Genomic DNA, 57,671 nt, shown 5'->3' with positions numbered 1-57,671 from the left:
GGCGTCAATCGCATGACACGCATGGTTGAGCAGCTGCTGACACTTTCGCGTCTTGAAAGCGGGACGGAAGTGCCGCGGGTCAAGGTAGATCTCGAGCATCTCGCCCATGAATTGGAGCGTGATCTCGGCCATATGGCGCAGCAGAGAGGCATTGTGCTGCTATTGAAGATCGCGCCAGAAGTGACCTTGTACAGCCACGAGAATGGGATCTATGTACTGCTGCGTAATCTACTCGATAATGCGCTGCGCTATACGCCTGAAGGTGGGCAGGTACAGCTCGTCATTCGTGTAGATGCCACGGCTGACAAAGGCATGACGAGGCTTGTGACGATGGAGGTTCTGGATACTGGCCCAGGCATTCCGTTGCGCGAACGCGAGCGTGTCTTCGAGCGCTTCGTACGGCTGGCAGGTCAGAAGACTCAGGGCTCAGGGCTTGGCCTCTCGATCGTGCGTGAGCTGGCAGAGCGTCTCGGCGCAGATTTGACGTTGAGTGATAGTCCGTTGGGCACTCCGCAGATGCCTGGATTGATGGCGCGGGTGCGTTTTCCCTGAGTAATTTTGAGCGTTGTCCAGAAAGGATATTGAACGCAATATGGCGTGTCTTGAGTCACGCTGAGCTGTCTTTGGCGTTGCGTAGGATACCTCAATGCTCTCTCTGAGCCGCATCTCATTGTCGCGTGAAGGATAAAACGCAGATATACCCTCACGCCGCTTGCCAACAAGGCGATGGTCGGGTGGCGAAGATGGCTTTATTAGCGCTATCTTCATTGTATGTTGCACAGCAGCATGACATCACCATCGTCAGGAGATTTGCATGAGTGAACATCAGTCATCCCCCGCTCGCGTTGCCCTTGTGACTGGGACTGCCAGTGGTATCGGTGCCGCTATCATGGAGGCATTCTGTCAGGCGGGTCATCAAGTGCTGGCGGTTGATTTCAGTGATGCAGGTGCCAGTGTTGCCGACAAGGCAGGCGCAACTTTTTTCAAGGCTGACCTCACCGATGCTGAGCAATGCCGGGCCGCCGTGGCAGAAGCGGTATCGCGCTTTGGTCGCTTGGATATACTGGTCAATAATGCCGGTATCCAGCACGTCGAGCGCATCAAGGATTTTCCGGAAGCCAAATGGAATCAGATCATTTCGTTGATGCTGACCGCACCGTTCACCCTCATGCAGGCCGCCTGGCCGCACATGGAAAAGAACGGCTATGGGCGTATCGTCAACATGGCTTCCATTCATGCGCATGTGGCTTCACCGGGTAAAGCTGCTTACGTGAGTGCCAAGCATGGCCTGATGGGGCTGACCAAGACAGCCGCGCTTGAAGGCGGTGAGAGCGGTATCACTGCCAATGCCATTTGTCCGGCCTACGTGCGTACGCCACTCGTTGACAAGCAGATTGCTGAGCAGGCCAAGCTCAACGATATGCCGGAAGAGGAAGTCATCGACAAGATCATGCTCAAGGGCGCCGCGATCAAGCGCATGATCGACCCTTCTGAAGTGGCTGACATGGCGCTGTGGCTGGCATCAGATAAGGCGGGTTCAGTCACGGGCTCCAGCTTCAATATGGACCTCGGTTGGATCGCTCAGTAATCAGCGTTACAGCATCCACAATATCATCGTATTGAGCCGATTCATTCAAAGCCTTCGCTTATCCTCGCAGAGAACTTCTTGTGTGAGGGGCGAGGGCTTTTTGATGCAGTACTGTTTTGTATGAGTCGCTGCATTTCATCAACGATTGCACCTCATCAGACGCCACTTTCATGCACAACGGCTTTGTAAGGAAATTCGTCATGACGACTCCCTCACTTCCTCAGACTTCATTACCGCCGCTACAGGACAGTCAGTTACAACTCGATAAGGGGGTGGCAGTGCTGACGCTGTCACGTCATGACGTACGCAATGCCTTGACGGGAACAGCGCTGGTCGAGGATATATTGAGGGTCGCAGACTGGGTGAATCAGTGTGACGCCGTTGGCGCACTGGTAATCACTGGTGGGGGTAGTGCCTTCTCGGCTGGGGGGAATGTTCAGGACATGGCACAACGGCGCGGCGATTTTGCGGGAGATGCCGCAGAGGTAGCAGCGCGTTATCGGCGTGGTATTCAGAGAATGCCGCGTGCTGTGTTGGGCATTGAGGTGCCGGTTATCGCCGCTGTCAACGGGCCTGCCATTGGGGCAGGGTTCGATCTCGCCAACATGTGTGACATCCGGCTAGCGAGTGATCGCGCCCGTTTCGGAGAGACCTTTCTCAACCTCGGGCTGATTCCCGGCGATGGCGGTGCCTGGTTGCTACAGCGCTTGATTGGCTATCAGCGCGCATGTGAGCTGACTTTCAGTGGACGAATCGTGGCCGCTGAGGAGGCGCTCACACTGGGGATTGTGTTAGACGTCTGCGCAGAAGATGCATTGATGCCGCGCGCGCTGGAGATGGCCGGGCAGATGGCGAGGCAGCCACGTCTAGCAACGCGGCTGACCAAGCGTCTCATGCGGCGAGCGCCTGACATGGGACTCGATGATTTTCTCGACCTGTGTGCCAGTTTTCAGGGCCAGTGTCATCAAGACCCTGAGCATCACGCTGCAGTGGCGGCCTTGCTCGCCAAGATGAAGGTCTAACGTCACGTCATATTGATGCAGCTTATATCTGTCAATCCACTGTTTTGGCGGCGGTCAGCGCTTGACTGGCCGCTTCTGCAGTTTGCGCTGCAAGGTGCGACGGTGCATGCCAAGCGCCCGCGCAGTCGAAGAGATATTGCCATCGTGCTCGTTGAGTACCTTCTGGATGTGCTCCCAGGTCAGGCGATTCACCGATGGCGGATTGTCAGAGATCTCGGTGCCCGGATCGCCGCTCTCACGAGTGAAGGCATTGAGTATCTCGTCAGCATCGGCAGGCTTGCAGAGGTAATTCACGGCGCCGAGCTTGATAGCCTCTACGGCGGTCGCAATGCTCGAATAGCCGGTGAGCACCACGATGCGCGTTTCGGGTAGCAGGTCAATCAGCTCTGGCAAAAGCTTGAGGCCGGAGCTTTGCTCCAGCTTCAAATCCAGCGTGATCAGCTCCGGGCGATGGCTGCGCGCCACACTTAGCGCCTGTGCTTCATCGCGGGCCACCTCAACCTCGTAGCCACGACGCGTCATGGCGCGTGCCGTCACCTGGCAAAAGAACTCATCATCATCGATGATCAGCAGTCGGGTTGCATCGCTCATCAGGGCTCTCACTTGGGCGGTCTTTGCCGCCATCATGTCAGATGAAGGGGGAGGCGGACTTCAGTCAATGTGCCGCCATCTTCATGATTGTACAGGCTAACTCCGCCACCAAAACGATTGATGGTGGCATGGGTCAGAAACAGGCCAATGCCCATTCCCTTTGATTTTGTGGAGATGAAGGTCTCGCCTAACTGATCGGCAACCGCCATCGGTACGCCATCGCCGTGATCGCGAATATCGATGATGACTTCTTGCTCGCGCCGCTCCAGCGTGATCTCGATATCGTCAGGGCAGGCATCTGCGGCATTGTTGAGGAGATTCATCAGCGCCTGTTCCAGCGTGGTATCGACCAGAATCTGCGCCTGCTCACCACCAGGGCTAGCTTCAACGCTGTGCTGAACATCTGGACGTACCACCAGCCAGCGCTGAACGATTTCTTCCAGCCACTCCGCGGCATTGGCGGGCTGCGGCTTCTCCATACGTCGGCGATCAGCGGCGGCCACCATTGCCTGTAGGCGCTGTTTGCAGGTATCGACCTGACTGCGGAGCAGGGCGAGATCTTCCTCTAGCTGCGGGTCATCCTTGCCCTTGGCGTCTTCGCGCATCTCGCTGAGCAATACCGCCATGGTGGATAACGGCGTACCCAGTTCATGCGCGGTGCCGGCTGCCTGACTCGCCACTGCCAACACTTGCTCACTCCGCAATGCTGCCTCACGCGTGGTCGACAGGGCGTGGTCGCGCGTGCGTAGGGCATACGCCATCTTGTAGATGAAGTAGGTCACCAGCGTCGCCGATAGGCCGAAGTTCAGCCACATTCCTATGACGTGCAAGCTGATACGTCCGCCCAGCTCATAGGTGGCCAATTGTGGCACTGGCTCGTAAAACACCATCAGGAAGCTGTAACAGCACATGCCGACAGCCGCGATGATCCAGGCATAGCGCCACGGCAAAGTGGCCGCGGCCATGGTGACAGGGACGAGATAGTACGGCACGAAGGGGTTGGTCGAGCCGCCGGTATGGAAGAACAGCATCGTCAATCCGGCAATGTCCACCAGCAGGTGCAGCAGGTTCTCGGTATCGGTGACGGGGTGGGATTGCCCCAGCCGCCACCAGCTGGCGACGTTGACCAGTCCCATGGCGATGATGATCGAGATGACCGGCAGCACATTGAGCTGGAAGCCGATGATCTCGATCCCGAAGATGATCAGGATGAGAAATCCGGTCCAGGTAATGCCGCGGGCAATCGTCAGGCGTATGAGATTACGGTGCGGTGTAGACAGTGGCGGAGGTAACGGCTGATTCATGACGGCTCCTGCAATGAATGCGGCCATGATAGTGAATCAGGCCCACAAAGTGCAGCCTCGGCGGTGAGAGAGAGACTTATCGCTCTTGCTTGATACTCAGCACTCAAAAGAACCGGGGCGCAACGGGCGGACAACCCTGGGTGTGATGCCACTCAGGTATGCACTCCATGCTTCAGGGTGCACGCAGGGCTGGGCGGGGTATCCCTCGACTGGCGCCTTCATCATGGACAGCCATGGTGCGTGGCGCTGCATGCCAGGCGGCAATGATGCGAGTGCTGGCAGCCAACGAATGACATGTGTTCCTTGTGGGTCGTGCTGGCCCGCCTGCTTCATCATGTTGAAATGGCGGTCGTCACGAGAATCACAGCCGATGCCAGCAAGATGGCGCCAGTTGCCGTCGTTGATAGCGGTATCATGGTCCAGCAAGTGATAGGCAAACCACGCCGCCCCCAGTCGCCAGTCCACCTTGAGGTCCCTGACGAGGAAACTTGCCACATGCTGTCGCAGGCGATTGCTCAACCAGCCGGTAGCGGCCAGTTCCTGCATTCCGGCATCTATCCAAGGAACCCCGGTAGTGCCTTGGCACCAATGTGCGAAGGTATCGGCACTGCTAAGTACCCACGCATGCTGAGGGGGCTCGGCTTCGGTGACAGTCGCGTCAGAGGGGGCGGGGCTCATCAGGCGCGCATGCCATTGGAAGTATTCACGCCACAGCAGTTCCACCCGCACCCAGTCGTGACTGGCCTGCGATGTCTCGTGTGGAGAGGTTTGCGGAGTGATAACGCTGGCCTGGGTTGTTATAAGGTCTGCCATCACTCGGCGCGGCGATAGGCTGCCCAGTGCCAGCCAAGGGGAAAGCCGTGTTGAAAAGTCGGCTCCGGCCAGCGTATTGCGGGTAGTCTCGTTGCGGCCTGTTCGTATCTGATTCAGATAGCGATGGAGGTGTTCATGAGCGGCCTGTTCGCCACCCAGGTAGTGATAGTCGCTACGTGAATCTGTTTGCCAGCCATGTGCTTCGCACAGTGGCTGAGCGCTATCATCAAACCCGCGCGGTGCTACTGACGACCAAGGCGGCAGGCTTGTCGGTGCAGGCAGAGGGGCCGCCATGCGCTCTGCAAGCTGAGGTGTACGCTCTATCTCGCGACGAAAGGCGCTGAAGCTGGTGGGCAGCGCACTCTGTGCGAAAGGCAGTTCTGCTGCTGTCAACAGTTGACCGGTCTCGACACGCTCAAGTGTACAGCCGTTGGGCAGGGCAGCCTCGACGCTGTTTTGAACCGCGCACTCCATGCTATTAACAGCCTGACGGGTAATCACCCGCGAGCAGTGGTGAGCTCTGATAATCTCCGGCAGTCGTCTGTCGGCTTGGCCATGAGTCACCCATAAATCGCTACCTAGCGCTTTGAGGTCCTGTTGTAGATGCTCAAGACTTTCCAGCAGGAAGCGTTGGCGGCCGAGACTCAATGGCTGTGGGCTTTTTGAATCAACAGGCACACTGAACGGCGCGAGAAAGGTGGTCTCGGGGAGTACATGCACGACGATCAATGAAGTGGGAGCGCCATCAATAACGGCCTGCCACAGCGGATTGTCATCCAGACGGAGGTCGTGATGTAGCCAGACTAGCCAAGTATCAGTGTGGTTCATGCCTGTCGACTCCTATCTGCAGTGATGAACGAGTTGCTCCGACGACCGTCACCGCCAGCACACGATGTCATCTGATGATGCATGGCTGCTGGATGCCACGAACAGTGAGGTTGGCGGGGCAGGAAGGACGTTGCACGCAGAATGGATTGACGAGGCATGGCTACTCCGACGAGATAAATCTCGTATAAAAAACGGATAGCCCTTGTACAGTAAAATAGCGTAGATGGCGAATAAGTAGCTGTGCTGTGCTCCCCAGTATCAATGAGTGAGTTGGTCAAGACGCTTCTCTAGCGCCTGCATGCTGTCCAATAGATCGCGATACTGCAGGCCTGTCAGCGTGCCGAGCAATTCATCTTCGAAACGGCGTGCCTCTGGGATCAGCTCGTTCAACAAGGCCTCGCCACTGTCAGTCAGGTGTAGTAGCTGTGCCCGCTGATCATGCTCACTGGGACGGCGCAGGAGAAGTTCGCGCGTTTCAAGCGCTTTAATGGCTCGAGATACGCGTACCTTATCCATGTGTGTTCGCTGACTGATCTCTCTGGCCGTTAATGACGTACCGCGACTTAGCCAGGCCAGCACTCGCCATTCGGCAACATTGATGGCGAAACGGTCGCCATAACGCGCAAACAGCGCTTCGCTGGTACGTTCCGCCAGTCGATTCAATCGATAGGGCAAGAACTGGTCCAGATCGAGACCAAGGCTGAGAGAAGCATCGTCAGGTATGTCGTTGGAAGACGTCATTAGGCAGATTCCGGTTAGTCGAAAAGATACGATCTGGAAAGTACGGTCAGAAGATGCACAGGGTTTGAAGTTACGAATGTTACCACTAGTGAGTAAGAGTGAGACCAAAGGCTATTGAAGCCTGAGTTGTCAGTGGTCGCTTATGTGCATATAGTTACAAATGAAACCATATGCCAAGCATAAAAGACGGAGACAGCCATTCATGGGCGATCAAGGCAGCAGCAAGCGGCGCAAGGATACGCTTCGCTATCACAGCGGCTTTCGCAACCATGTGTCCAGCGAAGCGCTGCCGGGTGCCTTGCCAGTCGGGCAGAACTCGCCTCAGCGTTGCCCGTATGGACTCTATGCGGAACAGCTCAGTGGCTCAGCTTTTACAGCGCCTCGCAGTCATAACTTGCGTAGCTGGCTATATCGCATTCGGCCCTCGGTCGTGCAGGGAGCCTATCGACCTCTGGAGATGCCACGCGTGGCGACGGCGCCACTCAAGAATATCAGTCCGGATCCTAATCCCATGCGTTGGGATCCCATGCCGATGGCGGATGATGACAGCGACTTTCTCGAGGGGCTGACCACATTGGCCGTCAATGGTGATGTACAGATGCAGACGGGCTGCGGGACACATCTCTACGCCTTCACGCGCGGCATGCGGCAGCGCTTTTTCTGCAATGCCGATGGTGAACTGTTGATCGTGCCGCAACAGGGCAGCCTGGAAGTGCGTAGCGAAATGGGACTTTTACATGTCGCCAGCGGGGAAATTGTCGTGATCCCGCGTGGCATCAAGTTTCAGCTCAATCCGTTTGATGAGAGTGATAGCGATACCCGGCATGTCTGCCGTGGCTATGTGGCCGAGAATTACGGTGCTCCGCTGGAACTGCCGTCACTGGGACCTATCGGTGCCAATGGCTTGGCAAATCCGCGTGATTTTCTCGCGCCCTCTGCCTGGTATGAGGAGTGCAGTGATGATCATGAGCTGGTGACCAAGTTCGCAGGCGGCTTCTGGGTGGCCACGCTAGATCACTCGCCGCTGGATGTTGTCGCTTGGCACGGTAATTACGCCCCTTACAAATACGACCTGGCGACCTTCAATGCGATCAATACCGTCAGCTTCGATCATCCGGATCCGTCGATCTTTACGGTGCTGACCTCACCATCAGACACGGCTGGCGTTGCCAATCTCGATTTCGTGATCTTTCCGCCACGTTGGATGGTCGCCGAGAACACGTTCCGTCCTCCTTACTTCCATCGCAACCTGATGAGTGAGCTGATGGGGTTGATTCATGGTGAATATGACGCCAAGCGAGAAGGGTTTAGCCCCGGCAGTGTCAGTCTGCATAACGCCATGACGCCGCATGGTCCGGATGCCGCGACCTTCGCTGCCGCAAGTCAGGCAGATCTTGCGCCGCAATATCAGGGCAACACGCTCGCCTTCATGTTCGAGAGCCGCTATCTGTTTCAGGCTACCCCTCACGCCCTAAAGGCCGAGTTCAGACAACAGGAATATGGCGCTGTGTGGCAAGGATTGGAATCTCACTTCACGCCTCACACACGTTGATATCACGCTCAGATACCCTCATGCGATGATGATTATCACAAGGAAACTGTCATGAAATTTGCGACATACCACTCCGGCTCACGCGATGGCGAATTACTGTTGGTCGCGCGAGATCTTCGCCATGCGGCACGTGTCAGTGATATTGCACCGACGTTGCAGGCTTTGCTGGAAGACTGGCAAACACTGGCTCCGGAGCTTGAGGCACGCTATACCTGCTTGAACGCGGGTGAGCTTGAGGGCGCGTTTGTGTTGGAGATGGCGACCTTGCATTCGCCGCTGCCGCGTAGCTATCAGTGGGCGGATGGTTCGGCCTATCTCAACCATGTTCAACTGGTGCGTCAGGCGCGCAATGCCGAGATGCCGGATACCTTCTGGCAGGACCCGTTGATGTATCAGGGCGGCAGCGACAGCTTCCTGCCGCCCACGGCTGATATCGCGTGTGTCAGCGAATCGCATGGCATTGATTTCGAGGGTGAGATTGCCGTCATCACTGACGATGTGCCCATGAATATCGGGGTCGAGGCGGCGGCTGGTCATATCCGTCTGCTGATGCTGGTCAATGATGTCAGCTTGCGCGGGCTTATCCCAGGCGAGCTAGCCAAGGGTTTCGGTTTCTTCCAGGCCAAGCCATCTTCCAGCTTCTCGCCGATCGCGGTAACTCCGGATGAACTGAGCGATGCCTGGCAGGAAGGGCGCGTGCATCTGCCGCTGACGGTGCATCTCAATGGCGAGAAGTTCGGCGAGCCAGAATCGGGTCCGGACATGATCTTCAACTTCCCACAGCTGGTCGCGCATGCTGCGATGACGCGTCCGCTGGGGGCGGGTGCCATCATCGGCTCTGGTACGGTCTCCAATCCGGGCAAGGACGGCGGCCCTGGCAAGCCCATCAAAGAAGGTGGTGTAGGCTATAGCTGTCTGGCGGAAGTGCGCATGGTCGAGAAGATCCTCTTTGACGAGATTCGCACGCCCTTCATGCGTTTCGGAGATCGCGTCCGTATCGAAATGTTTGATCGCCAGGGCCAGAGCATCTTTGGCGCGATTGATCAGCAGGTTACCGCAGTGGGGGAGTAGAGAATGAGCAAGATGACGCTTCATGGATACTATCGTTCATCAACCAGCTATCGCGTGCGAATCGCGCTGAATCTCAAGGGCATTGCCGTCGATCAGGTGCCGGTCAATCTGCTCGAGGCTGAACAGCGCAGTGAGGCGTATCTTGCGCTCAATCCTCAGGGATTGGTGCCGACGCTGATGGTGGATGAGGCCGGGCAGCGCACCGCGTTGAGTCAATCACTGGCCATCATGGAGTATCTGGAAGAGCGCTGGCCGACACCTGCGTTGTTGCCGGATGATCTCTTGGCACGCGCTCAGGTGCGCTCCATGTGCCTGTTGCTGGCCTGCGAGATGCACCCGCTCAATAATCCTCGTGTGCTCAAGTTTCTGACGGGGCAGATGGGTGCCAGTGAAGAGCAGCGCCTTGTCTGGTACCGACACTGGGTTGCTGAGGGCTTTTTGCGACTCGAGAAGATGCTGACGACAAGCGCGGGACGCTTCTGCTTTGGCGACACCCCTGGAATGGCAGATGCCTGCTTGATGCCGCAGGTGTATAACGCGCGACGTTTCGAGTGTGATCTCGCGGCATACCCACGCATATTGGCGATTGAAGCTGCTTGCCACGAGCTTGAGGCATTCCAGGCAGCGCAGCCGGATCAACAGGCCGACTCCCCTGCGGCATGACTTGGTCCTTGAATGACCTGATGATGAGTCGAGTGGATTACGACATCAGCGCAAGACTGAAAACACAAGCGGCCCCACCGGTACCGGTGGGGCCGCTTGTGTCAGCGTACGAGGTTCAATCACAGCGCTTGCTTGAGCAGCATCCTGAAGCAGGTGCTGTTTCAGTCGGAGCAGGCTTGGGAGAGCAGCAGCTGCCACCTGACTTGATGGCTTGCGTTTCGACGTCTTCAGTCGTCATTCCTCCTGTCACCGCTGTCGTACAGGCCGCAGGAGCCGCCGAATCTATAGCCGCGGTACCTTGTGTTCCCTGTTTCGCGGCGCGCATTTCAAGGCGTGCATCTCCCATGACTTGCCAGGCTGATTGCAGGAACAGGGCGGCAATAGCTGCGCCCAGCAATACGTCCGGCCAGCGTGACCCTGTCCAGCCGACGAGGATGGCAGCCACGAAGACGGCGGCATTGGCCATGATGTCATTGCGTGAGCACAACCAGGTGGAGCGCATGTTCAGGTCATCTGACTTGAAGCGCCACAGCATCGCGAAGCAGGCTAGATTGACTGCCAGCGCCAATAACGCGAAGGCCCCCATGCCGTGTGCCGCTGGCGCTACGCCATTGAATGCCTGGAAGCCAGCCTCGACCAGCACGATGGCGCCGAGGGCCAACATCATCACGCCTTTGACCATTGCACTCATCGCTCGAGCGCGCAGGCTACGGTGAAGCACGTACAGCGTCAGGGCGTAAACGCTGGCGTCGCCGAACATGTCCAGTGAATCCCCGAGCAGTGCGGTAGACCCCAGCCACCAAGCGGCGGTGAATTCGACGAAGAACATGCTGGCGTTCAGTATCAGCAATATCTTCAACACTTTTGCCTGTGATGCGCGCAACTGCATCAACTCACTCGTCTTGCTTTCGCAACAGCTTTTCATATGGCGACTTGGCCTCCCTTCATGATGCTGTCAGCATGAGGGTTATAGTGACTATAAGGTCAAGTGCTGAGGGGGAGAAATGACAGCGACAGAGTCTGAGGGGCTAGCATCAAAAGGTGCGAATGAATGGATGAGCATCGGTCAGCTGGCGGCGGCGTCCGATGTGCAGGCGGTGACGATTCGTTATTATGAGAAGCAGGGGCTATTGGATCCCGCACATCGTAGTGCCAATGGGTATCGCGAATATGGTCGTGCGCAATTGAAGCGCTTGACCTTCATTCGTCGCTGTCGGCGGTTGGGCTTCGCGCTGGATGATATTCGCGTCATGCTGGGACTCGCCGACCAGCACGCCTTGCCCTGCGATCAGGTCGATGAGCGAATCGAGGCACAACTAGCGCAAGTGCGCGAGCGACAGCGAGATCTGGCAGCCATGGAGCAGGAACTGGTGCGTCTCACGTCTTGTTGTGCTGGCGGTGTGATCGCCCAGTGCCGGATTGTTGAAGCACTATCACAGACTACCGAGTAGGACGCGTGATCCATTGAGTCGGGGCTATCACCTCTGTTGCCCAGCCTCGCCAGCCGCTACAATGCGCGCCATTCGTTTTGTTCTGCTATTCACCACACAGTGTGCACGGCGTGCTTTCACGTCGAGCCGGATACCTTTCAGCCATGTCAGATTCCCAGATTGCCCAGGCGGCCGACATTCGCCGTACGTTTGCTATCATTTCTCACCCGGATGCCGGTAAAACCACCATCACCGAAAAGTTGCTGCTGTTCGGGAATGCCATTCAGATGGCAGGCTCGGTCAAGAGCAAGCGTGCTGATCGCCATGCGACGTCCGATTGGATGAAGATGGAGCAGGAGCGCGGTATCTCCGTGACGACCTCCGTCATGCAGTTTCCCTACAAGGGACGCATGGTCAATCTACTGGATACGCCAGGGCACGAGGATTTCTCGGAAGATACCTACCGTACGCTGACAGCGGTAGATTCGGCGCTGATGGTCATCGATGGCGCGAAGGGTGTCGAGGAGCGTACCGTCAAGTTGATGGAAGTCTGTCGTTTGCGTACCACGCCGATTCTGACCTTCATCAACAAGATGGACCGTGAAACTCGTGACCCGGTTGAAGTGATGGATGAAGTCGAGACGGTACTGAACATTCAGTGTGCGCCGATGACATGGCCGATCGGTGTCGGTAAAGGTTTCAAAGGTGTTTACCACTTTTACACCGACGAGATTCATCTTTATAAGCAGGGACAGGGTAGCCGCATTCCTGATGATGTTCGCATCAAGGGGCTTGATAGTCCGGAGGCTATTGAGGTGCTGGGCGAAGACCTCGTTGAAGAGCTGAGCATGGAAGTCGAGCTCGTGCGTGGTGCCTCCCATGAATTTGATCTCGCCGCCTATCGTCGCGGTGAATTAACACCGGTCTACTTCGGTACCGCCATGGGTAACTTCGGCGTGCGCGAGATGCTTGACGGTTTCGTTGAGTACGCGCCGCCGCCTCAGCCGCGTGATACCGATACCCGCGAAGTCACGGCTCATGATGAACGTTTCACCGGCTTCGTGTTCAAGATTCAGGCGAATATGGATCCCAAGCACCGTGACCGTGTAGCGTTTTTGCGTGTTTGCTCAGGAAAGTACGAGAAGAACATGAAAATGCGTCATGTGCGCATCAACAAGGACGTCAAGATTCCTGATGCTCTGACCTTCATGGCGGCTGATCGTTCTCACGTGGAAGAGGCATGGCCGGGTGACATCATCGGTCTGCACAATCACGGTACCATCCAGATCGGTGATACCTTCACCATCGGTGAGGACATGCGCTTCACTGGCATTCCGCACTTCGCACCGGAACTCTTCAAGCGCGTGCGCCTGAAAGACCCGCTGAAGATGAAGGCCTTGCAGAAAGGTCTCCAGCAGCTCTCCGAAGAGGGCGCGACTCAGGTCTTCCAGCCCTTCGACAACAACGATCTGATTGTGGGTGCCGTCGGTACCCTGCAGTTCGATGTGGTCGCGCATCGCCTGAAGGAAGAGTATAAGGTCGAGTGCATGTATGAAGCGGTCAATGTAAAAACGGCGCGCTGGATTTACTGTGACGACATCAAAATGCTTGAAGACTTCAAGCGTAAGGCCAGTACCAACCTTGCCTATGATGGTGGTGGTTGCTTGACCTACATCGCACCAACTCGCGTCAATCTTCAATTGACGCAGGAGCGTTGGCCGGATATCACCTTCCTTGCAACACGCGAGCACTGATTACACTGCCAGTCGCTAACAAAAAACGCCACCCAATAAGGGTGGCGTTTTTTGTTACGCACCTTTCTGTCATCAAGCGTTAAATCTCCCAACCTTGCGCAGCTCTGTCTATCCTCATAATTCCCGCGTGATGCCAACGTAAGCGGACCAGTACGTTGTCGGATGTGGGATAAGTGCCAGATGGGTTCAGGTGCTGTGATAATAACGATACGAGCAAGGGAGTCAGGCAATGGCCGGTTTCATGAAGGAATTCCGCGATTTCGCGGTCAAGGGTAATGTTGTCGATATGGCGGTGGGTATCATCATCGGGGGTGCCTTTACCCTGATCGTCAAAAGCCTTGTGGGTGACCTGCTCAACCCCTTGATCGGCTTACTGATTGGCGGTGTGGACTTCGCCAACTTCTTTGTCGTACTCAAGGACGGTGCAGCAGCAGGGCCTTACGCCAGTCTCGAAGCGGCCAAGGAAGCTGGTGCAGTCACATTGAATTACGGCCTGTTCATCAATGCCATCATCAGTTTTGCACTGGTGGCCATGGCGGTATTTTTTCTGATTCGTCAGATCAACAAGCTCAAGAAGGAAGCTGAGGCAGAGCCTGAAGAGATCACTGACAAGGATTGCCCTTACTGTCTCTCCAAGGTACCACTTGCCGCCACGCGCTGTGGTCATTGCACCTCGGAGATTGAGTCTCTGGCACCTGCCACAGCTGCCTGATCGAGAATTTACGTCCTGATGTCGTGTCACGACATTATCTTGGCAAAAGGATATTTCCTTATTTGATGCAGCAATTTTCCCAAGTGGTACTGCACTAAAAATCGGCCCTGGTGGTCGATTTTTAGTGTGGATACTACGTCGGTTCGTGACCTTGCACATGCGGTGCTTCATCATGTCCGAGATAGTTGCCTCGGGGAAACTCATGTTGATAGATAGTCACTGCCACCTGGATTTCAGCGTCTTTGATGGCGATCGAGCACAGGTACTCACACGTGCGATCACCGCCGGTGTTGCTGCCTATGTCGTGCCTGCGACGACTGCAGCAAGTTTTGAGAAGGTACTGACGTTGTCGCGGGAGAGCATTCAGGTGTATGCCGCATTAGGACTTCATCCCTATTTCATGTCTGAACATGATGATGAGGCGCTGACAGCGCTCCGCAATGCACTGAATAACACTCCAGGTGTAGTGGCAGTAGGCGAATGCGGATTTGACGCACGCTTGCCCGATCCCCAGCGACAATGGCAACTGTTTGATGCGCAGTTGGCGCTCGCCAGAGAGTTCTCGTTACCAGTTATCGTGCACTGTGTGCGTGCCAATGATCAGGTCGCCAAGCACCTTCGTGAGGCTTGCCTGCCACGTGGTGGCATCATCCATGCCTTTGCTGGGAGCGAGGTGCAGGCGGAACGCTTTCTAGCGCTGGGTTTTGTTCTCGGGTTAGGCGGCAGTGTGACGTATTCCCGCGCACAGAAATTGCGTCATGTCGTGTCTCGATTACCGGATGAGGGGTTTATCCTCGAGACGGATAGTCCGGACATGCCATTGAGCGGTTACCAGGGCCAACGAAACGAGCCCGTGAGAGTGAAGCAGGTAGCGGAGGTGGTGGCTGAACTGCGTGCGACCTCTGTGCAGCATATCGGGGAGTTAACCACGGCAAATGTTCGACGTGTTCTTCAACTGAACGTCTGATCTAGACTGAACATGGTGGCTAGGTATATTCATGCCACATTGGCTCAGGAGGTCGCGTAATCATCGGTAAATCAATGTCTCGTTCTCCAGTGTCCGATCAAGCCTCGCGTGAGCAAGCTCATGAGGCGTTTTCTGCTTTTGATAATGAAACTGTCTCGGACAATCCTCGCTATCGTTTTCTGCTGATTCCCATACTGCTCATTGCGTTGATCTTGGTTAGCGGTTGGTTGACCGTTAGTCAGATAAACCAAATACGTGATAATGATCGCCAATCTGCAGCGCAACGCCTGACGTTATGGATGAATGCTGAACAGCGCATGCTGGGCGGTCAGTTACGTGAGAATGCTTATTGGGAGGAAGCTGTCGAAGAAATGCTGCGCAAGCCTACCCCCGATAACGCTTGGCTCGACTATATGTACGGGGCTGAGTTTGCGACGAACACCGGCATTCACCTGATAGGTGTCGTGCGTGGAAATGGTCGGGTAGCAGCGTGGGGCGAGCATGTTGCTGCATCGGAGCAATGGTTGGGCGAGCAACCGGAAGGCTGGCGGCGAGCGCTTTCTCCCTTGTTGGTGAAGTCTTGGAATACACCAACGGTGCCACAGATCACTTGGGTACGCGTCGCAGGGCAGCCCTGGTTAGTCGGTGTTCAAGGCCTTTATGCTGATGAAGAGGCGTTGCCATCACGTGATCAGCAAGGGTTGCTGATCTTTGGCATTCCGATGACGGCGGCAGTGTTAAGCGAGCAGGCAGCAGTCCTTGGTTTGAATGGACTGGAGATAGTCAGCAATAAGCTTTCAGAGCCAATCGCGACTGAGCGGACCTGTGTGCTATTGCCACAGGCGCTAGTGCACGCTGGCCTGCGCAACAGTATTCGTGCCTGCTGGAAAGATGAAAGTCGTGGTGCAGAGCTGCTGTTAAGTCTTGGAGCACCGTTTGGCGCGTTGCTGCTGGTCATTCTGCTGGCTGTCATCGGGGCATGCTGCATGATCTGGCGTGACCATATCCGTCGCAAGATAAGTCGTGGCAAAGAAGTGCAGTGTGCTGTTCAACTCGATTTGCATCACCAGTTCAACGAACAGTTTCTGACAGTGCCTTATGAGACACACAATCAGGAACATGCCAAGGCGATACTTTCACAGTACCTGCGCCGCGTGCGCGAAATGGCAGGTGCAGAAGTCATCATTTACCGGCGAGAGGTGGGGAATCCGAGCGCAGGTTATCTGATTCTGCAAAGCCGCGATGAGCGCGAATGGTTGAGTGAGGCATCATTGAAGCGTGATCCACTCTGGCGCCTGCCAGTGGGTCCGATCCGCATCAATAGTTCTGAGCCACAATCCGCAGGCGTTGAGAATCGTGCATTGCAGCTCTGTCAGCGATTGGGCGCCAGCCAACTGCTGGGTTATTCGATATCTCCGCACCCAGGCCGGAGTGAGCTGTTGTTGATTGTGAGCCGTGGCAATGCGCTAGATGAGGTTGCGCTGATGCCCGTGCTGGACAGGACACTGAACACCTTGATCATTCGAGGGCTCGAGCAGGAAAGAATATTGCTGCAGCATCAATTGCTACAGGAGCGGGAAACGGATGCCGATACTGGCTTGTTGAGCCGTGAAGGCATCCTGCGACTGATCAAGATGCGTATCGATCAGCTTGGGTCTGTATCGCCGATGGATGGCTTTGTGCTGATGGCCCTTCGGATCGGTGGGCTTCAGGAGCTTTACGAGCACGAAGGTGCAAGCTTGGGGAATCATCAGCTGGAGTTGGTGCAGAAACGTATTGCACCGTTACTTGGCAATGCAGGGCATGTGGCGCGCCTGGAAACAGACCGGCTATTGATCATGGTTCAGCGCCGATTGCTCGAAGCGACGTGTGGCGGTATCAGCGGCTGGTTAGATAGTCTGCTCGGGGCAGTTCGCCATAAGGTCACGCTGGATAATGAGGTGATCTACCTGCAGGCCAGCCTTGGTATCAGCCGTTATCCCGAGGATGGTCAGCAGATGGATGCGTTGGTGTATCGCAGTGAGCGTGCGTTACATGACACCTTGCAACTCAAACGAGAGTGGCACTTCTTCGATGAGGCTGCCGAGCGTGAGGTGCGTCGTCTGAAGCAGTTGGAAGCCGAGTTTATTGTCGGCCTCAGGGAAGGACAATTGCGGCTCCACCTTCAGCCGATCGTGGATGGCCGTGATGGCACACTCATGCTATCTGAGGCACTGGTCAGATGGCAGCATCCGGATCATGGCCTGATGGGGTCGGCGGACTTCATGGCGATTGTCGAATCGGCCAGGCTCGATGTTGCACTGGGTCGCTGGGTGCTCAAGGAAAGTATTGCAACCTTGATCAGAGTGCATGAAGCCGGTCATGAGCTGAATTTGAGTGTCAATGTAACCGTACGGCATATGATGGATAAGCGCTTCTTGTCTGATCTTGATGGACTATTCCGCTATCCTGGGCTCTGTCAGCAACTGACATTGGAGCTGGTCGAAAGCCAGCTGCCGGACGATATTCAGACACTGGCGATACTGTTCCAGAAAATACGCGCTCATGGTGTGGCATTGGCGTTGGATGATTTTGGTACCGGCTATTCATCGCTGTCCCAGCTGCAGCGGTTACCCTTCGATAAGCTCAAGATTGATCGACAATTCGTGACGGGATTGGGCGAAGGCTCAAGCCAAGGGCAGGCGATGATTGATGCCATGCTGGGGCTAGCGGAAGCCTTTCAGTTATCGGTGGTGGCAGAGGGGATTGAAACCCCCAAGGAGCGCGCGGCCCTGATTGCTCATGGATGCACGCTGCATCAAGGCTATCTTTATTCTCGACCACTGCCGGCGCAGGAGCTCATTGACCATCTGATGGCGGGTGACCATTGGTTACCGGCAGACCTGCAGGGAATCGATAACTCCTGACAGGTAAAAGGCGCCCATCCCAGACGCTTCACGACATGTACCAATGCCCCCGTTCGAGAGATCACGAGCGGGGGCATTGTCATTTTGCCAGAAGCTTTCTGAAAAGGTTTTGGGAGAAATAGAAAGAGGAAGCGTGACTTCAGTCCTTGAGGCGCTCCGGATCGCGTCGCTCAACACTGTAGGGAAGTGCTGCGTGCGCTAGCGTCTGCTGGGTCTCAAGCTTCAGGATGGCGTCTTCATCACGCAAGCTGACGACAGCCAGTATTTCCAGCGTGCCGTCGGGTGCATGGGCGGCGGTCATTACTGCGCCCAATGATTTGTTATTGCTATCCAGCACCTTGGTGCCAGGGGAGGGGAGTGCCATGTCTTGGTGACTGATCAAGCGCATCAGGCGCTTCTTTACCTGGCCACGGAAATGCGCACGTGCCACCACTTCCTGCCCAGTATAACAGCCCTTCTTGAAACTGATGGCAGCCAGCGCCTCAAGATTAAGCATCTGAGGAAGCCAGCTATCCGTTTGTGTCGCCGTAACCCATTGTAGCCCTGCGCGGATATCCCCTAGCGTCCAGCTTCTGCCATCGGCAGGCGTGACTCCAGCCTCAAGTAGATAATGCATGGCCTCAATCATCTGTGCCTCTTGAGCGATCAATACACCGCGTGGCTCAGCTTGTGCTGGCTGGCGAGCCAATACGGCATTACCTGCAGCCAGCATGGCAAAATCGTGCGTCGGCAGCGGCTGATCACTCTCAAGGAATCTGGCCGCCGCTGTCAGTGAGTCCTGGCCGCTGAGCCCGATGACTTTGAGTGTGTCGGGGATCTCAAGTGTGACTTTGTAGAAGGGGGCGAACTTCGCAAGGTGAGTCTTGAGCGGTGCTGCGGTCCCTGTGGGCATCAACAGCCAGAGTTGCTCTGGCGTGACACGTAGCAGCTGCGCCATGCCCATGATTCGCCCCTTGGGCGTGCAAAAGGCGGTCAGGGGAGCAAGGCTGCCATCGACCAGTGTCAGATGTTGTGATGTCTGGCCTTGGAGGAAGCGCTCGCCATCCTTTCCGTTCACCTCAAGTATCTCGAATGTTTCGAGCGGGGCGAGGTAGTGGCTTTCGCACACGGGGGTATCCAGTGCCAGACTGCCATCCTCAGCAGAGTGATAGCCGTGTTGCTGCATCAAGGTATTGAGCGCATTCATGAACATGCATCCTGTTGCGAGGTATGTGAGGTGTCAGCTTGTCGCCGACGTTCCTGATGACGGCATTGTCACGCGCTAGCTGGCGGCTGTCAGCCCCTGTCGTCTCTGAACCCTATATTCTCTCTGTGAGCTTCTCCGCTGGCTCTGCCTCACAAAGGCAACCGTGCTACTCTTGGCGGCTGCAATGCGCTCCGGCGCGCTCATTTATCTGCATGACAGGAACTACACGATGGCCAGTTTTTCCCTGACGTTGATCGGCGTCGAAAGTGTCAACGACGTTAACAAGGTCACCACGGCGTTGATGATGATGGACGGCGTCAAGGAAGCCGAAGTCGGACGTGGATTTGCTGAGGTTGATGGGCAGGTACGCTATGAGGCTGTGGTCAAGGTGGTAGAGAAGGCGGGTTACAAGGTCAAATGATCCAGTAAGCTCCTCACGTGTAATAACGACAGGGAAGGTGGCGCATGAGCATCGAGGTAGTGACTCGTCAGGCAGGAAGCTTCGTTCAGCGGGTCAAGGTCGCAAGCTTTGATGAGTTGCTGGTGGATATTCCTGCGGTGGTCGGGGGCGACGACAGTGCCCCTGATCCTCATGACTACTTCGATCTCTCGCTAGGTGCCTGCAAGTCGATCACCGTGTTGATGTATGCACGCCGCAAGGCACTACCGCTGGCAAGTATCGTGACGACCGTGGATCGTGACGACAGTGACGAGCGACGGGGTGAGTATCGCCTCACTGTCAGCATGCAGTTTATCGCCGAATCCGGCAGCGAGCTTGATGAGATGACGCGGACACGCTTGCTCGAGATATCGGAGCGTTGCCCTATCCATCGTCTGATGACCAGCAGTCAGGTGTCAGTGGTTAGCCGAGAGACCAGCAGCGATAGCTGATAGAGCTCGCGTGGCGAGTTGCCAGTTGAAGAGCGGCTTGGCCGCCACCATTGAGGGCGCATGAGTAAACCATTTCGCATCGAGTCCAAGTTCAAGCCTGCCGGTGATCAGCCTGCAGCTATCGAGAAGCTGATTACCGGCCTTGAGGCGGGTTTGGCTCATCAGACGCTGCTGGGTGTTACCGGTTCTGGCAAGACGTTCACCGTCGCCAATGTGGTGGAGCGCCTACAGCGTCCTACTATTGTCATGGCACCCAACAAGACGTTGGCGGCTCAGCTGTACGGTGAGTTCAAGGCATTTTTCCCTGACAACGCCATCGAATACTTCGTCTCCTATTACGATTACTACCAGCCAGAAGCCTACGTCGCCTCCTCGGATACCTTCATCGAGAAGGATGCCTCGATCAATGATCATATCGAGCAGATGCGGCTGTCAGCGACCAAGGCACTTCTGGAGCGGCGCGATGCGCTGATCGTCGTGTCCGTCTCGGCCATCTACGGCCTGGGTGATCCTGAGCAGTATTTGAAGATGCGTCTGCACTTCAATCGTGGCGAGCAGATTGATCAGCGTGCCTTCCTGCGTCGATTGGCGGAGCTTCAATATACGCGTAACGACATGGACTTCCGGCGCGGCACCTATCGTGTGCGAGGCGATGTCATTGATGTCTTCCCCGCAGACTCTGAAGAGCAAGCGGTGCGGATTGAGTTGTTTGATGATGAAATAGATTCCATCCGACTGTTTGATCCGCTGACCGGAGAAGTCAGTGAGTCAGTGCCGCGGATGACCATCTATCCCAAGAGCCACTATGTCACGCCTCGCGAGACCATCGTGGCTGCGATAGACCATATCAAAGCAGAGCTGGTCGAACGCCTCGCGTATTTGCGCAAGAATGACAAGCTGGTCGAGGCACAGCGACTCGAGCAGCGCACGCTTTATGACATCGAAATGATGATGGAGCTGGGCTACTGCAACGGTATCGAGAATTACTCTCGCTATCTCTCGGGGCGTGACCCCGGGCAGGCGCCGCCGACCTTCTTTGATTACCTGCCGAAAGATGCGTTGGTCTTCATTGATGAGTCGCATGTCAGCGTGCCGCAGGTAGGGGGTATGTATCGCGGTGACCGCTCGCGCAAGGAAACTCTGGTTGAATATGGCTTCCGTCTGCCGTCGGCGCTTGATAACCGACCGATGAAATTCGAGGAATGGGAAAGTATTCTTCCGCAGGCTGTCTTCGTCTCTGCAACACCGGGGGCGTATGAAGCAGAGCATACGGGGCAGGTCGTCGAGCAGGTGGTGCGGCCTACCGGGCTGCTGGATCCTGTCATCGAGGTGCGTTCGGCATCTACTCAGGTCGACGATGTACTGTCCGAGATCCGGGCTCGCGTTGAGGTCGGCGAGCGTGTACTGATCACGACACTCACCAAGCGGATGTCAGAAGATTTGACCGAATATCTCGGTGAGCACGACGTGCGTGTTCGCTATCTGCATTCGGATATCGATACTGTTGAGCGTGTCGAGATCATTCGCGATTTGCGTCTGGGCAAGTTCGATGTGCTGGTCGGTATTAACCTGTTGCGTGAAGGATTGGATATTCCCGAGGTTTCGCTGGTGGCTATTCTCGATGCGGATAAAGAGGGCTTTCTGCGCTCGGAGCGCTCGTTGATCCAGACCATTGGCCGCGCGGCCCGTAATGCCAATGGTAAGGCGATCCTCTACGGTAATCGCATCACTGATTCCATGCAGCGTGCGATTGCCGAGACGGAGCGCCGCCGTGAGAAGCAGACTGAATTCAATCAAGAGCACGGCATTACCCCGCGTACTATTACCAAGTCAGTCGCGGACATCATGGAAGGTGCGCAGGCACCTGGGCGTAAAAGCAGTCGTCGCAAGAATAACGAGCGTCAGGTTGCCGAAGAAACGCCCGATTATGCAGCGTTGGCAGCACAGGGGCCGAAGGCACTGGAAAAAGAAATCAGTCGCCTCGAAGATAATATGTACGCAGCCGCCAAGAATCTCGAGTTCGAGGCAGCAGGGCGGCTGCGTGACCAGATCAATGATGTGCGTAATCGTCTGATAGCACTCGGCTAGCCAACTTGCACCGTTAGTACTGTTATCGCCCGACACGGTCATGCCGTGCCGGGCGATTGTTCTTGCGCCGCCAGATTTCGATGCATCATGTGTGTCAATGCCAACAGGATAAAGGTGAAGTAGTTATCCCGTTATCTTGTTTATTTTCCTATCTATTCCTGCATCGCCCGCGTTACCTGTGGTGCGATGATTGTTCATGATGTCTACAACCTTGGGCGTAAAGAGCACCTGTCGAGCCATGCGACCTCATGGTGCAGTCGCGGAGTTAAATCCTGTCATTAAGAAAATACCATCGCGCAAACACTGGCTTTTTTTTATATTGCCATAGATTGCTTTGTAAAAGTGGTAGCGGCAGGATTTTAGTCTGTTGGAGACTCGTTGAATGCATTCATAAGCCGTCAAACGGCCGCTTTACATGCGTATTCCCTGCTGCCAATAATGATTTCAAGGCATTCCTGTGTGTGATGCTGTGCTTCATTTCAGCAGAATCCAGTTCGCTTATTCTGTGGTTGATGGCCAGTTCTTCACTCGGGACATCCAGGCGTCATCAGAACGCATCTGCCAGGTCTGCCAGACTCGCAGTACAACAATAATCGGGAACAGGAATATCTATCATGATGCGCAGGTCACTTCTCGTCCTGGGGATCGCCGCGGCGATTTCGACTCAGGCTCAGGCAGATATCACTATCGCGATGGCTGGTCCGGTCACTGGTCCCGTTGCACAGTATGGTGACATGCAGTTCACCGGTGCAGAGATGGCCATCGAGCGAATCAATGCCGCCGGTGGTGTTAATGGCGAGATGCTCAAAGGTGTCAAGTATGATGATGCCTGCGATCCGAAACAGGCTGTGGCAGTTGCCAACCAGATCGTCAACGATGGTGTTCAGTATGTCGTCGGCCATCTGTGTTCCAGTGCCACTCAGCCGGCTTCTGACATCTACGCCGAGGAAGGCGTCATGATGATCACGGCAGCCTCTACCAGCCCGACCATCACCGAGCAGGGCTATGAGCTGGTCTTCCGTACTATCGGGCTTGATTCTCTGCAAGGGCCGGTCGCGGGTCGTTATATCGCCAATACCATCCAGCCAAAGCACATGGCCATCATTCACGACAAGCAGCAGTACGGTGAAGGTATTGCAACGGGTGTGCGCGAAACCGTCAAGGAAGCTGGCATCGATGTGGTGCTCTTTGAAGGCATCACTGCGGGTGACAAGGACTTCTCGGCGCTGATCTCCAAGCTCAAGAAAGAGAATGTCGACTTCGTCTACTACGGTGGTTACCACCCGGAGTTGGGATTGTTGCTGCGTCAGTCACGTGAGCTGGGCTTTGATGCTCCATTCATGGGGCCTGAAGGCGTGGGCAACCCGGATATCTCCAAGATTGCCGGCCAAGCCTCCGAGGGACTTTACGTCACCCTGCCGCCGGCCTTCGAAAATGATCCCAAGAATGCGGATCTGGTCGAAGCCTTCAAAGCCAAGCAGCAGGATCCGTCTGGCCCGTTCGTGATGCCGGCGTATACCGCCGTTGAACTGATTGCGGATGGCATCAAGGGAGCGGACTCTACCGATCCTGAAGATGTGGCCGAGTATCTCAAGGCCAACAGCTTCGATACGCCTATCGGCAAGGTCGAATACGATGAGAAGGGCGACCTGAAGGACTTCAGCTTCGTGGTCTATAACTGGCATGCTGACGGCACCAAGAGCGAAGCTGCCCAGTAACCTACCTTTCAGCCCTCGCCACGCCCATTGGGCTGTGGTGGGGGTATTCTATTCGGTCGAGTCAGCGACGATGCAATATCGTCGTGTCTTCCCGTTTTCGCCGCACATGCGGCTTATCCCTGACAGTCAATGGCCACAAGTCAGTAGCTGTCGCGGCCAAGGGTCGTTTCGATGGAAGAAATTCTTTACTTCCTGCAGCAGGTCATCAATGGCCTGACCATCGGTAGTACCTACGCTTTGATCGCCATCGGCTACACAATGGTTTATGGCATCATCGGCATGATCAATTTTGCACATGGCGAGATCTACATGATCGGGACCTATGTGACGTTCATCGTCATTTCGGCACTCGGGATGCTCGGCATTGCCAATCCCTTCTTCCTGATGGGGGCTGCTTTACTGGTGGCAGTATTGGTCTCGTGTGCCTATGGCTTTGCCGTAGAGCGAGTCGCCTATCGGCCGGTTCGTGGTTCCAAGCGTCTGATTGCGCTGATTTCAGCAATTGGCATGTCCATCTTCCTACAGAACTATATGCGTCTCGCGCAGGGTTCACGGGACATGGCGATCTCCAGCCTCATCCCGGGTGGTTGGGAGTTCGGCATCGAGAGCTTCGCCGTCAATCTATCCTACATGCAGGTCATCATCTTTGGTGTGACACTCGGTTGCATGTTGCTGCTTTCGACTTTCATCTCGCGTTCACGCCTCGGGCGAGCCTGCCGTGCCTGTTCCCAGGATGCTGGTATGGCGCGGCTATTGGGCATCAATACCGACATGATCATCTCGATGACCTTTGTGATCGGTGCCGCACTGGCAGCAGTAGCGGGCCTGCTACTTGGGATGTATTACGGTGTGGTTAATCCGTATATCGGTTTTCTTGCAGGGCTTAAAGCGTTTACGGCAGCCGTGTTGGGCGGTATCGGAAGCATTCCGGGCGCCATGTTGGGTGGCTTGTTGTTAGGTGTTGCTGAAGCACTGACAGGCGGCTATCTATCGACCGAATACAAGGACGTGGTGGCCTTCGGCCTATTGATTCTGATTTTGCTGTTCCGTCCCTCCGGGATTCTCGGCAAGCCCGAAGTGGAGAAAATCTGATGGCTCAGACACTCAAGAAAGCGGGCACTTCACCTGCTGAAGCGATTCCTCCGCAGCCGTCTTATCGGCGCCCTTGGTGGTCGGCGACGGCTGCCGCTGTGCTGACCCTGGTGCTGGGGGGCTCAGTGCTCGGTGTACAGCTTGAATCTACCGGTATCACGACCACAGTGCGCTTGATGGGCATGGAGACTTGGGGGTGGTTGCTGGCAGCGGCTCTCGCTGTGTTCTTGCATCAGCTGATACGCCCGCAGGTCGAGGATTGGCGTGCGCGTACACGCAAGCCATCACGCTTTACGCTGCCGAAGATCTTCAGTGGGCAGAAGCGCCAGTTGTGGATCATGCTGGCGATCGGTGCCTTGCTGATCTTCCCGTTCATGTCCAACCGTTCGGCCGTCGACCTGGCAACCCTGACGCTGATCTACATCATGTTGGGACTGGGTCTCAACGTGGTGGTAGGACTGGCCGGCTTGCTGGATCTTGGCTATGTCGGCTTCTACGCCGTTGGCGCTTATACCTATGCGTTACTCAATAGCTATCTCGGCTTCAGCTTCTGGGAAGCGTTACCGCTTGCGGGCCTGATGACGGCACTGTTCGGTTACTTGCTCGGCTTTCCGGTGCTGAGATTGCGAGGTGATTATCTCGCCATCGTCACTCTGGGGTTTGGTGAGATTATTCGTATCTTGCTCAATAACTGGACCGAGCTGACTGGCGGACCCAATGGGATTGCGCGTATTCCCAAGCCGACGTTCTTTGACCTGGAATTCACACGCAAGGCGCAAGAGGGCAATGTGCCATTTCACGAGTACTTCGGGATTGCTTACGACCCGTCGTACAAGATCATCTATCTCTATCTGCTAGCGCTGATTCTGGTGTTGATTACCTTGTTCGTCATCTATCGCCTGCTGCGCATGCCGATCGGCCGCGCGTGGGAAGCGCTGCGCGAAGATGATATTGCCTGTCGCTCGCTGGGCATGAACCCCACCGGCATCAAGCTATCGGCATTTACCATCGGGGCCAGTTTTGCGGGCTTCGCGGGTGCCTTCTTTGCTGCGCGCCAAGGTTTTATCAGCCCGGAGTCTTTCACCTTCATTGAATCGGCAATCATTCTCGCCATCGTGGTGTTGGGGGGGATGGGGTCTCAGCTGGGTGTGATTCTGGCAGCGATAGCCATGACGCTATTGCCGGAGCTGGCGCGCGAATTCAATGAATATCGCATGCTGCTGTTCGGGCTGATGATGGTGCTGATGATGGTGTGGCGCCCGCAGGGTCTGGTTCCTCTTAAACGACCGCACATGGAGCTCGACCGTGGCTGATGCTCTCCGTAATGCCGACAATTCAGATATGTCGTCCACCACACAAGCGCGATTGGCCGGTGAGGCACCTCTGCTGAATGTACGTGATCTTGCCATGCAGTTTGGTGGCCTCAAGGCCGTCGATGGCGTTGCACTGAAAGTACATCCGGGCGAGGTTGTCTCGGTAATTGGTCCTAATGGTGCTGGCAAGACCACCGTCTTCAACTGTATCTCCGGCTTCTATCAGCCTACTGGCGGAGAGGTGTATTTCGAGGATAAGCCCATGCACCGTCTACCGGGCTTCAAGATTGCTCAGGCAGGCATGGTGCGCACCTTTCAGAATGTGCGCCTGTTCAAGGAAATGACCGTGGTGGAGAACCTGCTGGTCGCGCAGCATATGCATGCCGAGCGCAACCTGCTGCGCGGTCTTTTCAAAACGCCGGGCTATCGACGCAGCGAAAAAGCACTAATGCAGCAGGCGGGCGATTGGCTTGAGCGTGTTGGGCTACTTGAATTTGCGAATCGTGAAGCCGGTAATCTGGCCTATGGCCAGCAGCGGCGTCTTGAAATTGCGCGTTGCATGGTAGCAAGACCGAAGTTATTGATGCTCGATGAGCCCGCCGCTGGATTGAATCCTAATGAGACGCGTGATCTGGATGACTTGATCGTTAGCCTGACGCGTGATGAAGGAATTTCGGTGTTGCTGATCGAGCACGACATGAGCCTGGTCATGGGTATCTCCGACCACATTTATGTAGTCAATCAGGGTCAACCGCTTGCAGATGGCACACCTGACGAGATTCGTCACAATGACGCTGTGATCAAAGCCTATCTTGGGGAGGAGTAAGGATGACCGAGCATGTCGAAGACGTCGGTATATTGGCTTCCTGTGCCGGTGAGGTGCTGGCTCCGCAAGATGCCATGTTGGCGCTCGAGAATCTGACCACTCATTACGGGCCAGTACAGGCGCTCAATGATGTTTCTCTGGCCGTAGGCAAGGGTGAAATAGTGACGCTGATCGGTGCCAATGGTGCCGGCAAGACGACACTTTTAATGTCGATCTGTGGTGATCCGCGCCCGACCAGTGGGCGTGTGTGGTTCGAGGGCGAAGAGATTACCGGCACACCTACTGCACGCGTCATGCGCGGTGGGCTGTCGGTGGTGCCAGAAGGACGACGTATCTTCACCGGCATGACGGTGGAGGAGAATCTGGCGATGGGCGGTTATTACCAGACGCGTGAGGAAAACGAGCGCAGCATCGAGCATGTGCTTGATCTCTTCCCGCGTTTGCGTGAGCGCTTCAATCAGCGCGGCGGCACCATGTCCGGTGGCGAACAGCAGATGCTGGCGATCGGGCGTGCACTGATGAGTCGTCCACGGTTGTTGCTGTTGGATGAGCCGTCGCTGGGGCTGGCGCCGATCGTGATTGGCCAGATTTTCGATATTGTTGAACAGCTACGTGAGCAGGGCACGACCATTTTTCTGGTCGAGCAGAATGCTCATCGTGCGCTGTCGATTGCTGATCGCGGCTATGTGCTGGAGCATGGCCATGTCGTGCTGGCAGACAGTGGCAAGGCGCTGCTGGCCAATGATGATGTGCGTCGCGCTTATCTGGGTGGCTAACATCGTTGTAGAACTGATGGCATTGAACCGAACGGAGATAGCAATAAAAACGCCCGCTTTCTGATGCAGAAGCGGGCGTTTTTATTGCCTCAACCAATGATAAATGATCGAGCCTGTTTGAGACTCACGCAGAAGTCATGCTGAAAGTGGCTCTGCGAGCTCTCCCAGTGAGTATGCGGTACCTTCATGTATTCGATAGTGCTCAGTTGTACCTTTGCGTTGGCATTCGGTGACACAAGCGGCGGTAGCCGGAATCTGGCGGAGTGGATAGCGCACGCCGCACTGGCAGAGCTCGAGCATCTTTTTCAGTGCGCTGCGTTCACAGAAGCCACACAGGCATTCAAGCGCGTTATCGAGACACTCATCTTCACTCATCCCCGCACCGTAGATACGGTGGTCATCGCACACTACAAAGCCCAGTGCAGGGGCTGGCACACGACTGCCAGTCCACTCCGGGGGTGATGAGGGGGACGATGACAGCGTGTCGGGAATTGAGTTGAGTATGTTATCTGGCATGGTCAACCTCGTTCATTGTTCCATCATGTCAGCTGACCTCTCTAGGCCAGTTGTCTGCGTCAGACACGTGCGCCTTTCGCGGTAATTTCCATCCTCAACACAAGGTAGTCCTTGCCTCGCAAAACGCCATCCGCTTTGACCCAAGCCGGTGAGTGTCAGTAAGCGTGTGCCTCGCAAATGACCGTTGGGTTGCAATGCGATGATACGTGCCGGATGTGCGGTGAATTGGTCATTACGGGTCAGCCATCTCATGTGCATGGCCTGTCTTGAGAGGGGTGGGCCTACGACAGAGGGGTTTACGATAGAGGGGCCTGCGACAAAGGGGCTTGCGTGTCTAAACACTCATGGCCATCACGATAACGCGCGACGAGTGCCATCAGAATGGCGGCACTCTCGGTATCAAACTGTCCGGTGATGGCACCTGCTCTGAAGTGCGCCTGGAAGGCGGCGATGGCTAGCCATGGCGCATCAACGTCGATCGAGTAGCCATAGAGCGCGAGAGCCTTCAGTAGTGTGTGACGTGGTGGCATGCCATCCTGTGTCAACTTGCGTCGGAAGCAATTGATATCACTGTCCGCTGGCCAGGCGCCTATTCCTGCCTCATGCAATTGTTGCCAAGGGAAGCGTGGGCCAGGGTCGGTCTTGCGGTCTGGCGCGATATCCGAGTGGCCGATGATATCGACTGGCGCAATGTCATGACGCGCCAGCATGGGCTTTATGAGTGCAATGAGTGCCTGAATCTGATGTTCGTCCCATGGCGCAAACTGACGCTCAGGTGACCAGCGCCGGGCCACACCGGGCACCAGAGAGTCTTTCTCTCCGGCGGTGAGGGGGGCGAGTGGCAATGGGCCTTCATTGACGATTTCTATCCCGATGGAGGTGTCATTGAGATTGTCACGCTGTGCCCAGTGACTGATGCCGGCGTGCCAGGCACGACGCGATTCGGGTACCAGTGCATAGACGCGTGGCAGGTCTGCTGACTGCTGCGGGGCCGATAGCAAGTAATGTGCGCTGACGCGGGGGCCGGTCAGGCTTGCCAATGAGCCCGCGAGATCATCATCGGTGTAGTGCAGTATCAGGTGATGTATACGTGAATCACTTTCGCCTGTGAGAGGAGTATCAGCAAGCTGAAAGGTCGTGCTGACAGGCGCGTAGGTGACTGATGTCGAGGCGCAACCCGCGAGCGCCAATGGGAGGGCTAACAGCAGTGCAGTGCGCGTGCGGAGTGATGACAGCGGCAGCAGGGACGGCAAGTGAAACAAGAACATCAGAGCCTCTAAATATGAGCGGGTCTAGGTGAGATGATTGAGTGCAGTGGAGCATCGCCGAGCCGATGGCAGGAGTTGTCGGTTGCAGGATTCGCTCTGCCGCCAAGGACCTGCTTGGGGTATAATGCCCGCCACCTGAGCTGGCGTCCGCCCCGTGGTCACGCGTTTTCTGTCCCTGACAACAGTAATCGCGGCGAGGCCCTGCGTGCCAGTGTATTTGCCTTCAATGTTGCTTGCCTCCAAGGAGCCGATCCTGATGACCGTGATCCGCCAGGATGATCTGATCCAGAGCGTTGCCGACGCACTGCAGTACATTTCCTACTACCATCCGAAAGATTTCATCGACGCCATGAATGCGGCGTACGAGCGCGAAGAGAATCCGGCGGCGAAAGATGCCATCGCGCAGATTCTGATCAACTCGCGGATGTGTGCCCTGGGTCATCGTCCGATCTGTCAGGATACCGGCATTGTCACTGTCTTCGTGAACGTCGGCATGAACGTGCGTATTGAGGCCGACATGAGCCTCGATGATATGGTCAATGAAGGTGTGCGTCGCGCTTACCTGCTGCCGGACAACGTGCTGCGCGCCTCCGTGCTGGCTGATCCGGATGGCAAGCGTGCCAATACCAAGGACAATACCCCCGCCATCATTCACCACAAGCTGGTGCCGGGTGACACGATCGAGATTCACGTCGCAGCCAAGGGCGGCGGCAGCGAAGCCAAGTCCAAATTCGCGATGCTCAATCCGTCTGATTCCGTCATTGACTGGGTGCTGGAGCAGATTCCGAAGATGGGCGCCGGCTGGTGTCCGCCCGGCATGCTGGGTATCGGTATCGGCGGAACTGCCGAGAAGGCGATGCTGCTGGCCAAGGAATCCCTGCTTGAACCGATCGATATCCAGGAGCTGCAAGCGCGTGGTGCTTCCAACCGTGCTGAAGAGATCCGCCTCGAACTGTTCGACAAGGTCAACGCGACCGGCGTTGGTGCACAAGGCCTCGGCGGTTTGACCACCGTGCTCGACATCAAGGTGATGGATTATCCGACTCACGCGGCCAACAAGCCGGTGGCGATCATTCCGAACTGCGCGGCGACCCGTCACGTACACTTCACGCTGGACGGAAGCGGTGCGGCTGAATTGCCGGTACCAAAGCTTGAAGACTGGCCGGAAATCACCCGTGAAGCGGGCGATAGCGTCAAGCGCGTCAATCTTGACACCATCACCCCGGAAGAGGTGCAGAGCTGGCAGCCGGGCGATACGCTGCTGCTGAATGGTAAACTGCTGACCGGCCGTGATGCTGCGCACAAGCGCATGACCGAAATGCTGGCTCGTGGCGAACAGCTGCCAGTCGACCTGAAAGGTCGCTTCATCTACTACGTCGGCCCTGTTGATCCGATCCGTGACGAAGTCGTGGGGCCCGCGGGTCCGACCACTGCGACGCGTATGGACAAGTTTACGCGCACGTTGCTGGAAGAAACCGGCTTGCTGGGCATGGTCGGCAAGGCCGAGCGTGGCCCTACTGCGATTGAAGCCATTCGTGATAACAAGTCCAGCTACTTGATGGCCGTCGGCGGCGCCGCGTATCTGGTCGCCCAAGCGATCAAGAAGTCGCGTGTACTGGCCTTTGAAGACCTGGGGATGGAAGCGATCTACGAGTTTGAAGTCGAAGATATGCCGGTCACTGTGGCTGTCGATAGTGCGGGTATCTCCGTGCACCAGACTGGCCCGGCGAAGTGGAAGGAAATCATCGCCAGCCGTGCCTGATGGCAAGTCTCAGCCGGTATTTGTCGAGAGAGAAAGGCTGAGAGGCAGATCTGTTGAGTCAAGAACCCCGCCCTTTGTGGCGGGGTTCTTGCGTATACCGTCCGATAGGCCGTATTAAGTACCTTTGTCATCAGGTGCGCTGGATTCGTTGCGTGGCGCACTGTGGCATACTTCGCACACCCTAGAGCTTGCAATGGAGTTGCAATGACCGCTTGGTTACTTGGCTTTTTACTACTGGCCAGTCACGTGCTCGGCGCCATGACGGCTGTCGTTGCGCTGATGTCCAGTCGCACTTCGCAGGGAGCGATCGCCTGGATTCTCTGTTTACTGACCTTCCCCTATGTGGCACTGCCACTCTATTGGGTGTTTGGTCGCCCGCGTTTTTATGGTTATGTGAGCGCTCGGGAAGAGCGCGACTCCACCATGCGGCGTGTTCTGATGCGTTTTCGTCCCAAGCTCTCGCCGTGGCTATCGCGACCGTTGGGTGGCAATCCTACGCATCTTGATGCCATTGAGCGTCTGGCGATGATGCCGGTCACCACTGGTAACCGTGCCCAATTGTTGATCAATGGCGAGCAGACCTTCGAGTCGCTTTTCGCCGGCATCGATGCTGCCGAAGAATATATCCTGATCCAGTTCTTCATCGTGCGTCACGATGAACTGGGTGTGCGACTCAAGCAGAAGCTAATGCATAAAGCCGAACGCGGAGTGCGGGTCTGCTTTTTGTATGATGAGATCGGCTCGCGCAAGCTCTCGGATGGCTACCTGAAGGACCTCGAAGAGTCGGGTTGTGAGGTCAGTGCTTTCAATTCCTCACGAGGCTGGCGGCACCGTTTTCAGATCAATTTCCGCAATCATCGTAAGATCACGGTCATTGATGGGCGTATCGGCTTTGTCGGTGGGTTGAATGTCGGCAACGAATATCTGGGTCATTCCGAGCGCTACGGTGCCTGGCGTGATACGCACCTCAAGCTCGAAGGCCCCAGCGTGATGGGATTGCAGGAGGCCTTCTGGGAGGACTGGCACTGGGCCACGGGCGAGGTGTTATCACTGGAATGGCAGCCGCGTATCAGCTGTGACGAATGCCAACATGTGGTCATCGTCCCCTCAGGCCCGGCGGATCGCCGCGAGACGGCTAGCCTTCTGGTGCAACAGGCCATTCACTCCTCGGTGAGCCGTATCTGGATTACCAGCCCTTACTTCGTGCCTGATCAAGGCGTTCAGGATGCGCTCAAGATTGCCGCGCTGCGTGGCGTGGACGTGCGGGTCATGATTCCTGAGCGACCAGACCATCTGCTGGTCTTCCTGTCGGCGTTCTCGTTCCTCTCCGACATGATTCGCTCCGGTGTGCGTGTCTTCCGTTACCAGCCGGGGTTCCTGCATCAGAAGGTGATGTTGATGGACAGCCATACGGCGACCATTGGTACCGTCAATCTGGATAATCGCTCGTTTCGTCTCAATTTTGAGGTGACTGCTTTCGTGCCGGATCATCAATTTGCCTCTGAAGTGGAAGCCATGTTGGAAGAAGATTTCAGGCATTGTCGCGAGATCAGCTGTGAAGAGCTGGAGGCACGCCCGATGTGGCGCAAGCTGGTGTCACGCGCTGCCTACCTCCTTGCGCCCATTCAATAACTGACCTGTTCAGGGCGTGATGATCGCTCATGCTCGGGTGAATAAAATTCCCTGTGCAGGGGCTTGTCACATCCTCTCTTTGCGGGCATCTTTAGTGCTATAACCAAGCGCCTTGTTATTCTTTTTGGGAATAAATAAAGTGCCATGATAATGCCGTCAATTTCAGCGTTTCATGGCTCGGGGCTCCAAGGAATTTCGCATCGAGATATGCCATGACTGTCCAAGACACACTTGTTGATACGTCGGCTCCCGCCACGTCCATTGCCTATCAGTTTCGCGATGATGCAGATGTCATTGCCTTTGCGCGTCTGCACGTCGCGGATCAGTATCCGGCATTCGCGCAGGCGGCAGCACTGCAGGTGGAAGAGATTGGTGATGGCAACATCAACTATGTCTATCGCGTATGTACGCCAGACCGCTTGGCATCGGTGATCGTCAAGCAGGGGTTGCCGTGGGTGCGGATCATCGGTGAAAGTTGGCCGCTCTCGTTGGTGCGTGTGCGTATCGAGGCTGAAACCCTGGCTTTTGAAGCCGAGTGTGCAGCGGATCTTGTGCCGGCGCTTTATCATTTCGATGATGCAAGGTCTGCTATCGTGATGGAGGATATCGGGGACCATCGCAATCTACGTCATGCCTTCATTGAGAAGGCAGCGCTGCCGTTTCTAGGCGAGCACATGGGGCGCTTCCTTGCTACGACGCTCTATCGCAGCAGTGATCTGGCGCTAGATGCACACAACAAGAAGGCGCGTGTCGCCCGCTTCATCAATCCAGATCAATGCAAGATCACCGAAGACCTCTTCTTTCTTGATCCGTTCTGCGATCACGAGCGCAACAGCATCAATCCTGCGCTACGTTCTGATGCCGAAGCACTGTGGAGCGATCAGCAACTGAAAGTGGAAGTGGCTGAGCTCAAGCTACGCTTTCTGTCGACTCCTGAAGCCTTGCTGCATGGTGATCTGCACGCTGGCTCCATTTTCGTGCGTGAAGACAGCACCAAGATCATCGATCCTGAATTTGCCTTTTTCGGGCCTGCTGGTTTTGATATTGGCAGCTGGATGGCAGGCCTGTGGCTGGCGGCTTGCGCACATACCGAACTTGAGGCGGGTGCCAATAAAGGCTATATCGAGCAGCTGTGTGCGCATGCCGTTACCAGCTGGGAAGCCTTCGCGACGCAGTATCAGGCGCAAGCAGTGACCAGTATCGATGCAAGCTTTGCAGTGGCCGGTGTTGCCGAACGTTGTTTGCAGCGAATGCTGAGTGATGCCATTGGCTATGCCGGCTGTGAGCTGGTGCGCCGTACTCTGGGCTTGGCGCATGTGCTGGAGCTTGAGTCGATCAGTGAGGAGGGCGCGCGCGCCAAGGCAGAGCGTCGAGCCCTGGCGCTGGGGCGTGAACTGATCCTCCAACGACATGCCTTGAGTGATATGGTGGCGCTCGATGCTACCATTCGTCGCCATCTGAGCTGATAGTGAGCAACTGCGCTCGGGCTTTTGATCATCCACTCGGGTAGACTTTGCGCACTGTAATCCATGAGCCTGCCGTCGGCAGGCTCATGTGTTTTGCGTCTACGCTCACTGTACGCTCAATAAGAGACTTTCATGGCCCTGTCTTCCACGCCTTACAAGGTGGATCTGTCGCTGACCGACCTTGATCGCGGTGTCTACGAGACCCTGCGTTTCACTGTTGCCCGCCACCCGTCCGAAACTGAGCTGCGCCTGTGCGTGCGTCTGCTAGGCCATGCGCTGTGGTACAGCGAACATATCGCCTTTGGTCGCGGGCTTTCCGATGTTGATGAACCGGCGTTGTGGGAGAAAAGTCTCGATGGCCGTGTTCTGCATTGGATCGAGGTTGGGCAGCCTGATGCTGATCGTTTGACCTGGTGCTCACGGCGCACCGAGCGCACCTCACTACTGGCCTACGGTAGCTTGCGTGTCTGGGAAGGCAAGATATTGCCTGCGGTGGCTGGGCTATCCAACCTCAATATCGCTGCTGTACCTGAAGGGTCGTTGGATACCATCACTGCATCGTTACCGCGGAACATCAAGTGGACGGTGATGATCACCGAAGGCACCATCTTCATCACAGACGACAATGGTCAGCACGAGATCAATCTCGAGTGGCTAAAAGGCGAGCGTTAGGTTCTTGCCCTGACGGACTGCCCAAAGAAGCCCCTGCAAGCCAAGCTTGCAGGGGCTTCTTTTTTGAAGTGCCGGGTTACACCGTTTTTGAAGTGCTGAGTTACACCGCGCTGATGTCGTGGTCCACAATCAGTTGATCTCGACCATGAGCTTTGGCGTGATAAAGCGCCTCATCACTACGTTGTACCCAGCTGGCAAGTGAATCATTGTGGCGCAGTTCACTGGCGCCAGCGCTGAAGCGGATATTGCCGTGCATTAGGGGAGAGGCATCGCAACGTTCCCGCAGTTGACGATCGAACTGGCGTGCCGTTGCCAGGTTGCCCGGTAGCAGAATCATGAACTCCTCCCCGCCGTAGCGACCTGCCTTGCCTTCGATTCCATGGCTGAGATCTTGAATATGGGCAGAAAAAGTGGCAATCACCTGATCGCCGTAGGGATGGCCATGCGCATCATTGATCAGTTTGAAATTATCTAGATCACAGATCAAAAGGCAGGCTTTCTCGTACTGGTTGATCCAGGTTTCAGCATGTTCGTGGATGGTGCGGTGATTGTAGAGTCCGGTCAAGCCATCGAGACGACTCAGGCGCTCAAGCTTGTGAGCGTAGGCGCGTGAGATATTGCGCTCCTCGCGGATACGTTTGGCATAACCCGCGATGACGACACTAAGTAGCCCAAATGCCAGAGTGTAGCTAACGCCCATGTCGAGGCTTCGAATGGACGGACTTGCATAGGCGGCAACTAGTCCGGGGTATGTTTGCTCCAGTGCCAGCAGCAACCAAGGCATCAGCATCAAACCACTGATCAGGACGCCACGACGTATGCGATCGGGAGGCAGTACGCCAAGCACGTAGGCCGAAGCCATCAAGTAGAAGAGCAGTGTCGGGCCGTTCGCGCCATTATTGAATAACCAGTTGGCCGGTAACATCACGAAGGTGACCAAGGTGCAAAATAGCCATGACATGCGGCGGTATTCGCCATGAAAGCGTGAGCGATACCACATCACCATGATCATTAGGCTGATCACCAGCAAGGCTAAGCTGTAGGCGGGTACCGTAAGCTCCATCAGGTAGTTGAAAACGGCTGAGAACAAGCCGATCAGCATGGCCGAAACCAGAAATCCATGATGTAAAATCTGACGTGCCGAGACATTCTCGCCTACTAGCCAGCGCCATGAAGACCCAATCATTTTCAGAGGACTGGCCATGTTATCTCACCGTCAGAGGGCTGCCGCCCCGAATGAAGGGCTCAAGCATTGAAGAAAAGAACGCTGAAGAAGAGGGCATTGCAGCCATTCCATGGCGGGTCAGTATCATGCTGGAAGGGATAAACATGGAATATAGCGTCATTTGCAGGTATAGCTTATCCGAGATGACAAAGTCGATAGCCTACCTTTAGCTAACGCAGCGCCACTGACGGTGTCAGATGATGCTGCGCTTAACTTTCAGTCCATCACTTCCAGGGGGTGTAGCGATAGCTCTCTGGATCCTTGGCATCAGGTGCATCCGCTTCGCACAGCAGCACGATGGTGTGTCCATCATCATCCTGTTCTGTTCCTGTCACGCTGACAGGAAAGTTCGGTGACATGGCATCCAATGCTGGCCACTCGCCTTTGGCAATGCTACTGCCGATAGTCGGGGCATGTTGAGCATCTACTTTCACCGGGTCACCGTTTACGCGCGCGCCGCTACTCATTGTGGTGGTGAGTTTGAAATAGAGTTTCGCCATTGCATGTCTCCTGTGAGGTGTTCTAAAGAATAGATAGAAATTAGAACATGCGTTGTTGTCGTGTGGATTGCAATGTTGATGGGGTGACATGTGTGGTTCTTGCAGGTTGTCTCCACTGGCTGCAAAAAATATTCAATCCCCGCTTTTCTTTTTGAGATCAATGCGGTACATTACGCCTCGTCTTGAGAGGGAAGCCTTTTCAGACCATAGTCGGGACGTGGCGCAGCTTGGTAGCGCGCTGCAATGGGGTTGCAGAGGTCGCAGGTTCGAATCCTGTCGTCCCGACCAGAATCAAGTAAAAAAGACCATCCGGTTCTTCCGGGTGGTCTTTTTTTTATGCTAATCAGAGCAGGTATTGAAGAGTCAGCAGCGGCATATCAAGGCCTCTTATCAAGGGTATTGATATGTACTTGCTCGCCGGAATATCAGGGATGCAGACATCAGCTGCTCATGTAGAGATGCCAAGGCTCCCAGTGTACGGTAGGACGCCATAAACTCGTGCCTTGGCTTTGGATACTAAATGCCGTGGCAGACAAATCGCGCAACTCCCACCTATCGGTAGTCATCAGTCCGGCAAGAGATGGTTCAGCGGGTCTGGTGCAATGCTGGGCTACGCTGTTTTCTCAGTGATGATTACACCGGCATTTCCATGTCTGTCTCTTGTTTGTCACGTTACTTTCTTTCAGCCTGCATTCAGGTAGAAGATGTAAAAGAAGGCATACTGACTACCCACGCTGACAAAGTCGTGAGGCATCGGCACCCCCTGACGTCCCGGGATGGATGACATGAAACTGCTCTTGCTCGAAGACGATGACTTGCTGGCCGATAGTTTGGCTGAAATGCTGGAAGACAATGGCTATCGACTGGATATTGCGGCCTCAATAAAAGAGGCGGAAACCTTTGTGGCAACGCAGGAATATGCGCTGGCGATTCTCGATCTGGGTCTACCCGACGGTAGTGGCCTGGATCTTTTGGCACGCTGGCGTCAGCAGCACCGTGATACTCCGGTGCTTATCCTGACCGCGCGCGATACCTGGGAAGATAAGGTGGTCGGGCTGCGTGGCGGAGCAGATGACTATCTCACCAAACCCTTTCATGAAGCTGAATTATTGGCACGACTCCATGCGCTACTCAGACGTCACACGGGAGGGAGCACCCCGTATTTGCAAGTCAGCGGCATTCAGTTGGATGAGCAGATGCAAAGTGTGAGTCGTGATGGAGGGCAGTGGGAGCCACTGACCGCTACCGAGTTCCGGTTGTTACGTTATTTGATGCATCACCCGGACAGGGTGCATTCCAAGGAGCAGCTGTTGGACCAGCTGTATGCCCTTGATCAAGATGCTGCCGCGCCCAACCTGGTAGAAGTCTATATCGCCAAACTACGTCGACGATTGGGTCGCGAATTGATCGTGACGCGCCGCGGACAGGGGTATCTACTTGCTTCACATTGACCGCCGCAGCCTTCGTTTTCGTTTGCTCACTCGGTTGGGCGGCGTGGCACTGGCTGTCGTTCTACTGGCCTGGTATCTACATGGCTTCTTTCTGCATCAGCTGGCACAGGATTTTCTGGGCGAACGCCTCAAGGATGAAGCGACGCATGTCGTGACATTGCTCAAGCAGGGCGATCGACCTGCAGTCGAGCTCCTGACAGCGGCGCGTGAGGAATATCAGGTTTTCCACCACTTCTATGTATTGCGCATTGCAGGTCAGACCAGCACCTCGCATCCCGCCATGCTCACGACACTGATGCCACTGCTGGCAGGCAGTGATGCGCTGTTCACGCTTCAGGATCAGCAGCATCCACTACTGGTATATCGCCATACCTTCCAGGTGCAAGGCCAATCGGCACAGCTATTGATCGCTGAGAATTTTTCGCCCGTGCAGCAAGGTCTTGATCGTGTGCACTGGTGGATAGGGGGCACGGCTATCCTGCTATGGGGCGTATTGGTCTCTCTCAACTTGCTGGCTGTCAGACGTGGTCTGCGGCCTCTAATGACGTTAGGGCATCAGTTGAAAGAGTTACAGGCCGGTCGCCGTAAGCGAATTGCGCTGGAGGCTCCTTCGGAGCTCGATTCGCTAGTCACGCAGCTCAATCATTTGTTGGATGAATTCGACCGACGCCTGACGCGCTCGCGTGAGTCGGTCGCCAATCTCTCGCATGCTCTCAAGACGCCCTTGGCAGCACTGGCTCAGGTATTACGAGGTAGACGGCCGATTGACGATGTGCGGCGTACTAAAATGCTAGCGCGTGTCGAGTCGTTACATGCGCAGCTGGCTGCAGAATTACAACGTGCACGCATTGCAGGTCCGCGGGCTGGCCAGGCGACACGTCCCGTTGAAGAAGCTGAACGGTTGATAGAGATGTTCTGCGGACTGTATCCAGAACGAAGGTTCAGTCTTGAGGTGGCCAGTAGTGAAGTGGGCCAGTCGAGTAGTGGAGCGTCTAGCTGGGTCAGTATCGAAACTCAGGACTTCACTGAAATGCTGGGCATTGTGCTCGATAATGCTGGCAAGTGGTCACGTCAGCAGGTGCGTTGTCGGTTGGCGATCAACGCGACCACGCTAAAGCTGACGGTGGACGATGATGGTCCCGGTGTGCCACATGAGGAGCATGATCGATTGGGGGAGCGTGGTCGTCGATTGGATGAGCGTTATCCTGGCTATGGGCTTGGGTTATCCATTCTCGCCCAGCTCGTGACGCACTATGCAGGCCAACTGTACTATTCCAGCGCCCCCGAAGGAGGATTGCGGGTCGAGATGACTCTCCCCGTCAATCAGCCAACACCTATTCAGGCTTGATTCAGGTTGGCGTGGTGTCATCGCATCATGACTTATTACTGGAGATGGCCATGAAGGGCACGACATCCACGTTTTCCACTTCCCGCCGGCAGCTGCTCAAAACGAGTTCAGCGCTGGGCCTGGGGGCAATGGCGTTGGGCATGACACCTGCCTGGGCATCGCCCTTGGGGCGTGCAGCAGCGGCTTCCCGAACGGTCGAATCCGGTCCGGAGATTGCGTTGGCCATCCGCCGGGAAGATCGTCTGGTCGCGGGTCAGCGTACCCGGCCAATCACCATCAATGGCAGTAGCCCTGGCCCGATGGTGCGCCTCAAGGAAGGACAAGAGGCAGTGATCCGGGTGACCAACCTGATGGATGAACCTACCTCGATCCACTGGCACGGCATCATTCTGCCGCCTGAAATGGATGGTGTGCCAGGAATCAGCTTTGCGGGTATCGCCCCCGGTGACACCTTTACCTATCGTTTCCCTGTCACGCAGAGCGGTACCTATTGGTATCACAGCCACTCGGGCCTTCAAGAGCAGGAGGGGCACGCGGGACCGCTGATCATTGATGCCGCAACTCCCGACGCCTTTCAGTATGACCGTGAGCACGTATTACTACTGACCGATTGGACATTCGAGGATCCCAAGAACGTCTTCCGTAATCTCAAGACCATGGAAGGCTATTACAACTTCCAGGAGCGCACCGTGGCGGACTTCTTCGCCGATGTGCGCCGCAATGGTCTGCAAGATACCGTCGAGGCGCGCAGTATGTGGGCTGAGATGCGCATGAGCTCACGTGACATCTCCGATGTGACCGGCAGCACCTATACCTATCTACTCAATGGCAATGCGCCTGACGAGAACTGGACCGGCCTATTCCGCCGCGGTGAGACCGTGCGTCTTCGTGTCATCAATGGCTCTGCCATGAGCTACTTCGATCTGCGTATCCCTGGACTCAAGATGACAGTAGTTGCCGCTGACGGTCAGCCCGTTCAGCCGGTGCCGGTCGATGAGTTTCGCATTGGTGTTGCCGAGGCGTATGACGTGCTGGTGACGCCGGAAGATGACAAGGCATACACCATCTTTGCCGAAGCGATGGACCGTAGTGGCTATGCCCGCGCCACTCTGGCACCGCGCATGGGCATGCAAGCGAACATTCCTGCTCGGCGTGACATTGCCGATCGTGGCATGGAGGCCATGGGTGCGCATGGCGGCATGAATCACTCCAAGATGGCAGGTATGGATTCTTCCAAGATGGCCGGCATGGACCATTCCAAGATGGCCGGCATGGACCACTCCAAGATGGCCGGTATGGACCACTCCAGGATGGCAGGCATGGACCATTCCAAGATGGCCGGTATACAAGGCGAAGCACTGGCCGCCGGCATGCTGGCAGCAGGTGCCGTGCAGCCGGGGGCACGTTATGACCAAGCGGGTATCGGATTGGACCAGCAGCAGCGCCGAGTACTGGTTTATCAGGACCTCAAGGCATTGGCACCTTGGCCTGATCAGCGTCCCCCGCAACGGGAGATGGAGCTACATCTCACTGGCAACATGGAGCGCTACATGTGGTCATTCGATGGCAAGAAATTCAGTGAGGTAAATGGCCCGATTCACTTCAACAAGGATGAGCGTCTGCGCCTGATCCTGATCAACGACACCATGATGGAGCATCCGATTCATCTGCATGGCATGTGGATGGAGTTGGAAAATGGTCACGGTGAGATGATTCCCCGCAAGCACACTCTGAACGTCAAGCCAGGAGAGCGCGTTTCTGCGCTGATCACCGCGGATGCCGAGGGCAGCTGGGCGTTTCATTGCCACCTGCTTTATCACATGGATGCGGGCATGTTCCGCGTGGTCAAGGTTTCCTGAGGAGTCGACATGTCCATTATCTGTATCTCAAGGCATGCCGTTATTGCATCGGCTGCTTCCGCGACACTGAGCGTCATGCCGCTACTGGCTTACGCTGAAGATGGTTATGACGCGCCTGATGACTGGCCGTCGCCGATGGCCGAACATCTACAATGGTCTGCTGCGTTTGATCGACTGGAATACGCCAGTCCCGATAAGGGTAATAATGCTCTGGTATGGGATTTTCAGGCTTGGTATGGCAGTGACGTCAATCGACTGTATGTGAAGTCGGAAGGCGAGAATATTCAGGGTGATGGTGAAGACGCCGAATTTGAGTCACTGGAGTTGTTGTACAGTCGTCTGGTGGCTGACTTCTGGGAATTTCAGGCCGGTATGGGCTACCAGGGTGGCGTGTTCAGTGACGATCATGAGGAGAGAGTCTACGGCGTCCTCGGATTCCAAGGCACGGCACCTTACCGGATAGAAACGGATGCAGCGCTTCAGTTCAATGAAGGTGGAATCGTCACGGCAAGCATTGAGCTTGAGCATGATGTCCGACTGACTCAGCGTTGGTACCTGCAACCTCGCAGTGAAATAGTGGTCGCCGCCAATGAATCAGAAGCATTGGGTATCGGAAGAGGCGTCAACTCCCTACGCATCGGACTGCGCGCACGCTATGAGATTACGCGGCGATTTGCTCCTTATGTCGGCATGTATTGGGAGCGTCAATATGGCGCGACCGCTGATATGCAGCGCGTAGAGGATGAAGAGGTGGAAAATACGGGTGTCGTCGTCGGGGTGAAATTGATGTTTTGATATTGCGTTATGGCTTACATGCTGAGTAAAAAAATAGCCTGGCAGGAAATATATTCAGCGTCATTTCAGACTCAATGATTATAGTCTCCTTACATCCATAAAGAGGTTATCATGATGAAAGCCAAGATAATGACGCTGGTAGTCGGTATTGTATTTTCATCAATGACAGTGCAGGCCAATAATACTCAGAGTAACCTGCCGTTACTGACGGCGGGTGTTTCCGATACTCAGGCACTGGTGGCGGGGCAGGTAAAGCGCTATCAGCTTGATATTGAACACCCCACCAGTCTGAAAATCGTAAGCCGACACTTTGCAGGATCTTCCAGTCAGAACAATATGATATCTGCGACATTGCGTGGACCTGATGGCAGTGTCGTTGCAACAGCCATGGATGCCAATGGTCATTTTGTCCTGCAGCGCTCAGTCGTCGCTGGCCGCTATCAGCTGGAGGTGACCGGTGCATCCAGCAATGGGGCTGCTGACGAAAGTACCAATAAATATTCATTGGAAGTGACATTCAATTAATTGATAGAAGAGTGGTTTGCGTAAATATAATATTACGTAACTATGAATGATGGCTTAAATGCTATTCCTGAGTTCCTTGACAGATGCTCGTATTGATGGCCGGCAATTGCTGGCCTTTTTAAATGTCCTCGTGCTTATCTTGCCAAGGTGTATGGAGAAACCATATGAAGAAAGTGCTGATCACAGCAAGCCTGACATTATCTCTTTTTGCTGCTATCGGGGCCGGAGGAGTGTACTCCGGTGTAATCAATGTCGGTGCGGATAGCCCTCATGAAGGCTGGGTGTATGCTTTGTTGGATACGGCGCGTACTCGTTCAGTAGAACGATATGCTTCGGATATTGAAATACCAGATCTGCAGGGCGAAGCATTGATAACGGCAGGAGCAGGTAACTACGCTGCCATGTGCACCAGTTGTCACCTCGCACCTGGCATGTCGGAAACGGAACTCAGTCAGGGCCTATATCCCCAGCCACCCAATTTCTGGCAAACCGGTGTGAATGATAATCCCGCTGAAAACTTCTGGATCATCAAACATGGGATAAAAGCCAGTGGTATGCCTGCTTGGGGTAAAAGCATGCAGGATGACTATATCTGGCAGATGGTGGCATTCATGGATGAACTACCGGGCATGAGCCCGCAGCGTTATCAGACACTGGTGGCGTCAAGCGCTGGCCATCAGCATGGTGGGGGGGAAACATCGAGTGACCATCACGCTAGCAATGCTGGTGATTCACATCACGAGGCGATGACTGACACGGTTCGGCAGGCACAGGACACCGATTCGGTAGGTATTTCCGCAGATGGGCACGATGAGACAACCAATGAAGCTCACCATGAAGAGGTGGCAGACGTTGCTTCTGCGCAAGAGAATGCTGCCGTCGGCAGTGAAGGCCATCACGATGAGGCGCCCGCTCGGGACTTACACTCTCAAGAGCCCCATGAGCATGCAAACGGCCACTGATGTTCGTTCCTATAATGCCTCATGTCGACATTGCGCTGCTACCGAATGCCTGGTGCAGCCCCTCAATTCCACAGGAGCCTTTCAGTCGTAACACGTTGGCTAGAATGATCTGGTGTGACTGAAAGGCACGTTCGAAATTGATCGGGATCAAGATTTCAAGAATCTGAGCTATCGCATCCGGCAGGATGAGTTTCCTGATGAGGATAGCATTAGATTTCTCGTATATGCTCACTCGCCTTCATAGGAGGTGAGAATGCAAATAGTAGAGATTTATACCGAAACGCGCTTCAACCCCGAGCGTTCTATCCTCAAGGAGCGGCTCGGGGAGGGCTATGTGGTACAGACCTGTGCTGCGGATGCCCCAAATTTCTGTTTTGAGGTGAGTCAGGCCCGAAATTTCATACTGGGATTTGAAGTGGCAGGTGCACGCAGTGCAGAGTTTCTGTCGATCATTACCGAAGACTACGTTTATCAGCACCCGGGGATATTGCCCGAGACATTGTCAGCGTACCTGAAGAGTCGTGCTCGGCATCCACTACGACGTCAGCGTAAAACGCCGCTCGTAACATCTACTTGCTGATAATGTTGATATCTGGCAGCTGATCACTGATGGCGAGCGTGCCAGTGTCGCGCAGCCCATACCGCAAGTGCCAGACAAAGACAGAACAGAAAAGGCAGTGCGATATCCAGGCAGGAATCTAGAGTCCAGTGGTGTAGCAGCCCGTAATCCCAGGCGACGATTTTGGGGCCGCTACCCTTGTATTCGTGTTGGGCAATTTCACGCCCAAGGAACAGCGCGACGGCAATGCCTCCCGCTGACCAGAGGCCGAACAGCGGCCATAGCATGAGCTGAATCATGAGGGCGATCACGCCGTGCTGCAGGGCGCTATTCCATATTTCGACCGTCATTTATTCAGTACGCTCAGGCATAACCCAGTGCATGTTGCAGGTGGGTGGCGTTGTCAGCCACCCAGCGTGCATTGATAGGGCCCCAGTCACGAATGACGTAGTGGCCGATGTTATGTCGCTGACCTTCGCCATGCTGGAATTCGCAGACGATATCCAGCTCTGCCAGTGCGGTGATGGTGTCCTGAGCCGTACGCCTCGGCATGCCTGTCGCCTCGATGATCGCGGGCACGCTGGCGATATCATGGGCAATCAGGTGGGCAACGAATATACGACGGTAAAAGCTAGTCTGCGTTTTGCTCAGGGCAGTATCCGGCATGCTGGCTCCGATAGTGGGAATAGAAGGGAAGGTATGCGCTGATGAACAAGCACCCGTTGTTAGTTCTTTAGGGTGTAGTCAATCGTGGTGACGACTCTGACCTGCTTGATATCCGGGGTGTAACTGTCGAGATCGGAGATCGAGAAATAGCCCTGACTGGCATGTTTGATATGACCGACGCTGCTACCCGAATCCTTGGCGAACTGTTGCGCGGCACGGCGAGCATCTGCTGTTGCCACGGCAATCATGTCTGGCTTGATCGCTTCGAGCCCCGTAAAGAGGAATTCGGTGCGGTAGGCATAATCAGCCGATAGCAGGATGCCTTCGCGAACCAGCTCTCCCGTTTTCGAGGCACTGTCCTTGACCAGATCTACCTTGGGCGAGCGGACCAGGACGGTTGCCTCTGCGCGATAGCGCTCATCTGGACGCTGGGCGTTATAGCTGTTGGCATAGAGGTCCGTGACCTGCGGTGACGTCACGCTGACCTGGTCCGTAGGGAAGCCCTGCGTGGTGAGGAATGCGCGGATCTTCTGCTCATCATTGGCCAGTGCTTCATGCAAGCCGACCAGCTTGTTGGCATTGACGCTGAAATGCAGCGGCCATAGTGCCAGGTCAGCCTTGACCTCACGTTCTGCCAGTCCTTTGACGGTGACGACGCGGCTGGAGGATTCCCATACCTGCGCGGCTTGCTTGATATAGCTGCCACTCCATACCAGCCCTACAGCCAATAGGCTACCGATGATGAGGGAAGGGAGTGCCAGAGAACTGCGCGTATGGCTCATCGAATATCATCCTTGAAAGAAGAGTGGCGAGCATCGGTAAGTCTCTATGCTCAAGCGATGAGCTTACTGTGTGAATTCAGGGAGCAACAAGTCTCAATCTTCTACCTTGCTGCGCATGGTCTTGATCTTGCCCTTGCGCGTCTTGCTATCGACACGTCGTCGTTTGGCACTCTTGCTGGGGCGCGTCGCACGGCGTGCTTTTTGCACTTTGACGGCATCCAGAATCAGCGCTTTCAAGCGTGCCAGCGCATCTTCCTTATTGTGTTCAAGGGTACGGTGGCTCTGGGCCTTGAGAATGATGATGCCATCCTTGCTGATACGCTGGTCCGACAGCTGCATCAACCGTTCCTTGTAGAACGCCGGCAGTGTGGAGCGCTGGACATCAAAGCGAAGGTGGACGGCCGACGCCACCTTGTTGACGTTTTGGCCACCATTGCCTTGGGCACGAATCTGGGTCAGGTCAATCTCCCAATCGGCCAGTGTCACCGAGCTGGAAAGTGTCAGCATGATGGATCTCCTTGTCGTTGGGGCTGCGTCATCTGTTCATGAGCAATAGGCCCTGAAAAACAGGATCTTGAAGACAGCAGTCGAAAAGCTGAATCCCCATTCTAACGCATTCAGCGTTTGGCTTCAGGGCAGCGCCTTTATGGAGGCAGAATCTGATAATCTCTGTTTCACTTCATCGTGCCTCTCCATAAGCGCGCCGATGCGCTGCCTGCTTCGTCGTGCCTCCGTCTGCCACTTACAAGACCCTACTCATGGATATCCCGCATCAGCGCCTTGTCTACTTCCAGGTTACCGTCGCTGCCGGCTCGATTCGGCGTGCTGCGGCGCGTCTCGATATTGCGCCCTCGGCGGTCAGCCGTCAGATCGGACTGATCGAGGAAGCGCTTGCCGCCCCCCTTGTCGAACGAACACGTGACGGTGTTCAGCCCACGGCCGTGGGCGAAATGTTGCTGGATTACATCCAGCAACGCGAGAAGCTTGATCAGGTATTTGGTGAGCAGCTGGATGCTTATCAGCGCCTTGAAACGGGTGAGATTCGGCTCATCATTGGTGAAGGATTCGTCGGTGATCTCATCAATACGCCACTACGTGCCTTCCGTGAGCAGTATCCCGGCATCAAGCTCAAGGTTGATACCGGCAGTATGCAATGCATCATCGATTCCGTAGTCGAGGATGAGGCGGATATTGGCTTGATGTATCACGAGCGAGTCCATCCGCAGCTTCGTTTCTGGCACTCAAGCCCGCAGCCATTGATGGCACTGATGTCGCCGGAACACCCGCTGGCGGGGGAGCATCATGCACTGACGCTTGAGGAGGTCGCGGCTCACCCACTGGCACTATGGGGGCCGGGACACGGGGTGCGTCAGTTGATGGATGATGGTTTCAATGATGCTGGCGTCCGTCCGCAGACAGTGGTGCAGACGAATTCGATGGAAGTGCTCAAGCAGGCTGCACGCTCACATCTCTGCATCACGCTATTGCCGGCCTTTGCGGCGGCTCGTGAGCTGAGCGAGGGGGTACTCGTCGCACGCGCCGTCGAATACACCACTTTCCGCGAGGCTCGCGCGCATATCATCACGCGAATTGGGCGCCGCATGCCGCGCGCCAGCCTGCAATTATTGCGACATCTTGAACGCTGGATCACGTCTTTCCGCTGCCCTGACGCTTGAGCGCAGAGTTAGCGCGATGTCGATGAGGGAGGGGTTGGTACATCTCTGAGCCAGCGGTCACAGATGCGATTGAGGTCGTCGTCATCAGCCGGACACTGTTCGGGTGGCTGCCAGCGTTCAAACACTGCCTTCATGAGTCCTTCTGGCAGGTTCTGTGTGGTAACAAAGCTGCGTGCCAGCCGTAAATCGCGACGCATCGTCCCCGTCGTGAACTCCGAGTCATAGCGTCCCGGGAGTACCCAACGTGGGAAATTTATCTCGCTGACGACACTACGCCCAGCGCCGACATTGATGCCTTGGATGCAAGCCTCCGGCGCGACGCCAGCGCGATACGTCATGGCGACAGCCTCTGCCGTCGTGATGAGGTGAGCGGCGTGGAGATAGTCGTTGGCCAGTACGACGGCGTGACCACAGCCTGCATCGCCAACATGCTGATAGCGGGTACAGATGGCCTCCAGCACGGGGGCCATGCGTTCGAGCGTTGCGGCATCACTGCCGACCAACAGCGTCAGATTCCCCGCCGCATTATCAGCGGGGTTATGGCTGACCGGTGCCTCCAGCCAATAGTGGCCTGCCAGGCGCGTCTGGACGGCCAGCTCACGACTGATATTCACATCACCAGTCGACATATCGATGATGACACTGCCCATGGGGGCCAGGCGCAGTAGTCCCTCATGTCCTGACAGTACCTTCTGTATCTGCTGTGAGGTCGATAATGCCAGCAGATAGACATCGCAGTTGGGTAGCGTGTGTGCAGTGTCTTGCGCCACAACATCAAAGCTCTCCCTTTGGAGAGCCTCGGTCACATGAGCTCCCAGTGATCCCGAACCGATTACGCTAATCTTCATGCCGCGTTTCTCTCATTGGAGTCATCTGGGCCTCATCAGGGCACCATCGTCATGGACAGGTTGCTGCGAGCAACCGGCGGATAAGTGATGTCCAGTAACTCACGCCGAGCGGTATCGCTGCGTCATTGAAGTCGTAATACGGATTGTGTAATGAGGCGCTGTCTTCGCCGTTGCCGAGCCAGATATAGGCGCCTGGGCATTCCTGCAGGAGATAAGCAAAATCTTCCGAGGCCATGGACGGCGGCAGGTCGCGGTGCACCTTGCGCATCCCCGGCAGTTGCTCCAGCACACTGGCGCAACGCTCGGCATGGCCTGGCGCATTGAGTGTGGCCGGATAGCGTGGCTGATAATCGAAGTTGACCTTGAGGCCATGGAAGCTGGCAGTTGCCTCGACGGCCTGCTGGAAGCGCTGTTGAAGGTGCGCGCGCAGCTCAGGGTCAAAGCAGCGCAATGTCCCACGTAGCTCGACGTGCTCAGGCATGACATTGAATGCATCGCCCGCATGGAACTGGGTCACGCTCAGAATCGCTGTCTTGTGTGCGGGTGTCTCGCGGCTGATCAATCCCTGCAACTGCGTGACCAGCTGGCAGGCCGCCAGGATGGTGTCCTTACCCAAGTGCGGCATGGCGGCATGACAGCCATGACCACTCAGTGTCAGAGTGAAGACATCAAACGCTGCCATGACAGCATCTTCGTGTACGGCGGCTTCACCCAGCGCAAGCCCCGGCCAGTTATGTAGACCGTAGATGGCATCCATCGGGAACTGTTCGAACAGGCCATCTTCGACCATGCGGCGTCCGCCGCCTTCATTCTCTTCAGCTGGCTGGAACACGAAGACCACGCGTCCGGCGAAGTCCGGTTGGCGCGCCAGCTGACATGCGGCTCCCAGCAACATCGTGGTATGGCCATCATGTCCGCAGGCATGCATCTTGCCGGGAATATGTGAGCAGTGAGCCACCGCATTGGATTCGGTGACATCCAGCGCATCCATGTCAGCGCGCAGCCCAATGGTCTGGCCTGGTCCCTTGTTGCCGTCCAGCACTGCTATCACGCCCGTTTCGGCAAGACCGGTAGTGACCTCAAGGCCGGCAGCCCGAAGTATCTCGGCGACTCGCGCGGAGGTGCGATGTTCTTCAAAGGCCGTTTCGGGATGGCGGTGAAACTCGTGACGCCAGCTACGTAAGAGGGCGTCGTCGATGATCTCAGGTAATTGCATGACGAAATCCTGTTGATGCCGGCGCCTGTCGACGCCGGTAGAACGAGTGAGTCAGTGATCAATCAGCGCGCACGTTGCACGCATCATGCGTCGTCGTTACAGCAGCCACTGCGCGATGGCGGCAGAGCCGATATAGGTGCCGGTGAAGACCAGTAGTGAGATGATGACCAGCTTCCAGCCTGCCTGGCGGAACATGGTGAACTCACGACGGCTGAGAGCCAGGCCTGCATAGGCCAGTACCGGTGTGACGATGGCGAGGAAGTTGACGAACGAGAGCTGCTCGGTAATCCATCCACTTCCCGGGAACCACGGCAGTGTCATCAGGATGCTGACCAGTGACACCCAGGCGATGGCTGGAAGATAGAAGGGCATGATACGGGCAACCAGTAGGCCCAGCATCGTCATCACATACAGGATCAACATGCCGGGTGCCGCATCGATCAGACCGGCGCCGTTGATGGTGTTGACTACCCAGCCCACCACACAGACGACCGCAACGACGATGGCCGTCTTGCCCAGCTGCTGTTCCGGACGTTCTTCTACCATGGCATCCTTGGCCACCTTGGCGTCTTCTTCGGCCAATGCATCTGGTGCCACGCCACGCTTGGCACTGAAGAATGTGAACAGACGCTCAGCGACGGGCAGTGCAATGAACAACGATACATAAAGGCCGGTCGCGTAGGTCAGCAGGTTACTGGCACCGGCAAAGGCCAGCAGCTCTTCGCCCATCTCCGGCAGTGCCCCGGCAATCGCGCCGGAACAGGCCGCCACCATGCTGCCGCTACCGACGCCACAGGCCATGGCCAGCGCCCGCGGATCGAAGATGTCCAACGACGTCAGATATCCCGCCATCAGCGCAAACCACAAGGTGCCAAACATGGTGCCGACCACATAGACGCCCATTACCCCGACGCCTTCCGGCCCCTTGAGGCCATACTTGTCGGAGATGATCGCGATATTCGGTTCACGGGCAATCGAATAGGTTGCGCCAATGGCCTCGCGGCCCATCTTGAGCACAACGACGGCAATCGGCATCGCAATCAACATGGTGCCGAGATTGCCCAGCTCCTGAAGCACCAGTGCCGGCCCTGCAGAGATCAACTGCTCTATCGCCGGACCAATGGTCGAGCCGAAGCGAGCGATGAACGGCATGATCGACAGTAGAATTACCGGGCCTGCCGCCATGCTGACGACAGGAGGAATGAAGCGCTTGGTGCCACTGAACAGATGCGGATTACACAGTACTGCCGCGATGAAGGCGTAGAACAATGGCAGCAGCAACAGAGTGCCAGGGCCAATAGGGAACTTGAGGATACCGATGAACTCGGCTCCGAGGGAGAGCACCACGACCAGCAGGTGCAGCCGCCAGTCCAATAGTTGGTTAAGGGGCATGAGAGACTCCGGTTGTTATTGTATGTTCTTGTTCATCAGCTATCCCGCGCATCTTGCTCACACTGATGACAGCAACTCAGTATTGTCAGGAGCGGTGCGCTAAAGAAACACGCTAGATGTTCTAAAAATGAGCGCAGGCATCTGTGACGCTCGATGATGACCAATGCCGGGAGGCGATATGTTTCTGGAAGGTGCGTGCCACTGCCGTGCAGTGAGTTTTAGTCTTGAATCACCTCATCCGTATCCCTATCAGCGCTGTTATTGCTCCATCTGTCGAAAGTTGAATGGCGGCGGCGGTTACGCCATCAATATCAGCGGTGAGGCGGAAAGCCTTCAGGTGGAGGGTGATGAGCACAAGGGGATATATCACCCCCTGATCGAGGGGCAGCCGACGATAGGCGAGCGACATTTCTGCCGTGAATGCGGGACTTCACTCTGGGTCTTCGATAGTCGCTGGCCAGCGCTAGTGCACCTTTATGCCAGCGCCATTGATACGCCGTTACCGCGTGCACCAGAGCACGTGCATATCATGCTCGACAGTAAGGCTGATTGGGTCACACCTGACATACAGGAGAATGATCAGTGCTTTGCGCAATATCCCGAGGAAAGTATTGCTGCATGGCACTCGCGCCTTGGGCTTCAGCAAACGTGAAGCGATCTTGTGGGGTCTATTTTTCCTCAAGCAGACAAGGTCTCAGCACATATATCTGAAGGTGAGAATTGCTCAAGAGTACTTCGATTTCTCGTGGTTAGACGTCATATTGCTCTCAGATTTTCCAAAACAAGGGCTTTAATCAAATTTCATGCCTTGCTGATCCTCATGAGGTTAGCCTTCGATTTCAGGCGCCGTGAGACCTTGCGGGTGCGACATATCAGCGGCCATGGCTGTTCCTTTTAAGGTTCCATGCCTACGGTTTGCCACGCTGTTGCTCCCTCATTCGATGGTCGATCAGTCATTCGTTATGCGCGCTTGATGGCGAAGTTTCACCTATACAGCCCTGAACAAGGGCTTTTCGTGTGGCTAAAATGGCACAAACCATACCTATGATATGAAATTCTTGTAGGAGATGATTTTTGGATTAGATTTGACTAATAAGGCGAGAGGGGATAAAGCCAAAATGACAGTGTTTTAATACGCGATGCTCTATGTTTGCTTCCAGTTTAAGTAGATGTTCATATAGAATGAGAAAAATCATTCTCTTGGTGCTATTGAAATTGTCACTAGCGTTAAAAAAGAGATAAAAGATCAAAATACTGTCGCGTTTAAGCAGCGTTTTGTCCCTTGGCCAGCAAGGATCGCGAGGTTAGGAGCAAATATGTACAACCACAAAACACCTAAGCACCCACGCCCAGCATTAATTCGTTCTCTGGAGCCTCGCTTCCTTTTTGATGGTGCAGCTGTGGGTACTGCCGCTGATACTGCCACGGACCAGGATTATGGGTCAGACCACGGTGCTGCCGAGCATGCCCAGCAAGGCAGCATGACTGCTGAAGCCGTGGCAGCTCAGTCTCAATCTCCCGCTACCAAGGCTCTACAGGCTAGCCAGGCAGCCAGACAGCAGGATGAGACGGCTGATGATCAGCAGGCTTCCGCAAGTGATGCCAGCAATACTTCCGATACTGATACCAATCCAGACAGTAGTGGTAAAGCGTCAGACTCCCGTGGCGTCATCTTCGTCGATAGCAATGTCACCAATTATGAATCTCTGGTCGAAGAGCTGGATTCTGATGCGGAAGTCGTCATTCTTGATGGCGAGTCTGATGGTATCGAGCAGATTGCGTCTTATCTGAAGGACCAGCAGGGCATTTCATCCGTTCATATTCTCTCTCATGGTGAGGAAGGCGAGCTCAGTCTGGGGACTGCAACACTAGATCAAGCCAGCATGGCGGGAGAGTACAGTGACGAGCTTGCCACTATTGGCAACGCTCTGACGGAAGATGGTGACATTCTTCTCTATGCCTGCGATTTCAGCTCTGGTCAGCTCTGGTCAGCTCGGTCTTGAGGCTGCGACTCAGCTCGCAAATCTGACTGGTGCAGATGTTGCGTCGTCATCTGATGATACCGGTAGCTTGAGATATAATGGTGATTGGGATCTTGAGAATCAGACGGGTGAAATCGAGGCCTCCGTATTATCTGCCACGGCATGGGATGGCAGACTGGCAGATACGGTAGAGCTGGATTTCTCTGCGACTCCCACACTTGTTAGTGGTCCTGGCACCGGTCTACAAGAAGGTGCGGTATATCTATATTCTGACGTGGCAGACAATCTCGATGTAAGAGTTACCATTGATGAAATTTCAGCTGGCGTTACCATCGATAGTCTTGATATCAATACAGGTATTGCAGAAGCCTTCTTTAGCCAACTAACGTCGACGAGTGCAGATGGGTATGTACAATATACATTCGATTTCATTGAAGCTGACACGGGGGATGCAAGCAATATTAGCTTCGTGGCTAATGCTATCGATTTAGATAACGTAACTGAGTCTACCGTATTGTATGGGGCCAGTAATTATACAACAGAGTCCAATACTTTTGTTGATATAGTCGTTGATAGTGACAATAGTTCAATTGTTGCCACGGGCGGAGGTACGACAGTAGGTTTGGATCGTGCGGATACACTGTATATAGTCAGTGCGGTTTATGAAAATACTTCCTCGTTCACCTATCGAGCGGGGGTATCTAATAACGTTCGTCAAGTTGGCTTGCTCTTTGAAGACTTTGATACAGCCGAACTGGGAGATATCAATTACATCGATGGTGAAACGACACAGCTTCCTGTCGCCCGTGGCGACTTTACCACTACCTTGGCCAACAATGATGTAGTCTTTGATCCTCGCACCAACGATGCTCAAGGCAGCGCTCCACTGACGGTATCAGAAGTCAATGGTGTGAGTATCTCCGTCGGTGATAACGTGGATGTGACGGGAGGAAGTGTAGCACTCAATGTCGATGGCGAATTGGTCTTTACCCCTGATGCTGATTACACAGGCACGGTAGATTTTTCATATAAAGTTACAGATGCCAATGGGAATAGTTCTTCATCAGAAGTCACTGTTGCTGTTATTACCCCCTATGTTGATCAAGTATCTTCCGATGGGGATGTGATATCGATCAGTGCTGTCACTACCTTTAGTGACTTGGATAACTATGATGATTTGACTTATTCTGCAACTGGCTTGACTGATAGTCTGTCAATCAATCCTGCAACCGGTATTATTACGGGCACGCTAAGTGCCGATGACTCGCAGGGCGGCCCCTACACTATTACAGTGACAGGGGTAGATAATGATGGTAATCAGATCTCCGATACCTTTGAGCTAACAGTTAATAATATTGTACCTGAAGCTTCCAATGATACTGCTGCGTTAGCTGAGAATGCTGCCGGTAGTGGCAACGTGCTGACCAATGACAACGACGGCGGCGCGGACACCGATACGCTGACCGTCAGCCAGGTCGATGCTGACGCCGACAATGTTGGCGCAGCGGTGGCAGGCGATAATGGCGGTCTGATCACCATCGCCAGTGACGGTAGCTACACCTTCGTCCAAGGCACCGACTTCGATGACCTGGCCGATGGCGAAAGTCGTGTCACTGCCGTCGATTACCAAGTCAGTGATGGTCAGGGCGGGCTGGATACCGCGACGCTGAGCATCACCGTGACCGGCGTCAATGACGCCCCGGTCGTCGCCACACCCACCGATGACATCGTTGCCGTCGATGGCGAGACCCTCACGATTGCTGCCGGTGACGCCTTCAGTGACGTCGACGTGACTGACGTCCTGAGCTACACGGCCGCTGGCTTGCCGGCTGGCCTGGCCATCAATGCCACCACTGGCGAGATCACCGGCACCCTGAGTGCCGATGCCTCACAGAATGGTCCGTTTGCGATCACCGTCACCGCCACCGATGGCAATGGTGGCACGATTGATGACACCTTCACGCTGACGGTCAGCAATGTCGTGCCGGTCGCCGTGGATGACGCGGCGACAGCGGTCGAGAACGTGACACCGACCACTGGCAACGTGCTGACCAATGACAGCGACGGCGGTGCGGACACCGATACGCTGATCGTCAGCCAGGTCGATGCTGACGCCGACAATGTTGGTGAGGCTGTGGCAGGGGATAACGGTGGCCTGATCACCATCGCCAGTGACGGCAGCTACACCTTCGCCCAAGGCACCGACTTCGATGACCTGGCCGATGGCGAAAGTCGTGTCACCGCGATCGATTACCAGATCAGCGATGGCCAGGGCGGGCTGGACACCGCCACGCTGAGTATTACCGTGACCGGCGTCAATGACGCCCCGGTCGTCGCGACACCGACCGATGACATTACTGCCATCGATGGTGAGACCCTCACGATTGCTGCCGGTGACGCCTTCAGTGACGTCGACGTGACTGACGTCCTGAGCTACACGGCCGCTGGCTTGCCGGCTGGCCTGGCCATCAATGCCACCACTGGCGAGATCACCGGCACCCTGAGTGTCGATGCCTCACAGAATGGTCCGTTTGCGATCACCGTCACCGCCACCGATGGCAAAGGTGGCACGATTGATGACACCTTCACGCTGACGGTCAGCAATGTCGTGCCGGTCGCCGTGGATGACGCGGCGACAGCGGTCGAGAACGTGACACCGACCACTGGCAACGTGCTGACCAATGACAGCGACGGCGGCATTGATAGCACCGACAGTGACGTTCTGGTCGTCAGTCAGGTGGATGCCGACGACGCCAATGTTGGTCAGGCCGTGGCAGGTACCAATGGCGGCCTGATCACGATCGCCAGTGATGGCAGCTACACCTTCGCCCAGGGCACCGACTTCGATGACCTGGCCGACGGCGAAACACGCGTTACCGCGGTCGATTACCAGATCAGTGATGGCCAGGGCGGGCTGGATACCGCCACGCTTAGCATCACGGTGACCGGCGTCAATGACGCCCCAGTTGCAGTGCAGGACACCAATGCCACGACAGAGAATACCGCTGTCAGTGGAGATGTCCTGCTCAATGACAGTGATGTCGATGCCAGCGATATCTTGACCGTCAGTCAGGTTGGTGAAGACGCCGACAGCGTCGGCCAACCGACTGCCGGCGATAATGGTGGTCAGTTCACCATCAATGCCGATGGTAGCTATGACTTCGCGCCGGGCACTGACTTCGACGACCTCGTGGTCGATGAAACCCGCATCAGCACCATCAGCTATCAGGTAAGTGATGGCCAGGGTGGCGTGGATACCGCCACGCTGAGCATCACCGTGACCGGCGTCAATGATGCCCCAGTAGCAGTGCAGGACACCAATGCCACGACAGAGAATACCGCTGTCAGTGGAGATGTCCTGCTCAACGACAGTGATGTCGATGCCAGCGACATCTTGACTGTCAGTCAGGTTGGTGAAGACGCCGACAGCGTCGGCCAACCGACTGCCGGCGATAATGGTGGTCAGTTCACCATCAATGCCGATGGTAGCTATGACTTCGCGCCGGGCACTGACTTCGACGACCTCGCGGTCGATGAAACTCGTATCAGCACCATCAGTTATCAGGTCAGTGATGGCCAGGGTGGCGTGGATACCGCCACCCTGAGCATCACCGTGACCGGCGTCAATGACGCCCCGGTCGTCGCCACGCCGACCGATGACCTGACCGCCGTCGATGGCGAGACCCTCAGTATTCCTGCGGGCGACGCCTTCAGTGATGCCGACGCTGCTGACACTCTCGCCTACACGGTCGCCGGTCTGCCGGCTGGCCTGGCCATCAATGCCGCCACTGGCGAGATCACCGGCACCCTGAGTGCCGATGCCTCACAGAACGGCCCGTTCGAAATCACCGTCACCGCCACCGATGGCAATGGTGGCACGATCGACGACACCTTCACGCTGACGGCCAGCAATGTCACACCGGTTGCCACGAATGATACCGCGACAGCGGTCGAGAACGTGACGCCGACTACCGGCAACGTGCTGACCAATGACACCGACGGCGGTGCGGACACCGATACGCTGATCGTCAGCCAGGTCGATGCTGACGCCGACAACGTGGGTGAGGCGATTACCGGCAGCAATGGCGGCTTGATCACCATCACCAGTGATGGCAGCTACACCTTCGCCCAGGGCACGGACTTCGATGATCTGGCCGACGGCGAAACCCGTGTCACCGCGATCGATTACCAGATCAGCGATGGCCAGGGCGGGCTGGATACCGCCACGCTGAGCATCACCGTGACGGGCGTCAATGACGCGCCGGTAGCAGTGCAGGACACCAATGCCACGACAGAGAATGATGCTGTCAGTGGAGATGTGCTGCTCAACGACAGTGATGTCGATGCCAGCGACATCTTGACTGTCAGTCAGGTTGGTGAAGACGCCGACAGCGTCGGCCAACCGACTGCCGGCGATAATGGTGGTCAGTTCACCATCAATGCCGATGGTAGCTATGACTTCGCGCCGGGCACTGACTTCGACGACCTCGCGGTCGATGAAACTCGTATCAGCACCATCAGTTATCAGATCAGTGATGGTCAGGGTGGCTTCGACACCGCGACGCTGAGCATCGCCGTGATCGGCACCAATGATGCGCCGGTCGTCGCCACGCCGACCAATGACATGACTGCCGTGGATGGCGAGACTCTCAGCATTGCTGCGGGCGAGGCCTTCAGTGACGTGGATGGCAGCGATGAGCTGGCCTATACGGTTGCGGGTCTGCCGGCAGGTCTGGC

General features: G+C 55.6%; 51 protein-coding genes, 1 tRNA gene and 1 pseudogene (1 of these 53 running past the window's edge). 36 read left to right on the top strand and 17 right to left on the bottom strand.

The features are described from left to right. From CFN46_RS13210 to CFN46_RS13200, 3 genes are all read left to right on the top strand, one after another. On the top strand, positions 1-552 hold the end of the coding sequence (locus CFN46_RS13210; RefSeq protein WP_088743751.1) for an ATP-binding protein. It extends 885 nt beyond the left edge of the window; 552 of the gene's 1,437 nt are visible here — the last part of the coding sequence; its start codon lies off the left edge, out of view; it ends in the stop codon at positions 550-552. A 262-nt stretch (positions 553-814) separates the two neighbouring features. Further along, positions 815-1,588 carry a 3-hydroxybutyrate dehydrogenase gene (locus CFN46_RS13205; RefSeq protein ID WP_024950569.1) on the top strand — a complete coding sequence of 258 codons (774 nt, stop codon included), beginning with the start codon at positions 815-817 and terminating at the stop codon, positions 1,586-1,588. A 200-nt stretch (positions 1,589-1,788) separates the two neighbouring features. Then, positions 1,789-2,610 (top strand): enoyl-CoA hydratase-related protein, encoded by an 822-nt coding sequence (locus CFN46_RS13200; RefSeq protein WP_088743750.1) that lies wholly within the window; start codon positions 1,789-1,791, stop codon positions 2,608-2,610. 54 nt (positions 2,611-2,664) lie between these two features. Here CFN46_RS13200 and CFN46_RS13195 read toward each other — a convergent pair whose 3' ends face one another. The 4 genes from CFN46_RS13195 to CFN46_RS13180 all read right to left on the bottom strand — a co-directional run bounded on the left by CFN46_RS13195 (position 2,665) and on the right by CFN46_RS13180 (position 6,887). Further along, the gene (locus CFN46_RS13195; protein ID WP_024950568.1) at positions 2,665-3,201 is read right to left on the bottom strand and encodes a response regulator transcription factor; all 537 of its coding nucleotides are present in this window, start codon (positions 3,199-3,201) and stop codon (positions 2,665-2,667) included. Positions 3,202-3,233: 32 nt separating this feature from the next. After that, the gene (locus tag CFN46_RS13190) at positions 3,234-4,505 is read right to left on the bottom strand and encodes an ATP-binding protein (RefSeq protein WP_088743749.1); all 1,272 of its coding nucleotides are present in this window, start codon (positions 4,503-4,505) and stop codon (positions 3,234-3,236) included. A gap of 96 nt (positions 4,506-4,601) precedes the next feature. Beyond that, positions 4,602-6,146, bottom strand: a complete 1,545-nt coding sequence (locus CFN46_RS13185; protein WP_024950566.1) for a DASH family cryptochrome — start codon at positions 6,144-6,146, stop codon at positions 4,602-4,604. A 258-nt stretch (positions 6,147-6,404) separates the two neighbouring features. Beyond that, positions 6,405-6,887: a MarR family winged helix-turn-helix transcriptional regulator gene (locus CFN46_RS13180; RefSeq protein ID WP_024950565.1), complete on the bottom strand. Its 483-nt coding sequence runs from the start codon at positions 6,885-6,887 to the stop codon at positions 6,405-6,407. A 202-nt stretch (positions 6,888-7,089) separates the two neighbouring features. Between CFN46_RS13180 and hmgA the strand changes: the two genes are divergently transcribed. Genes hmgA through maiA form a run of 3 tightly spaced genes read left to right on the top strand, consistent with a single transcriptional unit; the run spans position 7,090 to position 10,173 of the window. Beyond that, complete coding sequence (hmgA, locus tag CFN46_RS13175) at positions 7,090-8,439, top strand: homogentisate 1,2-dioxygenase (RefSeq protein ID WP_088743748.1); 1,350 nt, start codon at positions 7,090-7,092, stop codon at positions 8,437-8,439. A gap of 51 nt (positions 8,440-8,490) precedes the next feature. Beyond that, the gene (locus tag CFN46_RS13170) at positions 8,491-9,510 is read left to right on the top strand and encodes a fumarylacetoacetate hydrolase family protein (RefSeq protein ID WP_024950563.1); all 1,020 of its coding nucleotides are present in this window, start codon (positions 8,491-8,493) and stop codon (positions 9,508-9,510) included. A gap of 12 nt (positions 9,511-9,522) precedes the next feature. Next, on the top strand, positions 9,523-10,173 hold the full coding sequence (gene maiA / locus CFN46_RS13165) for a maleylacetoacetate isomerase (protein ID WP_024950562.1): 651 nt from the start codon (positions 9,523-9,525) through the stop codon (positions 10,171-10,173). A gap of 115 nt (positions 10,174-10,288) precedes the next feature. On the opposite strand, the gene CFN46_RS13160 is transcribed toward maiA, so the two are convergent. Then, positions 10,289-11,062 (bottom strand): cation transporter, encoded by a 774-nt coding sequence (locus tag CFN46_RS13160; RefSeq protein ID WP_211242417.1) that lies wholly within the window; start codon positions 11,060-11,062, stop codon positions 10,289-10,291. A gap of 166 nt (positions 11,063-11,228) precedes the next feature. Between CFN46_RS13160 and CFN46_RS13155 the strand changes: the two genes are divergently transcribed. The 5 genes from CFN46_RS13155 (at position 11,229) to CFN46_RS13135 (ending at position 17,942) form a co-directional block, all read left to right on the top strand. Continuing rightward, positions 11,229-11,624 carry a helix-turn-helix domain-containing protein gene (locus CFN46_RS13155; protein WP_024951975.1) on the top strand — a complete coding sequence of 132 codons (396 nt, stop codon included), beginning with the start codon at positions 11,229-11,231 and terminating at the stop codon, positions 11,622-11,624. Positions 11,625-11,767: 143 nt separating this feature from the next. Beyond that, the gene (gene prfC, locus CFN46_RS13150; RefSeq protein ID WP_024951976.1) at positions 11,768-13,357 is read left to right on the top strand and encodes a peptide chain release factor 3; all 1,590 of its coding nucleotides are present in this window, start codon (positions 11,768-11,770) and stop codon (positions 13,355-13,357) included. Between the two features lie 229 nt (positions 13,358-13,586). After that, entirely contained in the window at positions 13,587-14,069 is a 483-nt protein-coding gene (gene mscL, locus CFN46_RS13145) for a large conductance mechanosensitive channel protein MscL (protein ID WP_035159717.1), read from the top strand. Positions 14,070-14,241: 172 nt separating this feature from the next. Continuing rightward, a complete protein-coding gene (locus tag CFN46_RS13140; protein ID WP_246116621.1) occupies positions 14,242-15,036 on the top strand; it encodes a TatD family hydrolase in 795 nt (264 codons plus the stop codon). Positions 15,037-15,110: 74 nt separating this feature from the next. Next, on the top strand, positions 15,111-17,942 hold the full coding sequence (locus CFN46_RS13135) for an EAL domain-containing protein (RefSeq protein ID WP_024951978.1): 2,832 nt from the start codon (positions 15,111-15,113) through the stop codon (positions 17,940-17,942). Positions 17,943-18,081: 139 nt separating this feature from the next. Here the strand turns inward: CFN46_RS13135 and CFN46_RS13130 are convergent, their stop codons facing one another. Then, positions 18,082-19,128 carry a folate-binding protein YgfZ gene (locus tag CFN46_RS13130; protein ID WP_024951979.1) on the bottom strand — a complete coding sequence of 349 codons (1,047 nt, stop codon included), beginning with the start codon at positions 19,126-19,128 and terminating at the stop codon, positions 18,082-18,084. Positions 19,129-19,357: 229 nt separating this feature from the next. On the opposite strand from CFN46_RS13130, the gene CFN46_RS13125 reads away from it, so the two are divergent. The 8 genes from CFN46_RS13125 to CFN46_RS13090 all read left to right on the top strand — a co-directional run bounded on the left by CFN46_RS13125 (position 19,358) and on the right by CFN46_RS13090 (position 27,832). Next, positions 19,358-19,549: a hypothetical protein gene (locus tag CFN46_RS13125; protein WP_024951980.1), complete on the top strand. Its 192-nt coding sequence runs from the start codon at positions 19,358-19,360 to the stop codon at positions 19,547-19,549. 44 nt (positions 19,550-19,593) lie between these two features. Then, positions 19,594-20,019 carry an OsmC family protein gene (locus CFN46_RS13120; RefSeq protein ID WP_024951981.1) on the top strand — a complete coding sequence of 142 codons (426 nt, stop codon included), beginning with the start codon at positions 19,594-19,596 and terminating at the stop codon, positions 20,017-20,019. Positions 20,020-20,079: 60 nt separating this feature from the next. Continuing rightward, positions 20,080-22,107, top strand: coding sequence for an excinuclease ABC subunit UvrB (uvrB, locus tag CFN46_RS13115; protein WP_024951982.1), 2,028 nt, complete (start codon positions 20,080-20,082; stop codon positions 22,105-22,107). A 617-nt stretch (positions 22,108-22,724) separates the two neighbouring features. Continuing rightward, positions 22,725-23,825, top strand: coding sequence for a branched-chain amino acid ABC transporter substrate-binding protein (locus tag CFN46_RS13110; protein ID WP_281284689.1), 1,101 nt, complete (start codon positions 22,725-22,727; stop codon positions 23,823-23,825). Between the two features lie 171 nt (positions 23,826-23,996). Beyond that, the gene (gene livH / locus CFN46_RS13105; protein ID WP_024951984.1) at positions 23,997-24,917 is read left to right on the top strand and encodes a high-affinity branched-chain amino acid ABC transporter permease LivH; all 921 of its coding nucleotides are present in this window, start codon (positions 23,997-23,999) and stop codon (positions 24,915-24,917) included. Then, positions 24,917-26,230: a high-affinity branched-chain amino acid ABC transporter permease LivM gene (gene livM / locus CFN46_RS13100; RefSeq protein ID WP_088743747.1), complete on the top strand. Its 1,314-nt coding sequence runs from the start codon at positions 24,917-24,919 to the stop codon at positions 26,228-26,230. Before livH ends, livM begins: the two co-directional genes overlap by 1 nt. A 28-nt stretch (positions 26,231-26,258) precedes the next feature. After that, on the top strand, positions 26,259-27,056 hold the full coding sequence (gene livG, locus CFN46_RS13095; RefSeq protein WP_051510884.1) for a high-affinity branched-chain amino acid ABC transporter ATP-binding protein LivG: 798 nt from the start codon (positions 26,259-26,261) through the stop codon (positions 27,054-27,056). Between the two features lie 74 nt (positions 27,057-27,130). Beyond that, positions 27,131-27,832: an ABC transporter ATP-binding protein gene (locus CFN46_RS13090; protein ID WP_024951987.1), complete on the top strand. Its 702-nt coding sequence runs from the start codon at positions 27,131-27,133 to the stop codon at positions 27,830-27,832. A 135-nt stretch (positions 27,833-27,967) separates the two neighbouring features. Here CFN46_RS13090 and CFN46_RS17455 read toward each other — a convergent pair whose 3' ends face one another. Together CFN46_RS17455 and CFN46_RS13080 are read right to left on the bottom strand one after the other, a co-directional pair. Further along, on the bottom strand, positions 27,968-28,348 hold the full coding sequence (locus CFN46_RS17455) for a hypothetical protein (RefSeq protein ID WP_141103659.1): 381 nt from the start codon (positions 28,346-28,348) through the stop codon (positions 27,968-27,970). A 296-nt stretch (positions 28,349-28,644) separates the two neighbouring features. Continuing rightward, positions 28,645-29,616, bottom strand: a complete 972-nt coding sequence (locus CFN46_RS13080; protein WP_088743746.1) for an N-acetylmuramoyl-L-alanine amidase — start codon at positions 29,614-29,616, stop codon at positions 28,645-28,647. 256 nt (positions 29,617-29,872) lie between these two features. Here CFN46_RS13080 and CFN46_RS13075 point away from each other — a divergent pair, with 256 nt between their 5' ends. The 4 genes from CFN46_RS13075 (at position 29,873) to CFN46_RS13060 (ending at position 35,148) form a co-directional block, all read left to right on the top strand. Beyond that, positions 29,873-31,378, top strand: a complete 1,506-nt coding sequence (locus CFN46_RS13075; protein WP_088743745.1) for a fumarate hydratase — start codon at positions 29,873-29,875, stop codon at positions 31,376-31,378. Between the two features lie 204 nt (positions 31,379-31,582). Then, on the top strand, positions 31,583-33,010 hold the full coding sequence (gene cls, locus CFN46_RS13070) for a cardiolipin synthase (RefSeq protein ID WP_024951991.1): 1,428 nt from the start codon (positions 31,583-31,585) through the stop codon (positions 33,008-33,010). Positions 33,011-33,222: 212 nt separating this feature from the next. Next, the gene (gene mtnK, locus CFN46_RS13065; protein ID WP_088743744.1) at positions 33,223-34,476 is read left to right on the top strand and encodes an S-methyl-5-thioribose kinase; all 1,254 of its coding nucleotides are present in this window, start codon (positions 33,223-33,225) and stop codon (positions 34,474-34,476) included. Between the two features lie 132 nt (positions 34,477-34,608). Next, positions 34,609-35,148 (top strand): YaeQ family protein, encoded by a 540-nt coding sequence (locus CFN46_RS13060; RefSeq protein WP_088743743.1) that lies wholly within the window; start codon positions 34,609-34,611, stop codon positions 35,146-35,148. A gap of 100 nt (positions 35,149-35,248) precedes the next feature. Here the strand turns inward: CFN46_RS13060 and CFN46_RS13055 are convergent, their stop codons facing one another. After that, complete coding sequence (locus CFN46_RS13055) at positions 35,249-36,352, bottom strand: GGDEF domain-containing protein (RefSeq protein ID WP_088743742.1); 1,104 nt, start codon at positions 36,350-36,352, stop codon at positions 35,249-35,251. 245 nt (positions 36,353-36,597) lie between these two features. After that, the gene (locus CFN46_RS13050; RefSeq protein WP_024951995.1) at positions 36,598-36,873 is read right to left on the bottom strand and encodes a hypothetical protein; all 276 of its coding nucleotides are present in this window, start codon (positions 36,871-36,873) and stop codon (positions 36,598-36,600) included. 211 nt (positions 36,874-37,084) lie between these two features. Here CFN46_RS13050 and CFN46_RS13045 point away from each other — a divergent pair. The 8 genes from CFN46_RS13045 (at position 37,085) to CFN46_RS13005 (ending at position 44,393) form a co-directional block, all read left to right on the top strand. After that, positions 37,085-37,161 (top strand) — tRNA-Pro (locus CFN46_RS13045). A gap of 497 nt (positions 37,162-37,658) precedes the next feature. Then, the gene (locus CFN46_RS13040; protein WP_024951996.1) at positions 37,659-38,324 is read left to right on the top strand and encodes a response regulator transcription factor; all 666 of its coding nucleotides are present in this window, start codon (positions 37,659-37,661) and stop codon (positions 38,322-38,324) included. Further along, positions 38,311-39,672 carry an ATP-binding protein gene (locus CFN46_RS13035; protein ID WP_088743741.1) on the top strand — a complete coding sequence of 454 codons (1,362 nt, stop codon included), beginning with the start codon at positions 38,311-38,313 and terminating at the stop codon, positions 39,670-39,672. Before CFN46_RS13040 ends, CFN46_RS13035 begins: the two co-directional genes overlap by 14 nt. A 50-nt stretch (positions 39,673-39,722) precedes the next feature. Continuing rightward, positions 39,723-41,531, top strand: a complete 1,809-nt coding sequence (locus tag CFN46_RS13030; protein WP_024951998.1) for a copper resistance system multicopper oxidase — start codon at positions 39,723-39,725, stop codon at positions 41,529-41,531. A gap of 9 nt (positions 41,532-41,540) precedes the next feature. Further along, entirely contained in the window at positions 41,541-42,326 is a 786-nt protein-coding gene (locus CFN46_RS13025; protein ID WP_024951999.1) for a copper resistance protein B, read from the top strand. A 111-nt stretch (positions 42,327-42,437) separates the two neighbouring features. Further along, positions 42,438-42,851 carry a hypothetical protein gene (locus tag CFN46_RS13020; RefSeq protein ID WP_024952000.1) on the top strand — a complete coding sequence of 138 codons (414 nt, stop codon included), beginning with the start codon at positions 42,438-42,440 and terminating at the stop codon, positions 42,849-42,851. 164 nt (positions 42,852-43,015) lie between these two features. Next, positions 43,016-43,813, top strand: a complete 798-nt coding sequence (locus tag CFN46_RS13015) for a cytochrome c (protein WP_024952001.1) — start codon at positions 43,016-43,018, stop codon at positions 43,811-43,813. A 253-nt stretch (positions 43,814-44,066) separates the two neighbouring features. Further along, positions 44,067-44,393: a hypothetical protein gene (locus CFN46_RS13005; RefSeq protein ID WP_088743740.1), complete on the top strand. Its 327-nt coding sequence runs from the start codon at positions 44,067-44,069 to the stop codon at positions 44,391-44,393. A 23-nt stretch (positions 44,394-44,416) separates the two neighbouring features. On the opposite strand, the gene CFN46_RS13000 is transcribed toward CFN46_RS13005, so the two are convergent. The 4 genes from CFN46_RS13000 to arfB form a co-directional block, all read right to left on the bottom strand. Beyond that, positions 44,417-44,671: a hypothetical protein gene (locus tag CFN46_RS13000; protein ID WP_246116622.1), complete on the bottom strand. Its 255-nt coding sequence runs from the start codon at positions 44,669-44,671 to the stop codon at positions 44,417-44,419. 64 nt (positions 44,672-44,735) lie between these two features. After that, on the bottom strand, positions 44,736-45,038 hold the full coding sequence (locus CFN46_RS12995; protein WP_024952004.1) for a helix-turn-helix domain-containing protein: 303 nt from the start codon (positions 45,036-45,038) through the stop codon (positions 44,736-44,738). Between the two features lie 59 nt (positions 45,039-45,097). Then, positions 45,098-45,820, bottom strand: a complete 723-nt coding sequence (locus CFN46_RS12990; protein ID WP_024952005.1) for an SIMPL domain-containing protein — start codon at positions 45,818-45,820, stop codon at positions 45,098-45,100. 93 nt (positions 45,821-45,913) lie between these two features. Further along, positions 45,914-46,327, bottom strand: a complete 414-nt coding sequence (gene arfB, locus CFN46_RS12985; RefSeq protein ID WP_024952006.1) for an alternative ribosome rescue aminoacyl-tRNA hydrolase ArfB — start codon at positions 46,325-46,327, stop codon at positions 45,914-45,916. Positions 46,328-46,578: 251 nt separating this feature from the next. Here arfB and CFN46_RS12980 point away from each other — a divergent pair, with 251 nt between their 5' ends. After that, a complete protein-coding gene (locus CFN46_RS12980) occupies positions 46,579-47,496 on the top strand; it encodes a LysR family transcriptional regulator (RefSeq protein WP_024952007.1) in 918 nt (305 codons plus the stop codon). 8 nt (positions 47,497-47,504) lie between these two features. Here CFN46_RS12980 and CFN46_RS12975 read toward each other — a convergent pair whose 3' ends face one another. From CFN46_RS12975 to CFN46_RS12965, 3 genes are all read right to left on the bottom strand, one after another. Continuing rightward, positions 47,505-48,344, bottom strand: a complete 840-nt coding sequence (locus tag CFN46_RS12975; RefSeq protein ID WP_051510881.1) for an NAD(P)-dependent oxidoreductase — start codon at positions 48,342-48,344, stop codon at positions 47,505-47,507. A 49-nt stretch (positions 48,345-48,393) separates the two neighbouring features. After that, positions 48,394-49,560 (bottom strand): M20 aminoacylase family protein, encoded by a 1,167-nt coding sequence (locus tag CFN46_RS12970; protein ID WP_024952009.1) that lies wholly within the window; start codon positions 49,558-49,560, stop codon positions 48,394-48,396. 96 nt (positions 49,561-49,656) lie between these two features. Continuing rightward, the gene (locus CFN46_RS12965; RefSeq protein ID WP_024952010.1) at positions 49,657-50,952 is read right to left on the bottom strand and encodes a DUF3100 domain-containing protein; all 1,296 of its coding nucleotides are present in this window, start codon (positions 50,950-50,952) and stop codon (positions 49,657-49,659) included. 178 nt (positions 50,953-51,130) lie between these two features. Between CFN46_RS12965 and CFN46_RS12960 the strand changes: the two genes are divergently transcribed. The 4 genes and pseudogenes from CFN46_RS12960 to CFN46_RS12950 all read left to right on the top strand — a co-directional run. Continuing rightward, positions 51,131-51,604, top strand: a complete 474-nt coding sequence (locus tag CFN46_RS12960; protein ID WP_024952011.1) for a GFA family protein — start codon at positions 51,131-51,133, stop codon at positions 51,602-51,604. A 664-nt stretch (positions 51,605-52,268) separates the two neighbouring features. Beyond that, the gene (locus CFN46_RS12955; RefSeq protein ID WP_088743739.1) at positions 52,269-52,955 is read left to right on the top strand and encodes a DUF4347 domain-containing protein; all 687 of its coding nucleotides are present in this window, start codon (positions 52,269-52,271) and stop codon (positions 52,953-52,955) included. Continuing rightward, positions 52,891-53,028, top strand: a pseudogene (locus CFN46_RS17860) (hypothetical protein); the annotation flags it as partial. The gene CFN46_RS12955 and the pseudogene CFN46_RS17860, both read left to right, overlap by 65 nt. 630 nt (positions 53,029-53,658) lie before the next feature. Further along, a partial coding sequence (locus CFN46_RS12950; RefSeq protein WP_254918489.1) for an Ig-like domain-containing protein occupies positions 53,659-57,671 on the top strand: 4,013 nt, incomplete at its 3' end.

Source organism: Cobetia sp. QF-1, from assembly GCF_002213105.1.
Taxonomy (GTDB): domain Bacteria; phylum Pseudomonadota; class Gammaproteobacteria; order Pseudomonadales; family Halomonadaceae; genus Cobetia; species Cobetia crustatorum.
This window is presented reverse-complemented; position numbering and strand designations above follow the sequence as displayed.

Bases quoted from the DNA above. Each gene is read 5' to 3' on its own strand.
- CFN46_RS13205 (WP_024950569.1), top strand. From the start codon at position 815: ATGAGTGAACATCAGTCATCCCCCGCTCGCGTTGCCCTTGTGACTGGG.
- CFN46_RS13200 (WP_088743750.1), top strand. From the start codon at position 1,789: ATGACGACTCCCTCACTTCCTCAGACTTCATTACCGCCGCTACAGGAC.
- CFN46_RS13195 (WP_024950568.1), bottom strand. From the start codon at position 3,201: ATGAGCGATGCAACCCGACTGCTGATCATCGATGATGATGAGTTCTTT.
- CFN46_RS13190 (WP_088743749.1), bottom strand. From the start codon at position 4,505: ATGAATCAGCCGTTACCTCCGCCACTGTCTACACCGCACCGTAATCTC.
- CFN46_RS13185 (WP_024950566.1), bottom strand. From the start codon at position 6,146: ATGAACCACACTGATACTTGGCTAGTCTGGCTACATCACGACCTCCGT.
- CFN46_RS13180 (WP_024950565.1), bottom strand. From the start codon at position 6,887: ATGACGTCTTCCAACGACATACCTGACGATGCTTCTCTCAGCCTTGGT.
- hmgA (WP_088743748.1), top strand. From the start codon at position 7,090: ATGGGCGATCAAGGCAGCAGCAAGCGGCGCAAGGATACGCTTCGCTAT.
- CFN46_RS13170 (WP_024950563.1), top strand. From the start codon at position 8,491: ATGAAATTTGCGACATACCACTCCGGCTCACGCGATGGCGAATTACTG.
- maiA (WP_024950562.1), top strand. From the start codon at position 9,523: ATGACGCTTCATGGATACTATCGTTCATCAACCAGCTATCGCGTGCGA.
- CFN46_RS13160 (WP_211242417.1), bottom strand. From the start codon at position 11,062: ATGCAGTTGCGCGCATCACAGGCAAAAGTGTTGAAGATATTGCTGATA.
- CFN46_RS13155 (WP_024951975.1), top strand. From the start codon at position 11,229: ATGAGCATCGGTCAGCTGGCGGCGGCGTCCGATGTGCAGGCGGTGACG.
- prfC (WP_024951976.1), top strand. From the start codon at position 11,768: ATGTCAGATTCCCAGATTGCCCAGGCGGCCGACATTCGCCGTACGTTT.
- mscL (WP_035159717.1), top strand. From the start codon at position 13,587: ATGGCCGGTTTCATGAAGGAATTCCGCGATTTCGCGGTCAAGGGTAAT.
- CFN46_RS13140 (WP_246116621.1), top strand. From the start codon at position 14,242: ATGTCCGAGATAGTTGCCTCGGGGAAACTCATGTTGATAGATAGTCAC.
- CFN46_RS13135 (WP_024951978.1), top strand. From the start codon at position 15,111: ATGTCTCGTTCTCCAGTGTCCGATCAAGCCTCGCGTGAGCAAGCTCAT.
- CFN46_RS13130 (WP_024951979.1), bottom strand. From the start codon at position 19,128: ATGAATGCGCTCAATACCTTGATGCAGCAACACGGCTATCACTCTGCT.
- CFN46_RS13125 (WP_024951980.1), top strand. From the start codon at position 19,358: ATGGCCAGTTTTTCCCTGACGTTGATCGGCGTCGAAAGTGTCAACGAC.
- CFN46_RS13120 (WP_024951981.1), top strand. From the start codon at position 19,594: ATGAGCATCGAGGTAGTGACTCGTCAGGCAGGAAGCTTCGTTCAGCGG.
- uvrB (WP_024951982.1), top strand. From the start codon at position 20,080: ATGAGTAAACCATTTCGCATCGAGTCCAAGTTCAAGCCTGCCGGTGAT.
- CFN46_RS13110 (WP_281284689.1), top strand. From the start codon at position 22,725: ATGCGCAGGTCACTTCTCGTCCTGGGGATCGCCGCGGCGATTTCGACT.
- livH (WP_024951984.1), top strand. From the start codon at position 23,997: ATGGAAGAAATTCTTTACTTCCTGCAGCAGGTCATCAATGGCCTGACC.
- livM (WP_088743747.1), top strand. From the start codon at position 24,917: ATGGCTCAGACACTCAAGAAAGCGGGCACTTCACCTGCTGAAGCGATT.
- livG (WP_051510884.1), top strand. From the start codon at position 26,259: ATGTCGTCCACCACACAAGCGCGATTGGCCGGTGAGGCACCTCTGCTG.
- CFN46_RS13090 (WP_024951987.1), top strand. From the start codon at position 27,131: ATGTTGGCGCTCGAGAATCTGACCACTCATTACGGGCCAGTACAGGCG.
- CFN46_RS17455 (WP_141103659.1), bottom strand. From the start codon at position 28,348: ATGCCAGATAACATACTCAACTCAATTCCCGACACGCTGTCATCGTCC.
- CFN46_RS13080 (WP_088743746.1), bottom strand. From the start codon at position 29,616: ATGTTCTTGTTTCACTTGCCGTCCCTGCTGCCGCTGTCATCACTCCGC.
- CFN46_RS13075 (WP_088743745.1), top strand. From the start codon at position 29,873: ATGACCGTGATCCGCCAGGATGATCTGATCCAGAGCGTTGCCGACGCA.
- cls (WP_024951991.1), top strand. From the start codon at position 31,583: ATGACCGCTTGGTTACTTGGCTTTTTACTACTGGCCAGTCACGTGCTC.
- mtnK (WP_088743744.1), top strand. From the start codon at position 33,223: ATGACTGTCCAAGACACACTTGTTGATACGTCGGCTCCCGCCACGTCC.
- CFN46_RS13060 (WP_088743743.1), top strand. From the start codon at position 34,609: ATGGCCCTGTCTTCCACGCCTTACAAGGTGGATCTGTCGCTGACCGAC.
- CFN46_RS13055 (WP_088743742.1), bottom strand. From the start codon at position 36,352: ATGGCCAGTCCTCTGAAAATGATTGGGTCTTCATGGCGCTGGCTAGTA.
- CFN46_RS13050 (WP_024951995.1), bottom strand. From the start codon at position 36,873: ATGGCGAAACTCTATTTCAAACTCACCACCACAATGAGTAGCGGCGCG.
- CFN46_RS13040 (WP_024951996.1), top strand. From the start codon at position 37,659: ATGAAACTGCTCTTGCTCGAAGACGATGACTTGCTGGCCGATAGTTTG.
- CFN46_RS13030 (WP_024951998.1), top strand. From the start codon at position 39,723: ATGAAGGGCACGACATCCACGTTTTCCACTTCCCGCCGGCAGCTGCTC.
- CFN46_RS13025 (WP_024951999.1), top strand. From the start codon at position 41,541: ATGTCCATTATCTGTATCTCAAGGCATGCCGTTATTGCATCGGCTGCT.
- CFN46_RS13020 (WP_024952000.1), top strand. From the start codon at position 42,438: ATGATGAAAGCCAAGATAATGACGCTGGTAGTCGGTATTGTATTTTCA.
- CFN46_RS13015 (WP_024952001.1), top strand. From the start codon at position 43,016: ATGAAGAAAGTGCTGATCACAGCAAGCCTGACATTATCTCTTTTTGCT.
- CFN46_RS13005 (WP_088743740.1), top strand. From the start codon at position 44,067: ATGCAAATAGTAGAGATTTATACCGAAACGCGCTTCAACCCCGAGCGT.
- CFN46_RS13000 (WP_246116622.1), bottom strand. From the start codon at position 44,671: ATGATTCAGCTCATGCTATGGCCGCTGTTCGGCCTCTGGTCAGCGGGA.
- CFN46_RS12995 (WP_024952004.1), bottom strand. From the start codon at position 45,038: ATGCCGGATACTGCCCTGAGCAAAACGCAGACTAGCTTTTACCGTCGT.
- CFN46_RS12990 (WP_024952005.1), bottom strand. From the start codon at position 45,820: ATGAGCCATACGCGCAGTTCTCTGGCACTCCCTTCCCTCATCATCGGT.
- arfB (WP_024952006.1), bottom strand. From the start codon at position 46,327: ATGCTGACACTTTCCAGCTCGGTGACACTGGCCGATTGGGAGATTGAC.
- CFN46_RS12980 (WP_024952007.1), top strand. From the start codon at position 46,579: ATGGATATCCCGCATCAGCGCCTTGTCTACTTCCAGGTTACCGTCGCT.
- CFN46_RS12975 (WP_051510881.1), bottom strand. From the start codon at position 48,344: ATGAAGATTAGCGTAATCGGTTCGGGATCACTGGGAGCTCATGTGACC.
- CFN46_RS12970 (WP_024952009.1), bottom strand. From the start codon at position 49,560: ATGCAATTACCTGAGATCATCGACGACGCCCTCTTACGTAGCTGGCGT.
- CFN46_RS12965 (WP_024952010.1), bottom strand. From the start codon at position 50,952: ATGCCCCTTAACCAACTATTGGACTGGCGGCTGCACCTGCTGGTCGTG.
- CFN46_RS12960 (WP_024952011.1), top strand. From the start codon at position 51,131: ATGTTTCTGGAAGGTGCGTGCCACTGCCGTGCAGTGAGTTTTAGTCTT.
- CFN46_RS12955 (WP_088743739.1), top strand. From the start codon at position 52,269: ATGTACAACCACAAAACACCTAAGCACCCACGCCCAGCATTAATTCGT.